Here is a 57,671-nt window from a genome sequence, read left to right on the forward strand (position 1 = left end):
TGATGATGCTCTACACCGCCACCGAGCGCGTGGGCTGGGCCGTCCTGGGCCTGTTGCTGATCCTCGTGCTGGGCTTCGTCGGCTATGAGATGTTCGACCACGTGCAGACGCGGTTCGCGTCCTGGCTGCACCCGTTCACCGACTACGACCGCAACCTGCAGGTGATCAGCGCCCAGTTCGGGCTCGCCTGGGGCGGGCTGTTCGGCACGGGCTGGGGCGAGGGGCGTCCGTACCTGACGCCGCTCGCCAAGAACGACTTCATCGCCGCCGCGCTCGGCGAGGAGCTCGGCCTGGTCGGCTTCTGCGCCGTCGTGCTGCTGTACGGCCTGATCGTGGCCCGGGTGCTGCGGACGGCGCTGGCCGCCACCGAGCCGTTCGGCAAGCTGCTCGCCGCGGGCGTCGCGTTCGTGTTCGCGCTGCAGGTGTTCACGATCATCGGCGGCGTCACGCGGCTGCTGCCGCTCACGGGCGTGACGACGCCGTTCGTGTCGCAGGGCGGCAGCTCGCTCATCGCCAACTACCTCCTCGCCGGGGTGATGCTGACGATCACCCACCAGGCCCGTCGCCCGCAGGTGGCCCCCACGGCCGAGGAGTACGCCTCGCTGTCGGCCGACCCCACGCAGGCCCTGCCCGCCGTCGCGGCCCCGCGGCCCGACCCCGCCGACTTCGCCGACGGGCCCTCTGGTGCGACGGAAGGGGAGGCGCGGTGAACGGCCCGATCCGCCGGGTGAGCGTCGTGGTGATGCTCATGTTCGTGGCCCTGATGCTGAACGCGAGCTTCAGCTACGTCGTCCGGACGCCCTCCCTCACCGCCGACGCCAACAACCGCCGCGTCCGCGACGCTGCGTTCGGCACCGACCGCGGCGACATCCTCGTCGGCAACACCGCCGTCGTCTCCAGCGAGCCGATCGACGACCGGTTCGGCTACCAGCGCACCTACGCCCAGGGCGAGCTCTACGCAGCCGTGACCGGGTACTACTCCTTCCTCTACGGCGGCTCGGGGCTCGAGCAGTCCTACAACGCCGAGCTCGCGGGCACCTCCGACGCCCAGTTCCTCGACCGGCTGGTCGACCTGGCGGCGGGGCGGCGTCCGCAGGGGGCCTCGCTCGAAACCACGCTGGACGCCGCCGCCCAGACCGCGGCGTCCCAAGCGCTCGGCGACCGCCCGGGCGCGGTGGTGGCCCTGGACTACACGACCGGCGCCGTTCGCGCGCTGGTGACCTCGCCGACATTCGACCCGAGCCTGCTGGCCTCCCACGACCTGGACGCCACCACACAGGCGTGGACGGCGCTGAACGATGACGCGGCCGCCCCGCTGTCGAACCGCGCCGTCCGCGAGATCTACCCGCCGGGGTCGACCTTCAAGCTCGCCGTCAGCGCGGCCGCCCTGGAATCCGGCCTGACGCCGGACACCCTCGTCGACTCACCCGCCAGCGTGCAGCTGCCCGGCTCGACACACGAGCTGCGCAACGCCGGCAGCTGTGGCGGTGACCAGATCACGCTGCGCCAGGCCCTCGTCGTCTCCTGCAACACCGCGTTCGCCAACCTCGGCGGTCAGCTCGGCGACGACGCGCTGCGCGCGCAGGCCGAGCGGTTCGGCTTCGGCACCCGGCTGCTGCCCGCGCTGAACGGGGTGGCGTCCTCCTTCCCCGCCGACCCCGACCCGGCGCAGACGATGATGAGCTCCATCGGCGCGTTCGAGGTGGCCGCGACGCCGCTGCAGATGGCGATGGTGGCGGGCGCTATCGCCAACGACGGCGTCGTCATGGAGCCCTACCTGGTGAGCAGCGTCCGCGGCGAAGACCTGAACGTGGTGAGCCGCCGCACCCCCAACCAGCTCTCGACGGCGATGAGCGCCGAGCACGCAGAGCAGCTGCAGGACATGATGGTGGCCGTGGTGCAGGATGGCACCGGCAGCCGCGCCCAGATCAGTGGGGTGCGGGTGGGCGGCAAGACCGGAACGGCCGTCACCGGCGAGCGGACGCCCTACGCGTGGTTCGTCGCGTGGGCGGAGGACCCGACGGTCGCAGTGGCCGTCTTCGTGCAGGACGCCGGCGTCGACGGAAGCGACGTGTCCGGTGGACGGTATGCGGCCCCCGTGGCCCGAGCAGTGATCGAGGCGATGCGATGACCGACGAACAGATGTCCGACGACCAGTGGAGCGAGGAGAGCACGCGGGCCGAGGCCGGCGAGGTAACCGAAGCGACCCAGGCGTTCCCGGCCGGCGACGAGGTCGCCGCGACCCGGGCGATGCCGCCCGCCGGGCCGCCGTACTCCCCGCACACCCCGGCGGCGGAGCCGCGGATTCTCGGCGGGCGCTACCAGCTCGGCAAGGTGATCGGCCGCGGCGGCATGGCGGTGGTCAGCCAGGCGCGCGACACCCGGCTTGGGCGTGACGTCGCCGTCAAGGAGCTGCGGCTCGACCTGGCGTCCGACCCCACCTTCCAGACCCGCTTCCGCCGCGAGGCCCAGGCCGCGGCCGGGCTGAACCACCCGAACATCGTGTCGGTCTACGACACCGGGGAGGATGAGGACCCCCGCACCGGCGTCGCCGTGCCCTACATCGTGATGGAGCTGGTGCCGGGCCGCACGCTGCGCGAGATCCTGCGCGAGGGGCGTCCGATCCTGCCGCGCCGGGCCCTGGAGTTCACCCAGGGCGTGCTGGACGCCCTGAGCTACAGCCACAAGGCCGGCATCATCCACCGCGACATCAAGCCCGCCAACGTCATGCTGACCCCCACCGGCGTGATCAAGGTGATGGACTTCGGCATCGCGCGGGCGGTGTCGGACACCTCGTCGACGATGACGCAGACCGCCGCGGTGATCGGCACGGCGCAATACCTCTCCCCGGAGCAGGCGCGCGGCGAGACCGTCGACGCCCGGTCCGACATCTACTCCGCCGGCTGCCTCATGTACGAGCTGCTCGTGGGGCGTCCGCCGTTCCAGGGGGACTCCCCGGTGTCCGTGGCCTACCAGCACGTGCGCGAGACCCCGAAGGCACCCTCGGAGCTGGACGCCGAGGTGACGGCCCCGATGGACGCCGTGGTGCTGCGCGCGCTGGCCAAGGAGCCGGACGCCCGCTACCAGACCGCGGCCGAGATGCGCGACGACATCGGCCGCATCCTCGGCGGGCAGCGCGTCAAGGCGACCCTGCCGCCACCGGTGGCCCCCATGGTGGCCGCCGCCGTGCCGCCGATGGCGACCGCGATGGTGCCCCTCACGTCGCCGACGTCCGCGCCCAGCGCGACAGAGACGACGATGACCGGCTCGATGGAGCCGGTCGGCGAACGGCGGAGGCGGGCGGTGATCGGCTGGACGGTCGGCATCCTGCTGGTGCTCGTGGCCGCCGTCGCGGCGTTTCTCCTCATCAACCGCGACACCGGGCCGGTGACGGTCGCGGTGCCGAGCGGTCTGCTCACCCAGACCCAGGCGGTTGCCGAGGCGCGCCTGGACGAGGCCGGGCTGGAGGCCGCCGTCACCACCGTGCAGGGGCCCGACGACGCGACCGTCGGCACCGTCACGCAGGTCAACCCCGTCTCCGGCACCGTGGTGCCGGAGGGGTCGGTCGTGACGCTGACCGTCAACGCGGGCCCCGAGCGCGCGGAGATTCCTGACGGGCTGGAGGGGCTGCTGTACGAGGAGGCCCGCCAGCGGCTCCTCGACGCCGGCTTCCCCAACGTGGGTCAGACGCCCGCCGCGGAGGACGACGCGCCCGCCGACACCCCGGCCGGCACGGTGCTGTCGGTCTCCCCGAGCCCGGGCACCAGCGTCGCCACCAGCGCCCAGGTGACCCTGACGGTCGTCATGACCGAGCGCGCCGCCATCCCGGACGGGCTCGTCGACATGTCGTTCGACGATGCGGTGGCGGCACTCGGCGAGGCCGGTTTCACGAATGTGAACCGCGCCGTCGCCACCTCAGAGCCCGCCGACGCCGCCCCCGACGTCGTCACGGCCGTCTCCCCTGCCGCGGGGGAGGTGGTGGCCACCTCGAGCAGCATCACGCTGACCGTCACGACCGGAGCGGCCACCGTCCCGACCCTGCGTGGTTCGACATTCGAGGACGCCGCCCAGCGCCTCGCCGACCTGGGCTTCACCGACGTGACCACCCGCAACGCCGCAGCCTCCGAGGATCTGGTCGGCTACGTGATGTACACCGAACCCGAAGCGAACTCCAAGGTGGCGAAGAGCAGCCGGGTCGTGCTGGTCGTCGGCGTGGCCGGCACCAGCGCCTCACCCACGGCAAGCACCCCGCCGGTCGACAGCCCCTCCCCGGAGCCCACGGGCTAGGCCGACCGCGGTCGGTCAGCCCTGGACGGCCATGAGGGGCGCCAGGCCCTGCGCGCGGGCGGGGGCGTCGGCGTCGCCGCAGGCGGCGAGCCAGTTGGCGAGCATCTGGTAGCCGCCCTCGGTGAGCACGGACTCTGGGTGGAACTGGACGCACTCCACAGCCAGCTCGCGGTGCCGCACGGCCATGATGACGCCGGACTCGGTGCGCGCGGAGACCTCGAGGGAGTCGGGCAGGGTCGCCGGCTCGATGGCGAGGCTGTGGTAGCGCGTGGCGGTCAGCGGCGAGGGCAGGCCGGCGAACACGCCGCGTCCGTCGTGGTGCACCAGCGAGGTCTTGCCGTGCAGCAGCTCGGGCGCGCGGTCGACGACACCCCCGTAGGCCACGCCGATCGACTGCAGGCCGAGGCACACCCCGAAGATCGGCAGCCGGCCGGCCTGGGTGCGCACCACGTCGATGCAGACGCCGGCGGCCTCGGGCGTGCCCGGCCCCGGCGAGAGCAGGACGCCGTCGAAGCCGTCGGGCCAGTCGGGATCCTCGAAGCGCGCGTCGTCGTTGCGCCACACCTCCACCTCGGCGCCGATCTGGGCGAGGTAGGAGACGATGTTGTAGACGAACGAGTCGTAGTTGTCCACGACGAGTACCCGGGCCATGGCGTCCATTCTCCCCCACGCGCACCCACCGGGCCCGCGGCGTCCGCTCAGCGCCCCGCGACCCGCGCGTGGTCGAACGTCGCCGGCCCCTCGTAGGCGGCAAGCCTCGCCTCCGGCGTCCGGGCCACGGCGTACCCGAGCCGGTAGGCGTCCACGTACTGGCGGTAGATGTCCAGGTAGGCGGAGTCGGCCAGGGCGCGCTCGAGGGCGGCCTGGTCGCCGACGGCGGTGATCACGTAGGGCGGGGCGTAGGGGACGCCGTGCAGCACCACGGTGTTGCCCACGCACTTGATGCCGGTGCGGCTCGAGACGCGCTGGCCCTGGATGGTCATGGCCTCCGCGCCACCGGCCCACAGGGCGTTGGCGACGGCCTGGATGTCCTGCTGGTGCACCACGAGGAGGTCGGCGTCGACGCCGGCCGGCTGCACCGAGGCCGGGGCGTCGGTCAACGTCACGGTGACCGCGGGGCCGACCACGGCGACGGACGCCGCCGCCTCGGCCGCCGCACCGATCTCGGCGGCGTCCGGCCCGGCGGCGCGAGAGGCGTTGGCCTGGGTGAGCTCGTCGACCTCGGCGCGCAGCGTCGCGGCGTCGCGGGCGAGGGCGTCCGCCCGGTCGGCCTCCTGGGCGACCAGGCGAGAGAGCTCGGTCGTGCGGTCGGGACGCAGGTCGTTGCCGCGCGAGGCCAGGGCGCCGGTGGCCATCATGAACCCGGCGACCACGCAGGCCAGCACGGTCAGCAACCGCAGGGGGGACGCGGTGGTGGCGAAGCGGCTGCGGGCGGCGCCGAGCCGCTGCCGCGCCCGGCGCGTCCGGGAGGTGTCGCGTCCGGCCATGGCCACCAGCGTAACCGAGCCCACCGCCGACCACTGGGGTAGGGTGAGCTGGTCCGTTCGACCAAACAGCAGGAGCATGGGGTGCCGGAGTCCAAGGGCCGCGAGCAGGCGGAGCTCAAGAAGAAGTCCGCCCGCAAGGCGTCGGTCAACGCGGTGCGGGCCGAGAACCGGAAGAAGCAGACGCTCAGCAACCGCCGCGGCTGGGTGGTGCCGACCTTCCTCACCCTTCTGCTCGTCGGGGTGTTGTGGTTGGTCGTGTACTACGTCACCACCTCCACCGGCATCACCGTGCCGGGCATGACGGCGCTCGGCAACTGGAACATGCTGATCGGCATGGGCCTCATGGCGGCGTCCTTCGCCGTCGCCACGCAGTGGAAGTGACCCTTCATCCCACCGCGTTTGCCCGTTAGGGTGGTCGCCGTTGCACGGGCGCCGCTTCGGCGCTCGTTGGCCCAACGGAGGGATCCCCCATGGCAGAGCTCGACGGCGACGTCTTCCACCCCGACCGCAGCGTGGCAGCCACCGCCCACGTCCCCGATGCGGACGCCCTGCGCGCCGAGGCGCTGGCCGACCCGCAGGGGTTCTGGGCCGACATGGCCGACGAGCTGGAATGGTTCGAGCCGTGGGACAAGGTGCTGGACGACAGCGACGCCCCGTTCTACCGCTGGTTCACCGGCGCGCGCTGCAACATCGTCCACAACTGCCTCGACCGGCACCTGACGGGCCCCAACAAGAACAAGCTGGCGCTCATCTGGCAGAGCGAGGACGGCTCGGAGCACAAGACCTACAGCTACTACTCGCTCAACCGCCAGGTGAACATGATGGCGAACATCATCAAGGCGATGGGCATCACGAAGGGCGACCGCGTCACCATCTACCTGCCCCGCATCCCCGAGGTGTTCTTCGCGATGCTGGCGTGCGCGAAGATCGGCGCCGTCCACTCGGTGATCTTCGCCGGGTTCTCCTCCGACGCCCTGGCCTCGCGCATCGACGACTCCGAGTCCAAGCTCGTCATCACCGCCGACGGCTCGTTCGTGAACGGCTCGGTGTTCCCGCTGAAGAGCATCGTCGACGAGGCCGTCCGCTACTCCCCCACGGTGGAGAACGTCATCGTGGTCCGGCGGGCCGGCAACGAGGTGACGATGGACGCGCTGCGTGACCACTGGTACTCCGACCTGCTCGCGCTGCCCATCGCCAAGGGCACCTGCGAGACCGTGTCGCTGGACTCCGAGGACCCCCTGTACATCCTCTACACCTCGGGCTCGACGGGGAAGCCGAAGGCGATCCTGCACACCCACGGCGGCTACATGGTCGGCACGTACACCACGTTGAAGTACACCTTCGACATGCGCCCGGAGGATCGCTGGTGGTGCACCGCCGACCCGGGCTGGGTGACCGGCCACTCCTACCTGGTCTACGGGCCGCTGCTCACCGGGGCCACGGTGTTCATGTTCGAGGGCGGCCCGACCTACCCCTACCCCAACCGCTGGTGGCAGCTCATCGAGTACTACGGCATCACGCAGTTCTACACCGCGCCCACGGCGATTCGCTCGCTCATGCGCTTCGGCGAGGCCTGGCCGAACCGCCACGACCTGAGCTCGCTGCGCCTGCTGGGTTCGGTGGGCGAGCCGATCAACCCCGAGGCGTGGCACTGGTTCCACCGCGTGATCGGCAAGGAGCAGTGCCCGATCATGGACACCTGGTGGCAGACCGAGACCGGCATGTTCCAGATCACGCAGACCCCGGGCGAGCCGCAGAAGCCAGGCTCGGCCGGCAAGCCGTTCTTCGGCCAGGACGTCGCGATCCTGGACGCCGACGGCAACGAGGTGCCCGACGGCGAGGAGGGCTTCCTCGTGCTGAAGAACCCGTGGCCGGCGATGCTGCGCACCCTGTACCGCGACGACCAGCGCTACGTCGACACCTACTGGTCGACCTACCCCGGCGTCTACCTGGCCGGGGACTCCGCCCGCCGGGATGCCGACGGCTACCTCTGGATCATCGGGCGCACCGACGACGTCATCAAGGTCTCCGGTCACCGCCTAGGCACCGCCGAGGTGGAGTCGGCCCTGGTGTCCCACCCGGCGGTCTCGGAGGCGGCCGCGATCGGCCTGCCGCACGAGGTGAAGGGCAACGCCATCCACGCCTACGTGGTGCTCCGGGTCGGGGAGAAGGAGACCCCGACGCTCGCCGAGGAGCTCCGCGCCCACGTGGCCCAGCACCTCTCCCCCATCGCCAAGCCGGACGCCATCGACGTCGTCGAGAAGCTGCCCAAGACGCGCTCGGGCAAGATCATGCGCCGCGTCCTCAAGGCCCGCGCCCAAGGTCTGGACGAGGGCGACCTCAGCACGCTGGAGGAGTGAGGCAGGAGGAATGAGCCCGGCTCAGCCCTGCGGCTTGAGCAGTGGGAACAGGATCGTCTCGCGGATGCCGCGGCCGGTGAGCAGCATCATCAGCCGGTCGACGCCCAGGCCCAGGCCGCCCATCGGCGGGGCCCCGAACTCGAGCGCGTTGAGGAAGTCCTCGTCGAGCTGCATCGCCTCGGGGTCGCCGCCGGCCGCGAGCAACGACTGCTCGACGAACCGCTGCCGCTGGATCACCGGGTCGATGAGCTCGGAGAACCCGGTGCCGCGCTCGACGCCGCCGATGATGAGGTCCCACGCCTCGATGAGGCCGGGCTCGCTGCGGTGCGGGCGCGCGAGCGGCTGGGCGATGGCCGGGTAGTCGCACACGAACGTCGGCTGCAGCAGGCCGGGCTCGACGAGCTCGCCGAAGAGCTCCACGGCCAGCTTGTCGGTGCCCCACGCCGGGTTGTACTCGAGCTCGTGGGCGTCCGCGACGGCCTGCAGCGTCCCGACCGGGGTGGCGAGCGAGATCTCCTCACCGACCTGCTCCGACAGCCCCTCGAACAGCGGCAGCCAGCGCCACTGCCCGTCCAGGTCGATCACGCCGGCCTCGGTCTCCATCTGCCGGGAGCCGACCGCGTCCGCGGCGTCCACCACGATCTGCTGGGTGGTGGCGGCGATGCCGGCCTGGTCGGTCCACGCCTGGTAGGCCTCCAGCATCGTGAACTCGGCGGAGTGCGAGCTGTCGATCCCCTCGTTGCGGAAGATGCGCCCCAACTCGTAGACGCGGTCGGTGCCGCCGACCATGGCCCGCTTGAGGTTGAGCTCCAGCGCAATCCGCAGCGTCATGTCGATGTCGAACGCGTTGAGGTGCGTGGTGAACGGCCGCGCCGCGGCGCCGCCGTGGATCAGCTGCAGCACCGGGGTCTCCACCTCGATGAAACCCAGGCGGTGCAGCGTCTCGCGGATCGAGCGGGTGACCGCCGCCCGCGTCCGCACCATCGCGCGCGCCTCCGGGCGCACGACGAGATCGGCGTAGCGCTGGCGGACGCGGGTCTCCTCCGCCAGGTCCTTGTGCAGGGTCGGCAGCGGCCGCAGCGCCTTGGACGCCAGCGCCCACCCCGTCGCCATCACCGACAACTCACCACGCCGGGAGGAGATGACCCGCCCCGTCACCGAGACGAAGTCACCGAGGTCGATGTCGGCCTTCCAGGCGTCCAACGACTCCTGGCCCACCTCGGCGAGGCTGAGCATCACCTGGAGGCGGTCGCCGTCGGCGTCCGGGGTGAACTGGTCGGCCAGCGTCGCGAAGCAGAGCTTGCCGGTGTTGCGGACGAAGATCACGCGCCCGGTGACACTGACGACCTCGTCGGTCTCCTGCCCGGCCTCCAGGTGCCCCCACTGCGCGCGCACGGCGGCCAGGGCGTGCGTGCGGGCCACCTCGACCGGGTAGGCCTCGCCGCCGGCGGCCAGCAGCCGCTCCCGCTTCGCCAGGCGCACCTGGACCTGCTCGGCGACGGGCTGCTCCGTCACGGGCTGCGCTGCTCGGGGCTGGGCTGCACTGGGCTGGGCGGATTCAGTCACCGCTCCAGCCTATCGCCGGGCGCAGGCGCGGACGGCCACCGGGGTGGGGGCGCGGGCGTCTTCAGTCACCCCCACGGGGACAGGTTTTCCTCACTGGGCCCGACTATCGTTCCTGATGAAGGGCCGGGGGCCTGCCTATTGGGGGATCGGCAGGCCCCGGGCCCTGTCACAGGGACCGGTCGTGACGCGCAGGAGCGCCGGTGCGGATCGTGGGGGCGAGCGCATCGTGGCCCGCGCGTCATGACCACCTCGTCCCGGCCCCCTCCCGATGCGAGTACCGTGGGCGCGTCCGTGCCACGCTCTCGCCCAAAGGGGTCCCGATGGAGAACTCTCCGGTCACACTCGTCATTCTCGGCGCCTCGGGTGACCTCACCCATCGCCTGCTGTTGCCCGGCCTCGGCACCCTGCTGCACGCGCGCCCCGGGTACCGCGTGCACCTGGTCGGGGCGGCGTCGGACGACCTGACGGCTGAGCAGTGGACGCAGCGCGTCCGCGAGGGCCTGGCCGAGGGCGGCTGCCGCGCCGACCGGATCGAGCCGATGATCGACGACACGACGTTCGAGCACCTCGACGTGACCAACCCGAGCGCGCTGGAGGAGTTCCTGGGCCGGCTCGCCGCCGAGGGACGCCCCATCGTGGTGTACTTCGCGCTGCCGCCGGCCATCAGCCAGCAGGCGTGCCAGGCCATGACGCAGTTCGACCTGCCGCCGGGCATCCGGCTCGCCATTGAGAAGCCCTTCGGGTCGAGCCTCGCCTCCGCGCAGGACTTCAACCGATTGCTGGCACAACTGGTGCCGGAGCGGCAGATCTTCCGCGTCGACCACTACCTCGGCAAGGCCACCGTGCTGAACCTGCTCGGCCTGCGGTTCGGCAACCGCATCTTCGAGCCCATCTGGAACACGGTGAACATCGAGCGGGTCGAGATCATCGCCGACGAGACGCTCGCCCTCGAGGGCCGGGCCGGCTACTACGACAAGGCGGGCGCGCTGCGCGACATGATCCAGTCGCACCTGCTGCTCGTCATGGCGATGCTGGCCATGGAGGAGCCGGCCAGCATCGACGAGGTGGAGCTGCGCGACCTCGTCGTGCACCTGCTGCGCTCGACCCACCTGGCCGGGGACGACCCGGTGCAGGCCTCCCGCCGGGCGCGCTACACGGCGGGGCAGATCGACGGCAAGGACATCCCGTCCTACACCGACGAGAAGGGGGTCGACCCCGAGCGCAACACCGACACCCTCGCCGAGGTGACCGTCGAGATCCGCAACTCACGGTGGGCGGGTGTGCCGTTCCGGCTGCGCAGCGGCAAGGCGTTGGGCGACGGGTTCCGCGGCATCGTCGTCAAGTTCCGGCCCGTGGTGCACCTGCCGGCCGGCTTCCACAACACCGCGGAGCCGAACGTGCTCGTCATCGGCATGACGCCGGAATCCATCGCGCTGAGCCTGAACACCAACGCCGAGGGCGATCGGTGGGACCTGGAGCAGACCTCGCTGGCGGCCGACCTCACCGAGTCGCCCGTCCGACCCTACGGCGAAATCCTGCAGGGCATCTTGGACGGCGACCCTCTGCTCAGCGTCCGCGGCGACATGACCGAGGAGTGCTGGCGCATCCTGCAGCCCGTCGTGGACGCCTGGGCGGCCGGCGACGTCCCGATGGACGAGTACGCCGCCGGCTCGACCGGCCCGTCGGACTGGCGCTGATCAGCCCTTCACGCCGCCGGCGGTCAGGCCGGAGACGATGTACTTCTGCAGGTACATGAACAGCAGGATGATCGGCACGGCGGCCACGACGGCGCCGGCGGCGAACAGGCCCCACGGGGCGTTGCGCTCGTCGGAGCCCCACACGTACAGGCCCACCGCCAGGGTGTAGTTCTCGGGCCGGGCCAGCACGATGCGGGCCAGGATGAACTCACCGTAGGTGCCGACGAACGACAACAGCCCCACCACGGCCAGGATGGGCGTGACCAGGCGCATGATCATGCCCCAGAAGATCTGGGCGTGCGTGGCGCCGTCGATCTTGGCGGCCTCGTCCAGCTCGGCCGGAATGGTGTTGAAGAAGCCGTACATCAGGAACGTGTTCGCCCCCAGGGCCCCGCCGAGGTACACGGCGATGAGGCCGAACAGCGACTCCAACCCGAGGAAGGGGTAGATGTCGCGCAGCGTCAACAGCAGCAGGAAGATGGCGATGAACGCCAGCATCTGGGGGAACATCTGGATGATGAGCAGCGCCGTCAGGCCGCCGCGGCGTCCGACGAACCGGAATCGGCTGAAGGCGTACGCCGCAGCCGCGCCCATGATGACGGTGCCCACGGCGGTGACGGTCGACACAATGAAGCTGTTCAGGATCCACCGCGGGAAGTTCGTGTTGGTGAACAACTCGGTGAAGTTCTGCAGCGAGACCGCGGTGAACAACCGGGTGGAACCGGTCAGCGTGCCACCGGGGTTCAGCGCCGCGGAGAGGACGTAGAGGATCGGGAAGACGCAGTAGGCGATCATGGCGATCGCGAACAGGTGCTTCCAGCCGACCTCCTTCCACCAGCGGACGCCCCGCAGCCGGGTGTCGTTGGCGTTGTCGAGTTCGATCTTGGCGACGGTGCTCATCAGATGATCTCCTCGAGCTTGCGGGTCTGGCGGAAGCCCAACCACGAGATGAAGCCGACCACGACGAAGATCAGGATCGACAAGGCGCTGGCGAGGCCGAACTGCCGGACCCCCGACTCGAAGGCCACGGAGTAGACCATCGAGATGAGGATGTCGGTCTCACCGATGATGAGCGGGGCGCCCGGATAGTTCGGCCCGCCGCCGGTCAACATGTAGATCAGCGAGAAGTTGTTGAAGTTGAACGCGAAGCTGGCGATCAGCAGCGGCGCCACCGAGACCATGAGCAGCGGCAGCGTCAGGTTCCAGAACCGCCGCCACGGCCCGGCGCCGTCCATGATGCCGGCCTCGGTGAGCTCACCGGGGATCGACTGGAGCGCGCCGGTGCAGATCAGGAACATGTACGGGAAGCCCAACCAGAGGTTGACGCCGAGGATGCTGAGCTTCGCCAGCGTGCCGTCGCCCAGCCAGTTGATGGTGGCGCCGTTCAGCAACGTCTGGTTGATGATGCCGAAGTTCTGGTTCAGCATGCCCTTCCACACCAGCGCGGCGAGGAAACCCGGGAAGGCGTACGGCAGGATGAACATGGCCCGGTAGAAGCGGCGTCCCTTCACCCGTTCGTCGTTGAACACGACCGCGAGCAGCAGCCCCAGCGCGAACGTGGTGAGCACGCTGAGGATGGCGAACGCGAACGTCCACAGCAGGATGGACAGGAACGGGCCCTGCAGCCGGCTGTCGGTGAACATCCGCGTGAAGTTGTCGGTGCCGACGAACACCCGCCAACCGGGGCTGAGCGACGTGCCGTCCGGCGCGACGTACAGGCCCTGGGCCGGGTCGGCGGTGTAGACCGTGCCATTCTCGGCCGTGAACGTGTCGGCTGCCTCGTCGTAGCGCAGCACCGAGCGCGCCTGGTAGGCCGTGGTGCCGTTGTCGGTGCGCAGCCAGCCGTCGTCCGGGTCGTCGGAGACACTGACGCGCAGGTCGAGCACCTCGTTCTGCCGCTGCTGGATCTCGGCGAGCGGCAGCACGGACGCCCCCGGCACCTGCGTGACCCGGCCGCCGGACTCCACCGCGCCGGTGACCGGCTCGAGCGGATCCTCCTGGGTGCCGACGAGCACCTCGTCGTCCTCCACCACGGCGAAGCCGAGGGAGCCGTTCACGTCCACCACGGTGACGGGGTACGTGGGGGTGCCGTCGAGCCGACGGTCGGAGGTCTTGAGGATCTGCGTGATGGCCGGGCCCTTGAGGTCGTTGTGCCCGTCGCCGTAGTTGGTGAAGGCGACCACGGCCGTGTTGGCCATGACGTAGATCTGGTAGACCAGCAGGAACACCAGGCCGGGCATCAGGTACTTGGCCGGGATGCTGCGCTTGGAGAAGTACACGTAGTCGGCGACGACGAGCGTCACCACGAGAACGGCGAGAATGACCCACTGCTCCTGGCCGAACGCGGCCATGATGCCGTAGAGCCCAAAGGCGTTCACGAGCATCATCAGCACCAGCTTCACGTAGAAGCCGGGCCGCGAGAGGTCGCGGGCGTGGGAGAGCTGGGGGGCCGACGTCGACGTCGGCGGCGCCTCGGGAGGCTGGGTGTCGGTGCTCACGACGGATCCTTTCGGGCCGGGTGTCCGCTGCGGGTGTGAGACGACGCGGGGTGGCGCTTGCAGCACCACCCCGCGTCGTCAGGTCACCTGCGAGACGGACTCAGAAGGCGGCCTTGATGTTGTTGTTCATCTCCTGCCACGCGGCCGCGGGATCGGCGGCCTGGCCGTTGATGATGCTGACCTCGGTGGCACCCCAGAAGTTCCACACGGCGGCCATCTCGGGGATGGCCGGCATCGGCTCACCGTCGGCGCCCGCCTCGGCGAAACCGGCGATGATCGGGTCGTCGATGGCCTCGGCCGCGGCGGTGTTGGCCGGCGTCCGGCCACCCAGCTCGTAGAGCTTGGTCTGGGCGTCCTCCGACGTCATGTAGTCGAGGAACTGGTTGGCGAGCAGCGCGTTCTCCGAGTGCGAGGACAGGTAGACGCCCTGGACGCCGAGGAACGGCGCGGACGGCTGGCCACCGGCCGACGGGATCGGCAGCACGGTGATGTCGAGGCCGGCGTCGACGAAGTCGCTGGTCCACCAGGGGCCCGTCACGATGTAGGGCGACTGGCCGTCGAGGAAGGCCTGCTTGGCCTGGTCGCCGCCGATGTTGGCGTTCAGCGCGCCCTCGTCGGCGAGCTTGCGGAGGTAGGTGGCGAACGCCTGGCCCTCCGGGCCCTCCATGCCGAGCTCGGTGGTGTACTCGCCGTTGGAGCTGGTGAACACCGGCGCCCCGAAGGAGGTCTGCAGCGGGTACAGGTGGTAGGCGTCGCCGCCGTCACCCTGCTGGATCACGATCGGGAACTGCGTGCCCGCGCCCTTGCCCTGCGTCACGAGCTCGTCGAACGTGGCCGGGGTGTCCTGCACCAGGGCGTTGTTGCGCACGAGGCCGATGTTCTCGATGGCGTAGGGGACGCCATACAGCTGGCCGTCCCACGTGAACGCGGCCTTCGACGCGTCCGAGAGGCCGTCGATGGCGTTGCCCAGCTCCACCGGGGCCACGACGCCGTTGCTCACGAGGTCACCCGTCGCGTCGTGCGCGGTGACGATCAGGTCGGGGCCCTCGCCGGTCGGGGCCTGGGCGATGAAGTCGGTCTTGATGTCGCCGGTCGGCTTCTGGACGAGGTCGAGCGACACCCCGCTGGTGGCCTGGAAATCGGCACCCAGCTCGGTGAACGCGTCGATGCGGGTCTCGTCGACCCAGACCGTCAGCGTGCCGGCGTCCGCCGGAGCAGCAGCCGTGGTGTCGGCTCCGCCCGGCGCGGGCGTGGTGGTGGCGGTACCGCCACCGCAGGCAGCCAGGGTGAGGCTCATGCCCGCGGCGAGCGCTGCAACAATGCTCTTGCGCATCTGTATCTCCTTGCTGGGGGGCTGCTCCTCTGCGCGCCCCTGTCTGCAAGCAGAGTAGCCCACTTTCTGCAAGCAGCCGCCAAATCTTCGTAACGCTTTCATAACGAGGCTGGTTCCGGCGGGTGGCAGCTGCCACAGTTCATGCGGAGCGTCGTGACTTCCGACGGTGGAAGCGGACCGAAAACTTTGCACTAGACTCGCAACGTTCCGTCAACGACGCGGAGGGAGGGCACGTCCAGATGAACCACGCCAAGGCACGCTTGGTGGATCTCGCGCACGCCGCGGGCGTCTCGACGGCCACCGTCTCCCGCGTGCTCAACGGCAAGCCCGGCGTCCGCAGCGACACCCGGGACGCGGTGCACGCGGCGGCGGCCGCCCTGCACTACCCCCTCGAGCGGCCCACCCGGCGGCCGGGGCCCGTGGCCATCATGACCGGGGAACTCTCCAATCCGTCCTTCGCGGCCTTCGCCGAGATGGCCGACACCCTGCTCTACTCCGCGGGCGTGCCGAACTTCGTCTGCCCGGCCGGGCCGAGCGGCACCAGCGAGGAACAGCACCTCGAGACCCTGCTGACCATGGACATCGCGGGCATCATCTCCATCTCGGGCATGCCCGCGAACAACACGTTGCCGGTGGAGCCGTACGAGCGGGTGCTGGAGGCCGGCATCCCCACCGTTTTCATCAACTCCCCCAGCGAACAGCTCGAGGCAGGCTTCTTCTCGTGCTCGGACGCCGAGGCAGTGGCGTCGTCCGTGGCGCACCTGCGCTCGCTGGGCCACACCCGCATCGGCCTCGCGGTGGGGCCCGACCGCTTCCTGCCCGCGCGGCGCAAGGTGGCCGCGTTCCGGGCGTTGGGGTTCGGCGCCGACTCCGTGGCGATGACGCAGTTCACCGCCGAGGGGGGGCAGGTGGCCACCGGGCGGCTCGTGGCGTCCGGCCACACGGCGATCGTGTGCGGCTCCGACCTCATGGCGCTCGGCGCCGTCCGCGAGGCGCGCGTCCGGGGCCTGGGCGTGCCCGAGGACCTGTCGGTGGTCGGGTTCGACGACAGCCCCCTGATGGCGTTCACCGAGCCGGCGCTGACGACCGTCCGCCAGCCCGTGGGGGCGATCACCTCGGCCGCCGTCGCCGCGCTGCTGCGGGCGATGGACGGCACCCCGCTCGACACGACCGAGGTGCTCTTCCACCCCGACCTGATCATCCGGCGATCGACGGCACCCGCGCCATGATGGGCATCGTCGTCGTCTGCCACTCCCGGGAGTTGGCCACCGCCGCCGTCGCCTTCGCGACCCGCGTGGCGGGCGACGACGCACCCACCGTGCTCGTCGCCGCCGGCGTCGCGGACGGGGCCCTCGGCACGGACGCCGCGGCGATCACCAAGGCCATCGTGGCCGCGAACAGCGGCGACGGCGTCCTCGTCTTCCTGGATCTGGGCAGCGCCCTGATGAGCGCCGAGCTCGCCGTGGAGTTCCTGCCCGCCTCGTTCGACGCCGAGGTGCGCATCACGTCCGCGCCGCTGGTGGAGGGGCTCGTGGCGGCGGTCGCGGCGGCGTCCGCGGGGGCGTCGTTGGAGGAGGCGGACGCCGCCGCACGCCGCGCGGTGGAGACCAAGCGCTCGCACGTGGACGACAACGTGCCCGCCCCGCCCCTGCTGACCACGCCCGCGCCCACCCCGAAGGACACGTCGCTGGTGTGGCGCGCCACCGTCCGCAACGCGCGGGGCCTGCACCTGCGTCCGGCCGCCACCGTGGTGACGGCGCTGGGCGACATCGCCGCCGAGGTGCTGCTCAGCAATGCCACCACCGGTGCCGGCCCGGCGCGGGCGACCAGCCTGTCCAGGGTGACCGCGCTGCAGGTGGGCCGCGGCCAGGTGCTGCAGGCGCGCATCAGCGGCCCCGAGGCCGAGGAGGCCCGCCGGGTGCTGGCCGACCTCTCGGCCCGCGACTTCGGCGAGAGCGCCAGCCGCCGGCAGGCACCGGTGACCGGGGTCGCCCCCCCAGGAACGCCGGCCGAGGCCATGGGCCCCTCGGACACCCTGCCCGTGGTGGGGCAGGTGATCCTGCGCTCGTCCGGCCCGCCCCTGCAGGGCTATGTGCCGGGCACGCCCAAGGACGAGCTCGACCGCTTCTTCGCCGCCGTGGCCCAGGTCAAGGAGTTCCTGGCCGACCTCGCCGCCGGCGGCGACCCGACGGGCATCGTCGCCGCGGAGGCCACCCTGCTGACCGACCGGGCGCTCAACCACGAGATCGTCACCCGGATCACGGAGGGGTTCAGCGCCGTCGAGTCGGTGGGCAGCGAGCTGACGCGGGCGGTGCGGGAGTTCGAGGCGCTGAGCGACCCCTTCCTGCGCGAGCGCGCCCAAGACCTGCGGGGCCTGCGCCGCCTGCTGCACCTGGCCCTCATGGAGCGGCCGTTGGTCGACGAGGGGCCCGACGAGCCACGCGTGTGGGTCGTCGACGAGCTGGACGCCCCCACCGCGCTGCGGCTGGACCGCCGGACCTGCCTCGGCGTCATCACGACCAGCGGCGGGGCCACCGGCCACGGCGTCCTGACGGCGCGGGGCCGGGGCATTGCCGTGCTGCCCGGCCGGCGCGACGCCGCCACGCTGCGGGACGGGGACCAGGTGGCGTTCGACCCGGTGACCGGCGACCTGTGGCGCCGCCCGAGCCCGGCGCGCCGCTCGCTGCTGGCCGAGGTGCGCGTCCACCGCCGACGCACCGCCCAGCGCGCGCTGGCGCGTGCGCACGAGGACGCGGTGACGACCGACGGCGTCCGCGTGCCGGTGTTGGCGAACGTCTCGACGTTGGCCGACGCCCGGGAGAGCGAGCGGTTCGGGGCGGACGGCGTGGGGCTGCTGCGCTCGGAGATCCTGTACTCCTCGCGGGTGGACGCCCCCTCCGCGGAGGAGCAGGCGGCGGCCTACGTGGAGATCGCGCGGGCGCTCGGGGGCCGGCCGGTGACGATCCGGACGTGGGACGCCGGCGCCGACAAGCCGCTGGCCTTCGTGCCGACCGGGACGCCGGACAACCCGGCCATGGCCCTGCGCGGCATCCGGGCGATGCGGCTCGCGGAGGACGTGTTCGCCGAGCAGTTGCGGGCCGTACTGCTGGCGGCGCGCGACGCGGACGTGCGGGTGATGTTCCCGATGGTGAGCTCGGCCGACGACGTGACGTGGGCGCGGGGCGTCCTCGACGCGGTGCAGCGTGAGTTGGGAGCTGGGCCGGTGCCGGTGGGCATCATGGTGGAGGTGCCCGTCGTGGCGCTGCGGGCGGGTGACTTCGCGGGGATCGTGGACTTCGCCAGCGTCGGCACCAACGACCTGGCGCAATACGCCGGCGCCGCCGACCGCACGGATCCCGACGTCGGCGGCCTCGCCCGCCAGGACGACCCGGCGGTGCTGGAGCTGATCCGGCTGACGTGCGCAGGCCTGCCCGGTGTCGACGTGGCCGTCTGCGGCGACCTGGCGGGCGACACCACCCAGACGGCCACCCTGCTGCGCCTCGGCGTCGCCGAGCTCAGCGCGTCCCCGACGCGAATCCCGGAGGTCAAGCAGGCCGTTCGAGGCGTCCACCGCGGGGAGTTGGCCTAATCGGACGGCCGCCACACTGCCGCTGGCGTCGCGTTGCTGCCGGAGGCGTCGCCACCCTGCCGTTGCGATTGCCTCCCCGCCGTTCGCACCGCCACCCTGCCCGACCTCCACCCCCCTAGCGTTGCACGGAATGAATCAAGCTGTTTGGGACAGTTGGGTTGGGGGTTGGTTGATCCAGACGTGGTCTGGGGGTGTGGGGGTTTTCGGGGGTTTGGGGTGGCGGGTGGGGTGTTTGGCGGCGTAAGCGGTTTTGGTGGTGGTCCACAGGTCGTGGGTGGTGGGCCAGGTGCCGTCATGGACGCGGGCGGGGGTGTGACCGGCCAGGCCTGCGTGGTGATGGTGGTTGTTGTAGTGGTCGAAGAAGGCGGTGAACCAGGCTTGGGCCTGGTCGATGGTGTCGAACCGGCCGGGGTAGGCGAGGTCGTACTTCACGGTTTTGAAGACGGCTTCAGCGAACGGGTTGTCGTTGGACACTCGGGGCCGGGAGTGGGACGTGGTGATGTGCAACAACCTGAACATGTCGGTGAGGGTGCCGGCACGCATCGGGGAGCCGTTGTCGGCGTGGATGACCGCAGGAACGCAGTGTTGGTCGGTGAACGCCTTTTGGAACATGTCTTTGGCCAGGTCGGGCCGTTCGTGGTGTTCGACCCGGTGCGCGACCACGTAGCGGGAGTACAGATCGATCGCGACATACAGCTTGAACCAGATCCGTCCCGGGCCCTGCACGTTGGTGATGTCCCAACACCACACCTGCCGGGGCGCGGTCGCGTGCAGGCGTGGCGCATGACGCCGGCCCCTGACACCGGTCCGGGTCCGTTGTCGACGACGATCGGTGGACTGCCCGGCTCGCCGCATGATCCGGTGCATCGTGGCCAGCGAGCACAGGTACTCCCCGCGATCGAGCAGATGGTAGAACCCTTCCCTGATCGACATGTCGGCCACGTCCTCAGCGTTCAACCTAGCCACGACAGCTTCAGTCTCGGCAGGGGCGAGCCGCTGGGGATAGTTCCGCTCCGCGTGCGGCACCACCACCCCACCAGCCGGGTTCGGGTTGCGATACCGATACAGCGTGGACCGCGACACCCCGAGCCAGCGACATGCCTGGACCACGCTCACCCCAACCCCTTCGAGGGACGTGGCGGTATCGAGGGCAAACTCGAGGTATCGGAATCGGCCAGCCACGCCGGCCGGCCCGGCACCGGTGGAGGCTCCGGTTGGGTCTGGTTCTGATCCGCGTTCTTGGCCAACCCCTCCAAGAACGCGGCAGCTTTTCCCAAGATGTCAGCAGCCGCTCTGGACTGCTCCAACTCCACCTTGAGGCGTTCATTCTGCCGGCGGAGCCGTTCCAGCTCCTGCCGCTCCTCATACGTCAACACGCCCCTCCGATCCCCACGCGAACGAGCCGGGTCAGGCTCCGTGATCAACCCAGCCGCCCGCTGCTGCACCCACGAGTTCATCGTGTACGACGACACCCCGATTCGCCGACAAAACGCCACCCGACTCCCTCGTTCCAGACACTGGTCATACTCCAACAACAACGCCCAACGCTGCTGCGGGGTGAACTTGCTCGAACGAGACGGCCGGAACGGAACATCATCGTTATCCATCATCAATCCTCTCCACCACCCCGCTGTCCCACAACAGGCTGACACGCAGGGTGCAACGGCAGGGGGGTGGGCCTCCAGCAGGGAGGCGCATTCAAAGGCAGGGTCGCGACGCCAACGACAGGGAGGCAGCGACGGCCAACCGCAGAGTGCGCGAGGCCGAGTCGACGACCCCCGTGGACGCCGCCAGCCGCCAGTCGCGTCCCTGCTTTGGCGCCACCGTGACCACCCGGTGCCGACACGTCCGAACTGACAAGACCAAGCCCCAGCACCCCGTCCCGCAGGGGCCGCCACCCTGCCGTCGCCATCGCCTCCCTGCCACTGGCACCGCCACCCTGCCCGACTTGCACCTCCCTAGCGTGGCAACGGCAGGGGGGTGGGCCCCCCGGCAGGGAGGCGCATTCAGGGGCAGGGTCGCGACACGAACGACAGGGGGCGGGTCGGGCCGACGGGGGTCGGGATCGGAGGGGCGCCCCGTCGAGAACCTGGCACAGGACCTGGTCGTCGACGCAAACGGTTCCCCGGCGTCGACGACCCATGCACAAGCACGCCTCCTCGACGGCAATCGGGGGATTCGCGTCGACGACCCATGCACAAGCACGCCTGGTCGACACCGGCGGGCTCGGACGTAAGGACGCCCCCGCCGGCGACCGCCGTCGAGCCAGGGACAGCCGGGCCTGAACGAGCGAGACTGGGCGTCAGCCCAACCCGGACGCCCCCGGGAGCGCACCCTCGTGGTGGAGCAACCACCGCTTCCGCTCCGTGCCGCCGGCGTAACCGGTGAGCGCCCCGGTGGACCCGACCAGCCGGTGACACGGCACGATGATGCTGATCGGGTTGCGGCCCGTGGCGGCACCGACGGCGCGGGATGCCCCGGGCGACCCCAGGTCGGCGGCCAGCTGACCGTACGAGCGGGTCTGCCCGTGGGGGATGGCGGCGAGGGCGTCCCACACCCGGTGTTGGAACGCCGTGCCCCGCGGCGCCAGCTCCACCGAGAACGCCGTGCGCGTCCCCGCGAAGTACTCGGCCAACTGCGCGACCGCGTCGGGAGCGACGGTGTCGTCGCGCTCGCCGAGGGCGGCGGCGTCCGGGAAGTGCTTCTGGTCGGCCGTGTACAACGCCGCCAGCGCGCCGCTCGCGTCCACCACGAGGGTGAGCGGGCCCACGGGCGAGTCGATCACGCGGTGTCTCATGCGTCCTCCTCAGGGTCGGCGGGCAGGCGGTTGATCGCGTGGTCCAGGGTGGACCACAGGTGCACCGTCGCGTACGCCCGCCACGGACGCCAGCGCTCGGCCCGGGCGGTCAGCGCCCGCCCGTCCGGCAGCCCCTGCCCCGCCGCGGCGCGCCGCACGCCCAGATCGGTGGCGGGGAAGGCGTCCGGATCGCCGAGGGAGCGCATCGCGACCATCTCGACGGTCCAGGGGCCGATGCCCGGCAGGGCGGCCAACCCGGCGCGGGCCTCGTCGCGGTCGGCGCCCGGCCCCAGATCGAGCGACCCGGACGCCAACGCCGCGGCCAGCCGGATGAGCGTCAACCGCCGGGACGCCGGCGCGCGGTAGTCCTCGGCGGACGCCCCGGCCACCGCGTCCGCGGTGGGGAACACGTGGGTCAGGCCGCCCTCGGGGTCGGCGATCGGCTCCCCCAGCCGCGCCACCAGCCGCCCGGCGGCCGTCCGCGCCGCGGCGGTCGAGACCTGCTGCCCGAGCACCACGCGCAGGGCGAGCTCGTCGGGATCGGCGCTGCGCGGCACTCGACACCCGGGATCGGCGGCGACCAGCGGCGCCAGCACCGGGTCGCGGGCCAGCAGGGCGTCGACGGCCACCGGATCGGCGTCCAGGTCGAGCATCCGCCGGCAGCGTCCGATGGCGGGGGTGAGGTCGCGCGGGTCACTCAGGTGCAGCGTCGCCGCCACGTGGTCCGGCCGCGGGGTCAGCGCCGCGATGCCCGGCCCGTGGGGCAGCCGCAGCGTGCGCCGGTAGGCACCGCCGCGCCACTCCTCGACGCCGGGCACCCCGGTGGCCACCAGGTGGCCGAACAGGTGGGTCGCGCAGAACGGTGGGCGCACCGGCAACCGCACGTCGAGCCGCAACAGCCGCCCGCCCACGGCGCCGGTGCCGGACGCCCCCGCCTCCGACGGCCCGCCCGCGTCCCGCAACCCCGACGGCGTCGCCGCGTAGGCCGCCACCAGGGTGGCGTTGAACGACCGGATCGACCCGAACCCCGCCGCGAACGCCACGTCCGCCATCGCGAGGTCGGTCGTCTGCAGCAGCAGCCGCGCGGTGTGCGCGCGCTGGGCGCGGGCCAGCCCGATGGGGGTGGCGCCCAGCTCGGCCAGGGTGAGGCGCTCGAGCTGGCGCGGGGAGTAACCCACCCGCCGCGCCAACCCGGCCACGCCGTCGCGGTCGACCACGCCGTCGGCGATCAACCGGACGACCCGGGCCGTCACGTCGGCACGGGGCTCCCACTCCGCCGAGCCGGGGGCGGCGTCCGGGCGGCAGCGCTTGCAGGCGCGAAACCCCGCGGCCTGCGCGGCGGCGGCGCTGGGGTGGAACGTGCAGTTCGCGGCCGACGGCGTCCGCGCCGGGCAGCTGGGTCGGCAGTAGATGCCGGTGGACGTGACCCCCGTGACGAACGCCCCGTCGAACCGCGCGTCGCGGCTGTCGACGGCGGCGAGGCAGGTCTCGCGGGCGGGCATCACGGCATCCATCCTCCCCCACGCACGCCCCGCGCTCTCGCAGGAATGCGACATCACAGCCGGGACGTCACGCCGCGAGCCTCACACCCCGGGTGTCACAGCAGCGACAGCACCACGGGCATCGCGACGATCGCGACGAGCACGCTCATGGTGGTCATGAACGTCGACACCCGCACGTCGAGGCCCGCCTCGGCGGTGAATCCCGAGGTCATCGCCGCCATGGGCGCGCACAGCAGCGCCAGCAGGATTGCCTTCTCGGCCGGCCCGAACGGCAGCACGAACCACAGCACGGCCGCCGCCACCGCCATCACGGCCCACCGCGTGGCCAAGAACCGCAGCGCGTTGCCGTAGGCCCGCCGGTCGAGCACCAGCTCGAGCCCCACCCCGATCATGAACATCGCCACGAAGGTGTTGGCCGCGCCCACGGTGGCGGTGAACTGCAGCACCGGGTCGGGCAACCGCACGCGCGCCAGCCCCATCACCACGAGCGCCAGGTACGTCAGGAACACCGGAGAGGAGAACACGGTTCGCACGAACCGCCCCAGCGACGCGGGGCGTCCGGACGCCAGCCCGAGCCCCCAGGCGTACGCGATGCCCGCGCCGGCGAGCGCGTTGCCGATGTCGAACATGGACGCCACCACGATCGCCTCGGGCCCGAGGAATGCCCCGACGTAGGGAATGGCGAACAGCTGCGGCCCGATCTCGAAGCTGTCGAAGCTCGTCACGAGCGCGCACGGCAGGGTGATGCGCAGGGCGATGATGCTCAGGGGCCGGAAGTCGGACGCCTGCAGCCACCCGATCCGCTTCACGAGGTGGCCCAGCGCGATGATCGCGATGAGCGTCAGCGCCGTCACGAGCATCTCCATCGCGCACCCCTTTCCCCGTGACGGTATCCCTCCTCCCACCCCACACCGGCAACCCAGCGGGGCGGCGCGGCAACACCGCGCAACCCGCTTGGTGAGTGAGCGCTCACTCACTTACGCTGTGCCGGTGACCCGAGCCACTCCCCTGCCGCCCGAGGAACGCCGACGCCTGCTCGTCGACGCCACCCTCCCGCTGCTGCGCACCCATGGTCCGACCCTGTCCACCCGCCAGATCGCGGAGGCCGCGGGCGTGGCCGAGGGCACGATCTTCCGGGTCTTCGAGTCCAAGGACGATCTGATCCACACCTGCCTCACCGAGGCCCTGTCGATCGAGCACCTGACCGGCGAGCTGGACGCCGCCGCGTCCGACGACCTGCCCACCACCACGCGGGCGCTGCTGACGACCATGCTCCACCACCTCGACGACGTCCGCGCGCTCACCGCGGTGTTTCCGCACCCCGCGATGGCCGACTCCCCGCGCCCGGCCGCGAAGCCGGACGGCTCGGCCTGCCCGCGGCCGGACTTCACCGCCCTGCACCGCGAGGTCCTCGCCCACGTCGCCGCCACGCTTGCCCCCCACGTCGCCGCCCTGCGCACCACCCCGGAACGCGCGGCGGCCCTCCTCGTCGCCCTCTCGTTCGGGGCGCACCACCCGTTGGTCGGGGCGTCCGACCTCACCGATCCCGACACGCTCGCCCAGCTGGCCCTCAGCGGCCTGGCCGGCCCCAAGGAGGCCTGATGCTCCTCTCCCTGCTCCGCACCTATCTCAAGCCCTACATCGGGGCGATCGCGCTGGTCGTGCTGTTCCAGCTCATCGCCACGGCCGCGGCGCTCTACCTGCCCACGCTGAACGCCCGGATCATCGACGAGGGCGTCGCCGTGGGCGACATCCCCGCCATCTGGAACCTCGGCGGCACCATGCTGGCCGTCACGTTCGGCCAGATCGTGGGCCAGGCCGCCGCCGTCTACTTCGGCGCCCGGACGGCCATGAACGTCGGCCGCGACCTGCGCGCCGACATCTTCTCCCACGTCCTGTCGTTCTCGACGCGCGAGGTGAACACCTTCGGCGCCCCGAGCCTCATCACGCGGACGACCAACGACGTCCAGCAGATCCAGCAGCTCGTCATGATGACCGCCTTCATGATCGTGCAGGCGCCGATCATGATGGTCGGCGGCCTCATCATGGCCCTGCGCGAGGACGTCGGGCTGAGCTGGCTGATCGCCGTCGCCGTCGGCGTCCTCGGCATCGTGATCGCCGTGATCCTCATGCAGGCGCTGCCGCTGTTCCGGGCCATGCAGGTGCGCATCGACGCCCTCAACCGGGTGCTGCGCGAGCAGATCAGCGGCCTGCGCGTCATCCGCGCGTTCGTCCGCGAGGAGCACGAGGGCGAGCGGTTCGCGTCCGCCAACCGGGACCTGACCGACGTGTCGCTGCGGGTCGGACGCCGCATGCTCACCCTGTTCCCCTTCGTCCAGCTCGTCATGTCCGCCTCCAGCGTCGGCGTCATGTGGTTCGGTGGCCTGCGGGTGGAGGCCGGCGAGATGCAGATCGGCCAGCTCACGGCGTTCCTGCAGTACCTCACGCAGATCCTGATGAGCGTGATGATGTCGACGATGATGCTGATGATCGCCCCCCGCGCCCAGGTGTGCGCCATCCGCATCCGCGAGGTGCTCGACACGCGCAGCTCGGTCGTGCCGCCCGCGAACCCGGTCGGCGACGTGATCGACCACGGTGCGGTGGATCTCGACGCCGTCAGCTTCTCCTACCCCGGCGCGGAGGCCCCCGTGCTGTCGGACATCTCCTTCCGCGTCACCCCCGGCACCACCACCGGCATCATCGGCTCGACCGGCTCGGGCAAGTCCACGCTGGTCAACCTCATCCCCCGCCTGTTCGACGCGACCGCCGGCACCGTGCGGGTCGACGGCGTCGACGTCCGCGAGCTGCACCCCGAGGTGTTGTGGAACGCGATCGGCCTCGTGCCGCAGAAGCCGTACCTGTTCACCGGCACCGTGGCCTCCAACCTGCGCTACGGCAACCCGGAGGCGACCGACGAGGAGCTCTGGCACGCCCTCGAGGTCGCCCAGGCCCGCGACTTCGTCGAGAAGATGCAAGGCGGCCTCGACGCCGCCATCGCCCAGGGCGGCACCAACGTCTCCGGCGGTCAGCGCCAACGGCTGTCGATCGCGCGGGCGCTCGTGCGGCGTCCGGACGTGTACCTGTTCGACGACAGCTTCTCCGCGCTCGACGTCGCCACTGACGCCCGCCTGCGCGCGGCGCTGGCGTCCGAGACGGCGGACGCCGCCGTCGTCATCGTCGGCCAGCGGATCGCCACGATCCGCGACGCCGACCAGATCGTCGTGCTCGACCACGGCCGCATCGACGGCATCGGGACGCACGACCAGCTGCTCGCGACCTGCCCGACGTACGTCGAGATCGTCGAGTCCCAGTTCAAGGCGGAGGAAGTGGCATGAGCAAGAACAAGCAGCCCGAGGCGTCCCAACCGACGTCGGACGACGGCCGCGTCGTGGACGCCCCCGAGCGCCCCAAGCACGGCCCCCAGTCCCGCGGCCACGGCCCCATGGCCCAGGGACCCGTCGAGAAGGCCATCAACTTCGGCCCGTCGCTGCGCCGCCTGCTCGGCCAGTTGCGCCCCGAGCGGGGCAAGATCGGGATCGTCGTCGTGCTCACCGCCATCGGTGTGCTCGCCAACGTCGTCCAGCCCCGCGTGCTCGGCGCGATGACGGACCACCTGTTCGAGGGCCTCATCGGCAAGAACCTGCCCGCCGGCATCACGCTCGAGCAGGCCATCGCCCAGCTGCGCGCCGCCGGCGAGAACACCTTCGCCGACATGCTGACGGGCATGCCGGGCATCACGCCCGGCGTGGGCGTGGACTGGACGGCCGTTGCCCAGGTGGCCTGGCTCGCGCTGGGCCTGGCCGTCATCGGCGGCGCCTTCACGTGGGCGGCCGGCTGGATCCTCAACGACGTCGTGCAGAACTCGGTGTACCGGATGCGCCGCGACGTCCAGACCAAGCTCGATCGGCTCCCCCTGTCCTACTTCGACCGGCAGCCCCGCGGTGAGCTGCTGAGCCGCGTCACCAACGACATCGACAACATCGCCACCTCGCTACAGCAGACGCTGAGCCAGCTGCTCACCAACCTGCTCATGCTGGTCGGCGTCCTCGGCATGATGTTCTGGGTCTCCCCGGTGCTGGCGGTCATCGCCCTGGTGGCCGTGCCGATCTCGCTGGGCGCCGCCATCCTCATCGGACGCCGCGCGCAGGGCAAGTTCGCCGACATGTGGAAGTCGACCGGCGACGTCAACGCCCAGGTGGAGGAGGCCTACACCGGCCACGCCCTGGTGAAGGTGTTCGGCCGCAGCCGCGAGGTGGAGCAGGCCTTCTCGCGCGACAACCACCAGCTCCGCGATGCCGCGTTCTCGGCCCAGTTCATCTCCGGGCTGATGATGCCGGTGATGATGTTCATCGGAAACCTCTCCTACGTCGCGGTCGCCGTCGTCGGCGGCGTCCGGGTGGCGTCGGGCCAGATGACGCTGGGCGACGTCCAGGCGTTCATCCAGTACTCCCGCATGTTCACCCAGCCGATCACCCAGGTGGCGTCGATGGCGAACCTGCTGCAGTCGGGCGTCGCGTCCGCCGAGCGGGTCTTCCAGGTGCTGGACGCCGAGGAGCAGTCCCCCGAGCACGCGGCCGCCCTGCCGCGGGGCCTGCGCGGACGCGTCGCGTTCGAGGACGTGTCGTTCAGCTACTCCCCCGACAAGCCGCTCATCGAGCACCTCAGCCTCGTCGCCGAGCCGGGTTCGACGGTCGCGATCGTGGGCCCGACGGGGGCGGGCAAGACGACGCTGGTGAACCTGCTCATGCGCTTCTACGAGGTGCAGCAGGGCCGCATCACGATCGACGGGGTCGACATCACGGCCATCCCCCGCGCCGAGCTGCGCTCGCGGATGGGCATGGTGCTGCAGGACACGTGGCTGTTCGGCGGCACGATTCGCGACAACATCGCCTACGGACGCCCGGGCGCGACCGAGGAGGAGATCCTCACCGCCGCCACCGCGACCTACGTCGACCGGTTCGTCCACGCGCTGCCGGACGGCTACGACACGGTGATCGACGAGGAGGGCTCCAACGTCTCGGCCGGTGAGAAGCAGCTCATCACCATCGCCCGGGCGTTCCTGGCCGACCCGACCATCCTCATCCTCGACGAGGCCACCTCGTCGGTCGACACCCGCACCGAGCTGCTCCTGCAGCGCGCGATGGCGGCCCTGCGCACCGACCGGACGAGCTTCGTCATCGCCCACCGCCTCTCCACGATCCGCGACGCCGACGTGATCCTCGTCATGGAGAACGGCTCCATCGTCGAGCAGGGCAACCACGAGGAGCTGCTGGCCGCCGAGGGCAGCTACGCGCGCCTGCACGCGAGCCAGTTCGCCGGGGCGGTCGAGGAGGACGCCGGGGTCTGAACCGGACGGTGTGATCCGGACGGCCGGACGTGTTAAGGGCCCGTGACGATTGCGCGCGGGCCCTTTACGCACCCGCAGCGGGAGGTGCAGAGTACCGGCGGGCCACCCGGCCCCACGGACGAGGAGCGCGCCATGGCGGAGCCGAGCACCACCCCCCACGCCGAACCGGAGCTGAAGCGGGTCATGGGCCCCGGCCTGCTGTTGCTGTTCATCATCGGCGACATCCTGGGCACGGGCATCTACGCCCTCACCGGCACGGTCGCCCGCGAGGTGGGCGGCGTGGTCTGGTTGCCGTTCCTGGTCGCGTTCGCAGTGGCGCTGATGACGGCCTTCTCCTACCTCGAGCTCGTCACCAAGTACCCCCACGCCGGGGGAGCGGCCGTGTTCACCCACAAGGCGTTCAGGATCGGCTTCCTGACGTTCATGGTCGCGTTCACCGTGATGGCGTCGGGCATCACCTCGAGCGCCACCGCGTCGCGGGCGTTCGCCGAGAACTTCATGAAGGGCTTCGGCCTGGGCACCGACCCCACGATCGTGACGGTTGTGGCCATCGGGTTCATGCTGCTCGTGATGGGCGTCAACCTCTACGGGGTCGCGGAATCCGTCAAGGCCAACGTGGTGCTCACGTGCATCGAGCTGTCGGGCCTGCTGCTGGTGATCTTCGTGGGCTTCCTCGCGATGTCGAGCGGCCGCGCCGACTTCAGCCGCGTGCTGCTGTTCGAGACGCCGCAGGACAAGGGCTGGTTCCTCGCCCTCTCCGCCGCCACGTCGGTGGCGTTCTTCGCGATGGTCGGCTTCGAGGACTCGGTGAACATGGCCGAGGAGACCAAGAACCCCTCCAAGATCTTCCCGCCGATCATGCTGACCGGCCTCGGCATCACCGGCGTGATCTACGTCCTCGTGTCCATGACGGCGGTGGCGATCGTGCCGATCGGCGAGCTCACCGAGACCGGCGCGACGCCGCTGCTGACAGTCGTCGAGATGGGCGCCCCCGGGCTCCCGTTCGGCGCCGTCTTCCCGTTCATCTCCATGTTCGCCGTGGCCAACACCGCGCTCATCAACATGATGATGGCCTCCCGCCTGCTCTACGGCATGGGCCGCCAGCTCGTCCTGCCGCACGTGTTCTCCCGCGTGCTGCCGAGCCGGCGGACGCCGTGGGTGTCGATCCTGTTCACCACCGGCCTGGCCATCGCCCTGATCACGTTCGTCGGCCAGGTCTCCCAGCTCGGCGGCACCACCGCCCTGCTGCTGCTGGCCGTGTTCACCCTCGTCAACGTGGCCGTCCTCGTGCTGCGCCGCGACCCCGTGGCCCACTCCCACTTCCGGGCGCCCACGTGGCTGCCCGTCGTCGCCGGGCTCTGCACGTTCTACCTCGTCGGGCCCTGGACCGGACGCCCCCTGGAGCAGTTCACCATCGCGCTGGTGCTCATCGCGATCGGCGCGGTGCTCGGCTTCATCACGTTCCTCGTGAACAAGGCCCTGCGCCAGCGGCCGACCCGGATCGAGGACGTCGACCTGCTCGACGAGGGCGGCGTCCGCAACTGAGGCTCCCTCCCCAAACCGGGGACGTCAGCCGAGTTGGGTGCCCACCAGCGCGCCGATGCCGTAGGTGATCGCCATGGCCAGCAGGCCCCCGGTGATGACACGCGCCACGGCGACCCCGGCCGGCGCCCGGCCGGCGCGGGCGCTGAGGTAACCCGTGAGGCTCAACGCCACCACCACGGCCGCCACGGTCGCGGCGACCCGGAACGCCGGCGGGGTCAGCACCATCGCCAGCAACGGCACCAGCGCGCCCGCGGTGAACGCGGCCATGGACGCCCCGGCGGCCGCCCAGGCGCTGATGAGCTGCTGGGCGGGGCGGCCCTCCCGGGCCAGCAGGGCGCGCTCGCTGTCCCGCTGGGCGCTGACCGAGACGTACTCCCCGACGGCCATCGACAGCGCACCGGCGACGAGCCCGGCGATCCCGGCGACCAGGATGGACACGGAATCGGTCGTGGCGCCGGCCACGCCCATGACCATGCCGGCGATCGACACGATGCCGTCGTTGGCCCCCAGCACGGCGGCGCGCAGCTTGTTCAGCAGCCCGGCGTCCGAGCCGGACACGTCGAGGGGCGTGGGCTGCGACGCGGCCGGGGCGGCAGCAGCGGGCGGGGTCTCGCTCATGCCCCGATCCTGATCCCGAATCGCGCATCCGGCAACGAAGGGCAGGCTGCCCAAACGACGCGTCAGTCGGCGGAGTCCCCGGCTCGCAACCGCTCCCACACCGCGTGACGGACATCGAGGGGGAGGTCCCCGAGAATGTCCTCGATCGCGCGGGCGTGCAGCTCGACGCGGGAGTGCGCGGGCTCGTAGAACCAGGCGCGGCCGTCGAGCTGGCGGACGACGATGCCCTTCTTGGCGAGCCGGTCGAGCACGGTCATGACGGTGGTGTAGGCGATCTCGCGCTGGGCGGCCAATTCAGCGTGGACGTCGCGCACGGATGTGGGGGCTGACCGGCGCCACAGGGCGTCCATCACCGCCTGTTCCAGCTCTCCGAGAATCGACACGGCAGCATCGTAACCCGCCGGGTGGTGTCGTACGACGCAAAGTAGTACACTCCGCCGCATGAGTCCGGACATCCTCGCACGGTGGCAGTTCGGGATCACGACCGTCTACCACTACTTCTTCGTGCCGGTCACGATCTCGCTGTCCTTCCTCGTCGCCGTCATGCAGACCCGCTGGTACCGCACCGGCGACGCCACGTACCTGCGCCTCACGAAGTTCTTCGGCAAGTTGTTCCTCATCAACTTCGCCATGGGCGTCGTGACGGGCATCGTCCAGGAGTTCCAGTTCGGCATGAACTGGTCGGAGTACAGCCGCTTCGTCGGCGACATCTTCGGCGCGCCCCTCGCCCTGGAGGCCCTGCTCGCGTTCTTCCTCGAGTCCACCTTCCTCGGCCTGTGGATCTTCGGGTGGGACCGCCTGTCCCGCAAGGTCCACCTGATGTGCATCTGGCTGGCGTCCAGCGGCACGCTGCTCTCGGCGGTGTTCATCCTCGCCGCCAACAGCTTCATGCAGAACCCGGTGGGTGCGACCTGGAACCCGATCACCGACCGGGCGGAGATGACCGACTTCCTCGCCCTGTTCACCAACCCGGTGTTCCTCGTCACGTTCCCCCACACCGTGGCCGCCGCGTTCATGACCGGCTCGGGCTTCGTCCTGGCCGTGGCCGCGTGGCACCTGGCGCGGCTCAACAAGGCCGACCGGACGCCGGCCGAGGACGACGACGTGGCGGGCTACCGCTGGGCGACGAAGCTCGGCGCGTGGGTGCTGCTCGGCGCAGGCCTGGCCACGGTGATCTCCGGCGACCTGCAGGCCAAGATCATGTACGACGTGCAGCCCATGAAGATGGCGGCCGCCGAGGCCCTCTACGAGACGGCCGGCGGCGACGGCGAGATGGCGCCGTTCTCCCTGCTCACCATCGGGACGCTCGACGGCACCGAGCCGGTCTTCGAACTGCACGTGCCGGGCGTGCTGGGCTTCCTGGCCGCGGGCGACCCGTACGCCGAGATCCCCGGCATCCGCAACCTGCAGGCCGCCTACCAGCGCGGCGAGCTGGTGAACCCCGACTCGCCGCTGCAGCAGGCCTACGCCGAGAAGCTGGCCACGCTCGGCATCACCGACTTCACGCCCATCATCCCCGTCAGCTACTGGACGTTCCGCATCATGATGACGCTGGGCTTCCTGGCCATGGGCATCGGCGCCTTCACGCTGCTGCAGCTGGGGCGCGGCAAGCTCCCGAAACCCGGCCTGGGGCTGGACGTCACGCTGATCGCCGTGGTGCTCGCGCCGCTGTTCGCCAACTCGGCCGGCTGGATCTTCACCGAGATGGGCCGCCAACCCTGGGTGGTGGCCGGTGTGCTGCCGACGGAGCTGGCCGTCTCCCCCGGCGTGGGGGCCGGCACGGTGTTCGCGTCGATGGTGGGCTACACCGTCCTCTACGGCGCGCTCGCCGTCGTCGAGGTCGGCCTGCTGCTGAAGTACGCCCACGCCGGCATGCCGGCCGAGGTGCCCGAGGTCGAGATCAAGGGTGAGGACGACGTCCTCTCCTTCGCCTACTGAGGAAGGAGACTCCCGTGACGCTGCTCGCCACCGAACCCACCACCCTGCAGGTCGTCTGGTACCTGCTCATCGCCGTGCTCTGGATCGGCTACCTCATCCTCGAGGGCTTCGACTACGGCGTCGGCATGCTCATCCGCGTGCTCGGCCGCAACGAGAAGGAGCGCCGGGTCATCGTGAACACCATCGGCCCGCTGTGGGACGGCAACGAGGTGTGGCTGCTCACCGCCGGTGGGGCCACGTTCGCGGCCTTCCCGGGCTGGTACGCCACGCTGTTCTCGGGGCTGTACCTCCCGCTGTTCCTGATCCTCGTCGGCCTCATCATCCGCGGCGTGGCCTTCGAGTACCGCGCCAAGAACCCCGACTCGGCATGGCGCACCCGCTTCGACGTGATGGCCGGCGTCGGCTCCTTCGTGGTGTCGCTCGTGTTCGGCGTCGGGTTCGCCAACTTCATCATCGGCATGCCGGTCACCACGGCCCCCGGCAACGACAACCTGTACGTGTTCTCCGGCGGCTTCTGGAGCCTGTTCAGCCCGTTCGCGCTGCTCGGCGGCGTCGTGCTCGTGGTGCTGTTCCTGTTCCACGGCGCCAACTTCCTCGCCCTCAAGACCCGTGACGTCGTCCACGACCGGGCCGAGGAGTTCGCCGGCAAGGTCGGCGTCGTCGCCATCATCGGCGGTGCCGCCTACCTGCTGTGGGCCAACCTCGCGTACGGGTTCGGCGTCCTCGGCTGGCTGCTCGCCGCGGTCGCGGCGGTCGCGCTCGTCGGCAGCTGGCTCGCGATCCGCGCCGGACGCGACGGCTGGGCCTTCGTGCTCACGACCGTCACGATCTTCACCGTCGCGGTGTGGATCTTCGCCCGCATGTGGCCCAACCTGGGCTTCGACAACAGCGCCGTGGCCGTGCCGCTGGATCGCGTCCAGGCGGCGTCGACCGACCTGACGCTCTCGATCATGACGGGTGCCGCGGTGGTGTTCGTGCCGATCGTGCTCGCCTACCAGGGCTGGACGCTCTGGGTGTTCCGCAAGCGCCTCAGCACCAAGAACATCCCGGAGGACGCCTCGCTGGCCGCGTAACCTGTCGTGGTGGCAGGCGAGGGACGACGGCGGGGACCGATCGACCCACGGCTGGTGCGCCGCGCGGCAGCGACCCGGTGGTACCTCGTCGCCGGCGCCCTCATCGGCTGCCTGGTCGCCGTGCTGACCGTCGCTCAGGCGTGGGTGCTCGCGGGGGCGATCAGCGGCGTGTTCGCCGCCGCCCCCGGGTGGGAATACACCAGCCCCACCCCCGGCACCGGGTGGTGGCCGGAGCTCGGGGGTGCCGCGCTCGCGCTGGCTGCGATCTTCGCCGGCAAGGCCGCGCTGGGCTGGCTCAACCAGGTGCTCGCGCACCGCACCGTCGCGGCCGTGAAATCGCGTCTGCGCCGCGACCTCGTCGCGGCCCGGCTCGCCCGCCCGCTGGACCCCTCGGCGTCCACCGCCCGGCTCGTGACGCTCGCCACGGTGGGCCTCGACGCGCTCGACGGCTACTACGGCAAGTACCTGCCCCAGCTGCTGCTCGCGGTGACGGTGCCGGTGCTCGTGGGCGGGGTGATCCTGCTGGCCGACGTGCCGGCCGCGCTGATCATTGCGCTGACGCTGCCGCTCATTCCGGTGTTCATGGTGCTGGTGGGGTGGACGACGCAGGCCCGCACCGAGCGGCGCTGGGCCACCCAGCAGCGCCTCGCCCACCACTTCGCCGACCTCGTCACCGGCCTGCCCACCCTGCAGGTGTTCGGCCGGGCCCGCGCCCAGGCCACCGGCCTGCGCCGCACCGAGGACGCCCATCGCGCCGAGACGATGGGCACCCTGCGCATCTCGTTCCTCTCCGCCCTGGTGCTCGAGCTGCTGGCGACGCTGAGCGTCGCCCTGGTCGCGGTCACCGTGGGCTTCCGCGTCGTGGCCCACGACCTCGACCTCGCCACCGCCCTGTTCGTGCTGATTCTCGCCCCCGAGGTCTACCTGCCGGTGCGCCAGGTCGGCGTCCACTACCACGACGCCGCCGACGGCATGGCCGCCGCCGACGAGGCGCTCACCTTCATCGAGGCCGCCCCCGCCACCCCCACCGGGCCGGCCGCCGCGCTCCCGGCCGGTGAGCTCGTGCGGGTCGAGGGCCTGGCCCACACCTATCCGGGCGCCGACGCCCCGGCCGTGGCGGGGGTCGACCTCACGGTCGCGCCCGGGGAGTTCGTCGTGCTCACCGGCCCGTCGGGCGGCGGCAAGACCACCGTGCTCAACGCGCTCGTCGGCTTCCTCTCCCCCACGGCGGGCACGGTCGCCGGCCCGGGCCGGGCGCGCATCGCGTACGTCGGGCAGAACCCCGGCATGGTGGCGGGCACGATCGCCACCAACGTGCGCCTCGGCGATCCGGACGCCTCCGACGCCGCGGTCGCGGACGCCCTCGCCCGGGCCGGTGCACCCGGGATGGACCCGGCTCGCGACGTCGGCGACGACGGGGAGGGCCTGAGCGCCGGCGAGCGCCGCCGCGTCGCCGTCGCCCGGGCCTTGCTGCGCATCGACGCGGGCGCCGACCTGCTGCTGCTCGACGAGCCCACCGCCGGGCTGGACGCCGACGCCGAGGCGTCCCTGCTCGCCGGCCTGCGCGCCACCGGCGTGGCCGCGGTCGTCGTGTCGCACCGCCCGGCCGTGCTGGCCGGGGCCGACCGGGTCGTCCGGATCGGCGCCGTCGCGCGAGTGGGCACGCCATGACCCGGTTGCTGGGCCGCCTCGTCGCCGGCGTGCCGCTCGGCTGGGGGCGCGTCGCGCTCGCGGTGCTGCTGGCCGCGCTCGCGTCGGCCTCCTCGGTGGCGCTGCTCGGGGTGTCGGGGTGGTTGCTCTCGCGCGCCGCGGAGCACCCGCCGGTCATGTACCTCACGGCCGCCGCCGTGCTCGTGCGCGCCTTCGGCATCGGCCGCGGCGTCTTCCGCTACACCGAGCGTCTCGTCGGCCACGAGCTGGCGCTGCAGCTGCAGTCGGCCCTGCGCCTGGAGACGTACGGCCGGCTGGCCCGCACCACGCTGCTCGGACGCCGCCGCGGCGACCTGCTCGCCCGGGTGGTCGCCGACGTGGACGCGGTGCTCGACGTCGTCGTGCGCGTGGCGCTGCCGTTCGCGTCCGGGGTGTTCGTGCTGCTCGGCACCACCCTCGTGCTGGGCGCCTTTGCGTGGCCCGTGGCGCTGGCGGTGCTGGCCACCGCCCTGGTCGCCGGGGTGGCGGCCCCGTGGCTGGCCGCGCGGCTGTCGGCGACGGCGGACGCCGCGGCCGTGCCGGCGCGCGGTGCCCTGGCCGACGTCGTCCACGAGATCGGCCGGACGGCACCCGACCTCGTCGCCCACGGCCGCGACGCCGACGCCCTGGCCCGGCTCGCCGATGCCGACGCCCGGCTGGTCGCCGCCGACGCCCGCGCCGCCTGGACGCGCGGGCTGGCGACGGCGCTGCAGGTGCTCGCCGCGGGAGCCTCCGTCGTCGCCGCCCTGCTGCTCGGGGCGGACGCCGTGCGCGCCGGCACCCTGGAACGCCCGATGCTCGCCGTGCTCGTGCTGATGCCGCTCGCGCTGCACGAGGTGTTCGCCGACTTCACCCGAGCGGCCCAGACCTGGACGCGGGCGTCGGCGTCCCTGGCTCGGGTGCGCGACCTGCTGGACGCCCCCACCGTCGGCGCGGGCGATGTCGCCACCGGCGAGCCGGTCGCCGCCCCCCGCCTCGCGGTGCGGGGCCTGGCCATCGGCTGGCCCGGGGCGGCGCCGCTGGCCAGCGGGCTCGACCTCGAGGTCGCCCCCGGGCAGCGGGTGGCCCTCGTCGGGCCCTCCGGGGTCGGCAAGACGACGCTGGCCGCGACGGTGCTCGGGCTGATCCCGCCCGTGGCCGGAACCGTGACCGTCGAGGGCCGCATCGGCTACCTCGCCCAGGACGCCCACGTCTTCACCACCACCGTCGCCGAGAACGTCCGCATCGGCGCCAAGGACGCGTCCGCCGAGCAGGTGGCCGACGCCCTCGCCCGCGCCCGCCTCGGCGTCGACCCGGGCCGGCTCGTCGGCGAGCTGGGCACCGACCTGTCCGGCGGCGAGCAGCGCCGCCTCGCCCTGGCGCGCCTGCTGGTGCGCGAGGCGCAGGTGCTGGTGCTCGACGAGCCCAGCGAGCACCTCGACCCGGAGACGGCGACGGCGTTGCTGGACGACATCTGGGCCTCCGCGGGCGATCGGCCGGTGCTCGTCATCACCCACGACCCGGCCGTCGTGGCCCGCTGCGACCGCGTCGTCACCCTGGGGCCGGCCCCGGCTCGGTGAGCGGGCTCAGTAGTAGACGGCCAACCGGCCCCGGGGTCCGTCGATGACCTCGACCGTCGTCTCGAAGACGTCGGTGAGGACCTCGCTGGTCATGATCTCCTCCGGCGTGCCGAACGCGACCACCCGGCCGTCCTTCATGGCGCACAGCCGGTCGGCATACTGGCAGGCGAAGTTGATGTCGTGCAGCACGATCACGATGGTGCGCCCCAGCGTGTGGGCGGCGTCGTGCAGGTGGCGCATCATGGCCACCGAGTGGCGCATGTCGAGGTTGTTGAGGGGTTCGTCCAACAAGACGTACTCCGTGTCCTGCGCCAGCACCATGGCGACGTAGGCCCGTTGCCGCTGCCCGCCGGACAGTTCGTCGAGGTAGCGGCCCTCGAGCCCCGTGAGGTCGAGGAAGGAGATGGCCCGGTCGATGATCTGCTCGTCGGCCGGCGTCAGGCGCCCCTGGGAGTACGGGAAGCGACCGAACCCGACGAGTTGGCGCACCGTCAATCGGGTGATGAAGTGGTTCTCCTGCCGCAGGATCGAGACGATCGTGGCCAGCTCGCGCGAGGGCGTCCGCGCGACGTCGTGCCCGGCGATGCTGATGCTGCCCCCGTCCATGCCCAGCAGGCGGCCCATCATCGTCAGGAGCGTCGACTTGCCGGCCCCGTTGGGGCCGACGAGGGCGATGATGCCGCCCGGCTCAATGGCGAGGTCGACCGGCCCGATGGCCACCTCGCTGGAGTAGCGCTTGATGACGTCCGTGACGCGGATCACAGGCGCCCCTTCCTCACGATCACGAACAGGAACACGGTTCCCCCCACCAGCTCGATGATGACGGACACCACACCCTCGGCCCGGAAGACGTGGTTCATGACGAAGTAGGCACCGCTCAGCACCACGAAGCCGGTCAGCACGGCGACCGGGAAGATGAGGCGGTGGTCGTAGGTGTCGGCCAACTGGTACGACAGCGTCGCCACCAGGAACCCGAGGAAGGTCAGCGGGCCGACCAACGCGGTCGAGATGGCCATCAGGATCGAGACCAGCACGAGCACCGTGATGAGCTCGCGGCGGTGGTTGACCCCGAGGTTGAGGCTGGTCTCCCGGCCAAGCGCCAGCACGTTGAGCCGGTGGGAGCGCAGGTACAACACCCCGGAGACGACGAGGGCCACGGGGACGCCGACGAGCAGGTACTGCGGGTCGGCGTTGCTGACGTTGCCGAACAACCGGGCGGTGAGCACGTCGAACTCGCTCGGGGTCAGCAGACGCTGCATGAAGGAGGAGACCGAGCGCAGGCCGCCGCCGAGGATGATGCCGATCAGCAGCATGATCTGGAGGTTGCCGAAGCGGCCGGTGAGGAGCCAGCCATACAGCAGGGCCGAGAACGCGACCATCACCACGACCTGCAGCACGAACTGCGGCAGCCCCTGCAGGGCGATGATGCCGGTGACGCCGAGGACGTAGACGGCCGTCGTCTGGATCGCGGCGTACAGGGCCTCGAAACCCATGATCGAGGGGGTCAGGATGCGGTTGGTGGTGACGGTCTGGAAGCTGACGGTGGCCACGGCCTGGCAGAGGGCGACCACGCCCATGGTGACGAGATTGGTGGCGCGCAGCTCGGCGATGCGCCAGAACCCGAGCGACCCGACCGGCATGGGGTTGGCCCACGCCAGCAGGCCGAAGCCGAAACCCAGGGCCATCGCCGCGAGCACCACCACGACGACGGTGTAGCGCCGGCGGGCGGCCACGGTGGGCAGCGGGCCGGACGCGGGGGCGTCCGCCGGGCGAGCCGGCGCGGGGCGGGAGAGGACGTCAGCCACGGCGGCGCCGGTGCAGCAGGAGGGCGATGAAGACGACGGCGCCGAGCATGCCGAGGATCAGGGAGACCGGCACCTCGAACGGCATGATGAGGGTGCGGCCCACCAGATCGCAGACGGTGACGATCCCGATGCCGAGCAGGCAGACCCAGGGCAGGTTGCTGCGCAGGTCGTCGCCGCGGATGAGGGAGACGATGTTGGGCACGATGAGGCCGAGGAACGGCAGGTTGCCGACCACGACCGTCACGACGCCGGTGGCGACCGCGATGAGGCCGGTGCCGATGAGCACCATGCGGGGGTAGTTCAGGCCCACGTTGGTGGCGATCTCCTCGCCGAGGCCGGCCACCGTGAAGCGGTCGGCCGCGATGAACACCGCGACGCCGACGAGACCCGTGATCCACAACACCTCGTACTGGCCGCGGATGATGTCGGTGAAGCTGCCCGCGAACCACACGCCGATGATCTGCAGCGAGTTCGTCCGCAGCGCGATGAAGGTCGAGATGGAGCCGACCACCGCGCCCAGCATGATGCCGACGATGGGCACGATGAGGGACGACCGCAGCGTGACGCGGCGCAGGAACGCGAAGAAGATGACGGTGCCCACGAACGACGCCACCACGGCGCCGATCATGCGGGTGGTGAGGCTCGCCTCGGGAGCCACGACCATCACCAACAACAACCCCAGGCCCGCCCACTCCGTGGTGCCCGTCGTGGTGGGCTCGACGAACCGGTTCTGGGTCAACAGCTGCATCACCAGGCCCGACATGGCCATGGCGGCACCGGCCAGCACGAGCGCGATGGTGCGCGGCACCCGGGTGATCGCAAACATCGCGGCACCATCGTCGGCACCCCAGATGTCGTACACCCCGGTGAAGAGGGACGCGACCAGCAGCGCGCCCACGACCAGGATGCCGAGAAGGAGCTTCGGGTCGACGAGGCGGCCCGGCGCCCGTCCCCGGCCCGGCGCCCTCACGGCGCCCGCGGCCGGGGAGGGGACGGTCACGGCTGCGACTCCAGCTGGTCGGCGAGGGTGTTGAAGAACTCCGTGTACGTCTGGATGCCCTCGTTGGTGTAGGTGTCGTTCGGCAGGTAGACGACGTTGCCCTCCGTGATGGCGGTCACGTTCGCCAACGCCTCCGAGCCCTCGAGCACCTGGCTGGCCGGCTGGTAGCTCGCGTCGTCGGCGGCCACGGCGGCGTCACGGTCCAGGACGAGGATCAGGCCCGGGTTCGAGGCCGCGATGGCCTCCACCGAGATGTCGTCACCCTGGTGATCGTCGGTCGCCCCCTCGATCTCGAGGGCCGGCGTGAGGCCGAGGATGTCGAAGACCGGCCCGAGCGTGCGGCCCGCGACGGGGGCGATGTAGCCGATGTTGCCGCCGGAGACGTTGACGGCCATGACCGTCATCGACGGGTCGTAGGCGGCCTCGGCGCGGGCGATGGCGGCGTCGAGGTCGTCGGAGAGCTGCTGGGCCTCGGCCTCCTTGTCGAACACCTGGCCGATCACGCCGACGCCCCGCTTGAGCTCCTCGTCCAGCGGCTCACCGTCGCGCGGGTCGAGGGTGAGGACGGTGGCGTCCGGCACCAGCCGGGCGAAGTCCTCGCCGTACTGGGCGAAGCGCTGGCCGTTGATGATGAGATCGGGCTCGACGGCCACCACGGCCTCGAGGTTGGGCTCGTTGTGGCTGCCGAGGTTGACCACCGACTCGTCGTCCCGGTACGCGATCGTGGTGGGGATCAGGTCGCGGGGCGCGGCGGCCAGCTGGACGCCCCAGTCCGAGAGGGTCTCGAACAGGCGGTTGTCCGTCGCGACCACCGAGGCGGGCGGCACCGCGATGGTGTGCTCCCCGACGTTGTCGCTGACCGTGACGGTGGTCTGGGTCTCGGTGGTGGCGGTGGGCGTCGCGGCAGGAGCGCCACACCCGGCCAGGGCGAGCGCTGCGACCGACAGGGCCAGTACCCTTGCGACAGGGGCGAACGGCATGGAAATCCTCCTGAGGAGTGGTTTAGGTGAGGCTAACCTAACCAAATTCCGTGCGGTTGGCGAACCCGTCCCACCTCCCGGACCCGACCTAGACTGCCGTCGTGCCCGCAGACCCACCACCGCCGCCCGAGCCGCGCCGCGTCTATCCCGACATCGCGATAAGCCGCCGCCTGGCGCGCGTGACGGATGATCTCGTGCGGATCCCCGGCACCGGGATCGGCATCGGGCTGGACGCCCTCGTCGGCCTGGTGCCGGGGATCGGCGATGTCGTCGGCACGGGGTTGTCGGCCGCGATCATGGCGGACGCCGTCCGGCAGCGCGTCCCGTTGCACGTCCTCGCCCGCATGGGGTGGAACCTGCTCGTGGACGCGCTGCTCGGCTTCGTCCCGGTCGTCGGGGACGCCGCCGACGTCCTGCACCGCGCGAACCGGAAGAACTTCCGCCTGCTGGAGCGGTGCGTCATCGAAAACCGCCATGTCGACGCCAGCGCCCGCACCTACGGGGTGCTGGCCGTCGCCATGGTGATCGGCTTCATCGCGGTGGCGCTCGCCCTGGCCGGCCTGCTCATCTGGGGCCTCGTCGCCGGCCTGGGCGCCCTCCTGGGCCGGTGACCCTCAGAACTGACCCGCCGCGATGAGGCGGGTGCGCTCGGCCTGCAGGGACACGTCCTTCTCGTAGTTGCGGTAGAAGACGAACCAGTACAGCGAGTTCAGCACGTACGGCACGCACACGCCCACGAGGATCGTCAGCGGCAGGTTGCCGATCGCCTGGGCGATGACGCCCACCAGCGGCTGGTACACCGTGTTGATGCCGCCCTGGATCAGCGAGAACAGCAGGGCGAACGACGTCGCCGAGAGCTGCTTGGGGCAGACCGAGGAGACCATCGGCAGGACGCAGCCCGAGAAGCCGAACGAGAAGATCAGGCCCATGAGGAAGACCATCACGTAGTAGAGGAAGCTCGGGTCGTTGGTGACGCTCTGCCCCGTTCCGGGCGCGATGTCGTTGTCCCACAGCTGCGCCCAGTACATGGTGAGGGCGATGATCGCGGCGAACGAGACGCCGTAGATCTGGAACAGGATGATGCGGCCCTTGTTGCCGAACCGGCGCACGAACCAGTCACCCGTGAGCCCACCGACGAGCGCCGAGATGGCCATGCCGATCTGCATGACGGTGTTGAGGTAGGCGGCGTTGGTGACACCGAAGCCGAAGTCGCGGGCCCACACCTGGGCCACGAAGTTGAACAGCACCAGCGAGGTCACCAGCAGCAGCATCGGCGCCATGAGCGCGAGCGTCGGGATCTTCATCACCTTGGCCGCGTCCGACCAACGGAACATGCCGGCCTCCGACTTGATCTCGTCGGTGTCGGCCGCGGCGACGCGGTCGGGCTCCTTCACGAAGATGAGGATGAGGATGCCGGAGAGCACCGAGAGGGCGCCCATCGTCATGAACGCCCAGCGCCAGCCCTCGGGGTTGCCGCCGAACTGGCCGAGCAGCGGGGTGATGACGAAACCGACGCCGGCGGACACGCCGCGCACGGTGCCGAACGCCTTGCCCCGTTCGGTGCGCGAGTAGAGCGAGCCGAGCAGGCCGTTGAGGATGGGCTCGGAGGCCACGGTGCCGATCAGCGAGATCGAGTAGATCAACAGCAGGATCGGCCAGTTCGGGGCAAACCCGGCGGCCACCGTCCACAACCCCCACAGGCCGGTGACGACGAACAGGATGCGCTTGCGGCCGAACCGGTCGGCCAGGATGGCCCACAGCGGGCCGAAGATCATGCGCGCGGCCGAGCTCAGGCCGCCCAGCAGGCCGAGCGAGCCGTCGCCCAGGCCGAACGCGACGGTGATCTGGGGGAAGAACGTGCGCGAAACCCCGCCCTCGGAGTTGTCGATGGACTGCGACATGCCCAGCACCACCGTGCCGGCGAGCCGGCCGGCCGGCGGCACGAAGTCGCGCTCGTCCGCGTCGTCGTCGACGTCGACGATGGTCACGCCCTGGGGCGTGGTCGCCGCCATGTCGCCCGTCTCGGGAACCTGGGTGGCGCCGAACGGGTCGCCCGGCGCCCGGAACGCGCTCGGATCGGCGTCGCGGCGATCGTGGTTGTCGGTCATGGAGAACCTCTCTGTTCGTCGTGCGTGCGATGAGTATCACCCTGCGGGGGTCGCCCGCGTCGGCTCCCACGCTCGCTGTTCCCGCGTGTTGCCGCGACGCACGGCAACAACAGCGTTTCAGTGCGCCAGTTGCACCCGCCACGGGGCAGGCGCGGGGGGTCACAATGGGTGCCGTGCCTACCCAGCCCGCCCTGACCGAGCTCACCCACGACGGCGTCGCGGCCTACGTCCACGCCCACCTGGTGTTGCTCGAGACGACCTACGCCCACCTCGTGGGGCCTGACTTCGCGGCACTCCGGTGGGCCGAGCGCGACGAGCGGGTGGCCGGCGTCCGCGCCGACGTCGCCGAGGCGGCGGACGCCCGCGCCGCCGGACGCGCCCCGCTGCGCAGGCACCTCGTCGCGACGAACGCGCACGGCACCGTGGTGGGCGTGGCCTGCGTCGCGTCCGAGGTGGGCGCGTGGGAGCAGCCCCACCTCGGCGACGCCTGGGTGCCGCCGGCGACGCCGCTTAACCTGGCGCACCTCTACCTCATGCCGGGCACGCACGGCACCGGCCTCGCGCAACGGCTGCTGGACGCCGCCCTCCCCGGCGGCGCGGCGGCCCACCTGTGGGTGATGACCGACAATGCGCGCGCCGTGGCGTTCTACACCCGCCACGGCTTCGTCACCGAGCTCGGGCCGGTCAGCTCGGGCGAGACGTGGGGCCGCATCCCGATGGTCCGGATGACACGCCCGCAGCTTGTATGACGACTTTGTCGGTCATATGATGCCGGCAGGAGCAAAGGAGCTGTCATGGGCGACACGATCCGCCACATCGCGCTGAGCCACGTGGTCCTCCCCCTGGCCACCGCGATCTCGGACGCCAAGGTGTTCACCGGCCGCCAGAAGCCGATGACCGAGGTGCACTTCCTCTTCGCCGAGATCACCACGGCCGAGGGCCACCGCGGCGTCGGGTTCTCCTACGCCAAGCGCGCCGGCGGGCCCGCGCAGTTCGCGCACGCGGCTCAGGTGGCCGAGGGCCTGCTCGGCGAGGACCCCTCCGACATCGGCCGGCTGAACACCCAGCTGCTGTGGGCGGGGGCGTCCGTGGGCCGCTCGGGCGTCGCGGTGCAGGCGCTGGCCGCGTTCGACGTGGCGCTGTGGGATCTCAAGGCCAAGCGCGCCGGCCTGGCCTTGAGCAAGCTCATCGGCCCCCACCGGGACGCGGTGAGCACGTACAACACCTCGGGCGGCTTCCTCAACACCCCGCTGCCCCAGGTGCTGGAGAACGCCACCGCGTCCGTCGAGGCCGGCATCGGCGGCATCAAGATCAAGGTGGGCCACCCCGACCGGACGGTCGACCTCCAACGGCTCACCGCGATGCGCGAGCACTTGGGCGACACGTTCCCGCTCATGGTCGACGCCAACCAGCAGTGGGACCGCGCCACCGCGATCCGGATGTGCCGCATCTTCGAGGAGTTCAACCTCGTCTGGATCGAGGAGCCGCTGGACGCCTACGACCACGAGGGCCACGCCGACCTCGCCCGCGCGATCCACACCCCCATCGCCACCGGCGAGATGCTCGCCTCGGTCGCCGAGCACGTCAGCCTCATCGACCACCGCTCGTGCGACTACCTCCAGCCGGACGCCCCCCGCGTCGGCGGCATCACCCAGTTCCTCAAGGTCGCCACGCTCGCCGAGCAGGCCGGGCTGGCGCTCGCGCCCCACTTCGCGATGGAGATCCACTGCCACCTGGCCGCCGCCTACCCCGGCGTCGCGTGGGTGGAGCACTTCGACTGGCTCGACCCGCTGTTCAACGAGCGCATGGCCATCGCCGACGGCCGCATGGTCGTCTCCGACCGGCCCGGGCTCGGCGTCACGCTCTCGGACCAGATGCGGGCCTGGACGATCGCCACCGCCTCGTTCGGAGAGCCGGCATGAGCGCGGTGACGGGGGTCATCCCCGCGCTGGTCACGCCGCTGGACGCCGACGGCGAGCTGTTCGAGGCCGGGCTGCGCGACGTCATCGACTTCACGATCGCCGGCGGCGTCCACGGCGTGTTCGTGCTCGGCAGCTCCGGGGAGATCTACGGTCTGTCGGCCGAGCAGAAGCGCCGCGTCGTCGAGATCACCGTGGAGCACGTCGCCGGACGCGTCCCCGTCTACGCTGGCGCGTCGGAGATCACGACGCGCGACTGCATCGCGACCGCCCGCATGGTCGCCGGCATCGGGGGCGTCGCCGGCCTGTCGGTGCTCACGCCCTACTTCATGACGCCCACCCAGGCCGAGCTCGTCGACCACTACACCGCCATCGCGGCCAGCACCGACCTGCCCGTCGTCCTCTACACCAACCCCGGCCGCACCGGCGTCGACCTCGCCCTCGACACCGTGCTCACCCTCGCCGAGCTCGACACCGTCGTCGGCATCAAGGATTCCGGCGGCGATCTGGCCTCCACCCGCGCGCTGGTGGCCGCCCGCCCGCCGGGCTTCGCGGTGATCATGGGCCGCGACACCCTCATCCTGGACGCCCTGCGTGCCGGTGCCGACGGGGCCATCGCGTCCACCGCCAACATCGCCCCCCACGTCGTCGCGGGCATCTACGACGCCTTCGTCGCCGGCGATCTGGCGCGAGCCCAGGCCCTGCAGGACGCCCTCACCCCGCTGCGCCACCTCGTCGACAAGGCCACGTTCCCCGTCGTGCTCAAGGAGGGCCTGCGCCTGGCCGGCATCGACGCCGGGTGGTGCTTCGCGCCCGCCCGCGCGCTGGGCGAGCCCTGGCGCACGCAGCTCGCCGAGGTCGTGGCCGCCCTCGGCGCGCTGGCGAAGGACCCCGGACAGAAGGAGACATCGTGAAGGTCGGATTCATCGGGCTCGGCATCATGGGGCGCCCCATGGCGCTCAACCTCATCGAGGCGGGCCACGAGCTGGTCGTGCTTGGCGGCCGCACGGGCTCGGACGCCCTCGCCGACGCCGGCGCGAGCACCCGCGCCACGCCGCGCGCGGTCGCCGAAGCCGTCGAGCTGCTCATCACGATGCTGCCCAACTCCCCCGACGTGGAGGAGGTCGTCCTCGGCGAGAACGGGGTGATCGAGGGCGCCCACGACGGGCTGGTCGTGGTGGACGCCAGCTCGATCGCCCCGGCGTCCGCCCGCGCCGTGCACGACGCGCTCGCCGAGCGGGGCGTCGCGATGCTGGACGCCCCGGTCTCCGGCGGGGAGCCCAAGGCCGTCGACGGCACGCTGGCGTTCATGGTGGGCGGCGACGCGGCGGTGTTCGAGGCCGTCACGCCCCTGCTGGAGGTGATGGGGGCCTCGGTGACCCACGTCGGCGCGATTGGCGCCGGCAACATCACCAAGCTCGCCAACCAGGCGATCGTCGCGGTCAACATCGCGGTGGCCGCCGAGGCGATGACACTGGCGGCCCGCTCCGGCGTCGACCCCCAAGCCGTCTACGCGGCGATCCGCGGCGGCCTGGCCGGCTCCACGGTGTTGGACGCCAAGGTGCCGCTCATGCTGGAGCGCCGCTTCGACCCGGGCTTCCGCATCGCCCTGCACATCAAGGATCTCGACAACGTGCTCGACGCCGGCCATGCCGCCGCCTCGCCCCTGCCGCTGACCGCCGCCGTGCGCGAGATGATGACGACGCTGGCGGCCGGCGGTCACGCCGGGGAGGACCACAGCGCCCTGCTGCGCCACTACGAGAAGCTCACCGGCGAAGCTTGGTGAAGGTCGTGTGGTGAAGGTCGTCTGCGCCCCCGACTCCTTCAAGGAGTCGATGACCGCCGCCCACGCCGCGGCGGCCATGGCGGCCGGCGTCCGCGCCGCCCGCCCCGACACCATCGTCGTCGAGGTGCCGCTGTCGGACGGTGGCGAGGGCTTCGTCGCCGCGCTCGCGGCCGGGCTGGGCGCCGACCTCCGCCACCTGACCGTTCCCGACGCGCTCGGGCGCCCCACCCGTGCCGCCTGGGCGCTCGCGGGCGACCTGGCCGTCATCGAGGTCGCCCAGGCGGTCGGGCTGGAGTCCATCGCCCCGGCCGAGCGGGACGTCCGCCAGGCCACGACCGTGGGCGTCGGAGAGCTCATCGGCGCGGCCCTGGACGCCGGCGCCCGACGCCTCGTCATCGGGTTGGGCGGTTCGGCCACCAACGACGGCGGCGCCGGTCTGCTGCACGCGCTCGGCGTCCGCTTCCGCGCCGCCGACGGCACCAAGCTCGCCCCCACCCCCGCCGCGCTGGCGCACCTGACATCCGTCGACACCACGGGCCTCGACCCCCGCCTGGCCGAGGTCACCCTGGAGGCCGCCTGCGACGTCACCCATCCCCTGTGCGGGCCGGACGGCGCCTCGGCGGTCTTCGGCCCGCAGAAGGGGGCCGACGCCGGCGACGTCGCGTTCCTCGATGGCGTGCTCGCCCGCGTGTCTGCCGCGCTGGCCCCGGCCGAGGCCCACCGGCCCGGAGCCGGCGCCGCGGGCGGCCTGGGCTGGGCGCTGCTGGCGCTGGGCGCGACGGTCCGGCCCGGCTTCGACGTCGTCGCCGACGCCGTGGGGCTGGACGCCGCGCTCACCGACGCCGACCTCGTCCTCACTGGCGAGGGCTCCGTGGACGCCCAGACCCTGGCCGGCAAGGCCCCCGCCGGCGTCGCGCGGCTGGCCGCCGCCCACGGCGTCCCGGTGGTGCTCTTCGGCGGCCGCCTCGCGCCCGACGCCGCAGCCCTGCTGGGCGCCGGCGTCCACCGCCTGGTGTGCATCACGCCCGAGGGAACCGCCCTTGCCACCGCCTTGGCACGGGGGCCGGAGCACCTCGCCGCCGCCGCCGCGGAGGTGATGTCGGGCATCGCCGGGGACGCCGCACAAAGCTGATCGGTGGGGGGTATCGTGCGAGGGACACCCACCGCGACGCTGCGCAGAACCCACCGGAGGGACCCACCCATGGATGCACCCACGAGCCGCAACCTGACCCACCTGCCGAACCTGGACACCGCGCAGGGTCGGGTGGGCCCGGTGCGGGTGCGGATGCCGATCTATGTGGATCTGCTGCCGCCGTGCAACCACGCGTGCCCGGCCGGGGAGAACATCCAGGAATGGCTGCGCCTCGTCAAGGCGAAGCAGGACGAGGAGGCGTGGCGCGAGCTGACGCGCAACAACCCGTTCCCCGCCATCCACGGCCGCGTCTGCTACCACCCGTGCGAGACGGCCTGCAACCGCATCGAGCTCGACGGGGCGGTGTCGATCCACTCCGTCGAGCGCTACCTCGGCGACCTCGCCATCGAGAACAACTGGCAGTTCACCGCGCCCACCCGGCGCACCGGGCGCCGCGTCCTCGTGATTGGCGCCGGGCCGTCCGGGCTGTCGGCCGCCTACCAGCTCGCGATGCTGGGCCACGAGGTCGAGATCCACGACTCCTCCGACGCCCCCGGCGGCATGATGCGCTACGGCATCCCGGAGTACCGCCTGCCCCGCGACGTCCTCGACGCCGAGGTCGCCCGCATCGTCGAGCTGGGCGTGACCATCGTGCAGAACCACACGGTCACCGACCTGCTGGCCGAGCAGGAGAAGGGCCACTTCGACGCCGTCTTCGTCGCGATCGGGGCGCACCTGTCCAAGCGCGTCGACATCCCCACCATGGACGCCGGCAAGATCGTCGACGCCGTCGGCTTCCTGCGCGACGTCGCCTCCGGCACCAAGCCCGTCATCGGCCGCCGCGTGGCGGTCTACGGCGGCGGCAACACCGCGATGGACGCCGCCCGCGTGGCCCGCCGGCTGGGCGCGGAGGAGTCGATCATCGTCTACCGGCGCACCCAGGAGCAGATGCCGGCGCACGCCGACGAGCACGACGAGGCCGTCCGCGAGGGCGTCAAGATGAACTGGCTGCGCACGATCACCGAAGTGGACGCCGGCGCCATGCAGGTCGAGATCATGGAGCTCGACGAGAACGGCAAGGCCCGCGGCACGGGCCGCTTCGAGTCCCTCGAGGCCGACACCGTGATCCTCGCCCTCGGCCAGGAGGCCGACTCCGGCTTCCTCCAGGCGATCCCCGGCATGCGGTTCGACGGCGATGTCGTCACCGTCGACACCACGACGCTCATGACCGATGTGCCCGGCATCTTCGCCGGCGGCGACGCGGTGCCCTCGGAGCGGACCGTGACCGTCGGCGTCGGCCACGGCAAGAAGGCCGCGCGCATGATCGACCTGTGGCTGCAGAGCCGCCCGCACGTGTCGCGCGAGAAGAACGACATCGCGACGTTCGAGAAGCTGAACCTCTGGTACTGGGGAGACAACCGGCGCAGCACCCAGCCCGAGCTGGCCGTTGAACACCGGCAGAACTTCGACGAAATCGTGGGTGGCCTGGCGCCCGACGAGGCGCGCACCGAGGCGTGGCGCTGCCTGTCGTGCGGCAACTGCATCGAGTGCGACGGCTGCCTGGGCTCCTGCCCGGAGGACGCGGTGATCAAGCTCGGCAAGGGCCTGCGCTACCGCTACGACTACGCCAAGTGCACCGGCTGCGGCACCTGCTACGAGCAGTGCCCGGTCCACGCCATCGAGATGGTCGCCGAGCGCTGAGCCGCGCGGACGCCAGAAGAGGGAGCGCAACCATGACAATCGAGGACGCAGCAGCGCGAGCGGAGCGAGCACCAGCCCCGCCGGCGAGGCGTGAGGATGTGCCAGCGCGAGCGGAGCGAGCACCAGCCCCGCCGGCGAGGCGTGAGGATGTGCCAGCGCGAGCGGAGCGAGCACCAGCCCCGCCGGCGAGGCGTGACATTATCGACGGGAACGAGGCCGCGGTCTCGGTGGCCTACCGGCTCAACGAGCTGTGTTCGATCTACCCCATCACCCCCAGCTCGACCATGGCCGAGCTCGCGGACGAGTGGTCCTCGCGCGACCGCGCGAACGTGTGGGGCACGGTGCCCACCGTGATCGAGATGCAGTCCGAGGGCGGGGCGGCGGGCGCGCTGCACGGCGCACTGCAGGGCGGCGCGATGTCGACGACGTTCACGGCGTCCCAGGGCCTGTTGTTGATGATCCCGAGCATGTACAAGATCGCCGGCGAGCTCACCTCGACGACGTTCCACGTCGCGGCCCGCTCGCTGGCCACGCAGGGGCTGAGCATCTTCGGCGACCACCAGGACGTGATGGCGGTGCGGCAGACCGGCTTCGCGCTGCTCAGCTCGGCCTCGGTGCAGGAGAGCCACGACATGGCGGCGATTGCCCAGCTGTCGACGCTGCGCAGCCGGGTGCCGTTCCTGCACTTCTTCGACGGCTTCCGCACCAGCCACGAGCTGAACACGCTGACGATGCTCTCCGACGACGACCTGCGCACCTACGTGCCGCACGACCTCGTCCGCGCCCACCGCGACCGGGCGCTGAGCCCCGAGCACCCCTACATTCGCGGCACGGCGCAGAACCCGGACACCTACTTCCAGTCCCGCGAGACCTCCAACAGCTTCTACCTCGAGGTGCCCGGGGTGGTGCGCCGGGCGATGGACGAGTTTGCCGCGCTCACCGGACGCTCCTACGGGCTGGTGGAATACCACGGCGACCCCGAGGCCACCCACGTGCTCATCGTGATGGGCTCGGGCGCCCAGACCTGCCACCAGGCGATCGACCACCTGACGGCCCAGGGCGAGAAGGTCGGCGTCCTGCAGATCCGGCTCTACCGCCCGTTCCCGGTCGCCGAGCTGCTGGCCGCGCTGCCGGCGTCCGTGGAACGCATCGCCGTGCTCGACCGGACGAAGGAGCCCGGCGCCGGAGGCGAGCCGCTGTTCCTCGACGTCACCTCCGCGCTGGCCGAGGCCGTCTCGAACGGCGAGCGGGCCTCGCTGCCGCTGGTGATCGGCGGGCGCTACGGGTTGTCGAGCAAGGAGTTCACCCCGGCCATGGTGGTCGGCATCGTCGAGGAGCTGCAGCGCGAGAAGCCCAAGCCGCGCTTCACCGTGGGCATCACCGACGACGTCACGAACCTGTCGATCGAGTACCCGGCCGACCTCGACGTGGAATCCCCCGAGACCCACCGCGCCGTGTTCTACGGCATCGGCTCGGACGGCACCGTCGGCGCCAACAAGAACACCATCAAGATCCTCGGCGGCCAGGAGGGCACCTACGCCCAGGGCTACTTCGTCTACGACTCGAAGAAGTCGGGCAGCCGGACGGTCAGCCACCTCCGGTTCGGTCCGGAGCCCATCACGGCGCCCTACCTGGTGAAGGAGGCCGGCTTCATCGGCGTCCACCACCTGTCGATCCTGGAGCGCGTCGACGTGCTGCGCACCGCGCGGCGCGGCACCGTCGTGCTGCTCAACACCCCGTTCGCGCCCGAGGAGGTGTTCGCGCACCTGCCCGAGCCGATGCAGCGGCGCATCATCGAGCTGGAGCTGGAGCTCTACACGATCGACGCCAACGCCGTCTCGCGGGCCGCCGGCATGGGCAACCGCACCAACACCGTGCTGCAGACCTGCTTCTTCGCGATCAGCCGCGTCATGCCGCGCGAGGAGGCCATCGCCGCGGTCAAGGCGTCCATCGAGAAGACCTACGGCCGCCGCGGCGCCGACGTGGTGAAGAAGAACCATGCGGCGGTGGACGCCGCGATCGAGCACCTGCACCGGGTGGAGGTGCCGGACGCGGTGGCGTCCGACAAGGGCCTCATCGCGCCCGTGCCATACCATGCGCCCGACTTCGTGCGCCGCGTCACGGCCAAGATGCTGCTCGACGAGGGCGACGACCTGCCCGTCTCGGCGCTGCCGGTGGACGGCACCTACCCGAGCGGCACGACGCAGTACGAGAAGCGCAACATCTCCGACATCGTGGCGGTGTGGGATCCGGAGACCTGCATCCAGTGCGGCAACTGCAGCTTCGTCTGCCCTCACGCCGTGCTGCGCGCCAAGTACTACCCCGAGCCGGCGCTGGACGGCGCACCGTCGACGTTCCAGACCGCCGAGCTCAACGCCGCCGGCCTGCCGGGCGCGAAGTACACCCTGCAGGTCTACGCGGAGGACTGCACAGGCTGCGGGCTGTGCGTGGAGTCGTGCCCGGTGAAGGTGGTGGGCCCCGCGGCCGGCACCGGCGGGGAGCGCAAGGCCATCAACCTGGCGCCGGTGCTCGACCGGGAGCCGACGAAGCAGAACGTGGCCTTCTTCGAGGCGATCCCCGTGAACCGGCGCAGCCGCGTCGACTTCGCCCAGGTGCGCGGCGTGCAGTACCTCGAGCCCTTGTTCGAGTTCTCGGGGGCGTGCACGGGCTGCGGCGAGACGCCGTACCTGAAGTTGTTGTCGCAGCTGTTCGGGGGGCGGGCGTCCATCGCGAACGCGACGGGTTGCTCGTCCATCTACGGCGGCAACCTGCCGACGACGCCGTGGGCGCGCAACAAGTACGGCCGCGGGCCCGCCTGGTCGAACTCGCTGTTCGAGGACAACGCGGAGTTCGGGCTCGGCCTGCGCCTGGCGGCCGATCTGCAGACCGATCTCGCGCGGCGCCGGCTGGAGCAGCTGCGCGGCGAGATCGGCGACGATGCGCTGGTCGATGACATCCTCACCGCCGAGCAGCAGTACGAGTCGGACCTCTCGCACCAGCGCTCGCGCGTCGACCAGCTCAAGGAGCGCCTCGACTCTATGACGGGACCGCAGGCGGCTGACCTCCGCTCGGTGGCCGATCACCTGCTGCGCCGCAGCGTGTGGATCGTGGGTGGCGACGGCTGGGCCTACGACATCGGCTCCGGCGGCCTCGACCACGTGCTCGCCTCGGGCCGCAACGTCAACGTGTTGGTGATGGACACCGAGGTGTACTCCAACACCGGCGGGCAGGCGTCCAAGGCGACGCCGATGGGCGCGGTGGCCAAGTTCGCCTCCGCGGGCAAGGAGACGATCGACAAGGACCTGGCGATGCAGGCCATCGCGTACGGCAACGTGTACGTGGCCCGCATCGCGATGGGCGCCGACCCGCAGCAGACGCTCACGGCATTCCGCGAGGCGGAGGCCTACGACGGGCCGTCGCTGATCCTCGCGTACAGCCACTGCATCGCCCACGGCATCGACATGAAGAAGGGCCTCGACCAGCAGTACTTGGCGGTGAACTCTGGCCACTGGCCGCTCATCAGGTTCAACCCGGTGCTGCGCATGGCCGGCAAGAACCCCTTCCTGCTCGACAGCCCGCGGCCGCGGTTCACGCTGGAGCAGTACCAGCGCAACGAGCTGCGGTTCCGGATGTTGAAGAACGTCGACCCCGAGGGCGCCGAGCGCATGCTCGAGTTCGGGCAGGCGCAGGTGGAGCGCCGCTGGCGCGACTACGAAGAGATGGCGACGCGGGGCGCGTCAGAGTTCGCCGCGGATGCGAAGGAGTGACATGGAGCGCGCGATCGACCTGACCACCACCTACCTCGGCCTGGAGCTGGCCCATCCCGTGGTGGCCTCCGCGGGTCCGTTGTCGCAGAACGCGGCCGGTGTGCGGGCGCTGGCCGAGGGTGGGGCGTCCGCCGTGGTGCTGTACTCGCTGTTCGAAGAGCAGTTGCGCGCGGAGGCCAACCGGGACGCGGCCCTGATCGACGCGCAGGAGGACCGGTACGCCGAGGCGACCGACTTCTTTCCCGATGTGGAGGTGACGGCCAAGTCGGCGGCGTACGGCTACTTGAAGCTGGTCGAGGAGTCGGCCGCGCAGCTCGACGTGCCGGTCATCGCGTCGCTGAACGGCTCCGACCTCGGCGGCTGGGTCGACTTCGCCCGCGAGCTGGCCTCCGCGGGGGCGTCCGCCCTGGAGCTGAACATCTACTTCGTGCCGGGTGACGTGCGCACCACGGGCGATCTGGTGCTCAAGCGGCACCTCGAGATCGTGCACGCGGTGACCCAGGCGGTGGAGCTGCCGGTGTCGGTGAAGCTCTCCTCCTCCTTCAGCTCGCCTGGTAACGCGGCCCTGCAGATCCTGGACGCCGGCGCGTCCGGCCTGGTGCTGTTCAACCGCTTCCTGCAGCCCGACATCGACATCGAGACCCTCGGCATGGACAACGCGTTCGAGCTGTCGACGCCCCACGAGGGCCGCCTGCCGCGCACGTGGATCGCCGCGCTCCGCAACCACACGCAGGCCTCGCTGGCCGGCTCGACCGGCGTCGAAACTGCCGACGACGTGATCAAATACCTGCTCGCGGGGGCCGATGTGGTGATGTCGACGGCCGCGCTGATCCGTCACGGCCGCGACCACACGCGGACGCTGGTGGCCGGCCTGGAGTCCTGGCTGGCGCGCAAGGGCTACGCCTCGGTCGCCGAGGCCCGCGGCCTGCTGGCGCTGCCCGCCGACGGCCGTGCGGACGCCTTCGAGCGCGGCGGCTACGTGGCCGCCCTGCAGGCGGCCAAGCAGCGCTACGGGTCGCTCTGAGCCGCAGCGAGCGACGGCCGGGCCAGGGCTGCGAATCTGGATAGTCTGGTCTGGTTGCCGTGCCCACCGTGGGAAGGAAGCCATGTCCGCCGTCGAGCCGTCGAACCCCACCGGGGAGGCCCGGCCCTTGCGGGTCGCGTTGTTCACGGACAACTACGGGCCCGGGCACAGCGGATTGTTGTACGCGGTGCAGTTTCTTGAGGGCGAGCTGTTGGCGCGGGGCTTCCGGGTGCAGGTCGTGGCACCGGCGTGTGACGGCCCGAACCCCTACCGCGACCACCCGCACCGCACCGAGCTCCGGCTGCCCGGGATCCCCGTGCCCGGCATGTCGCTGGTCATGGCGACGGGGCGCGGGTTCGAGCGGGCCCTCGACCAGCTGGCCGCCGACCCGCCAGACGTCATCCACGTGCACGGCCTGGGCACCATCGGGCTGCTGGGCGTCTGGGCGGCCGACCGCCTCGGCGTGCCGCTCATGGTCACGTGGCACACCGACTTCGAGGCCTACGCCGAGCACTACGCGCTGCTGGCACCCGTCGGGGACGCCTACATTCGCGTGCTGACCACCGCGACCCGCGGCATGCAGCGCCCGCAGTTGAAGGACATGCAGAGCTTCTTCCAGCCCCGCTGGTGGCGCCGGGGCCGCATCACGCGGCGCGCCGTGCTCAACGCCGCCCGCGAGATGTTGGAGGCGGCCGACCTGGTCACCACCCCGTCGGACAAGACGGCCACGCGCTGCCTCGAGCTGGCTCCGAAGTCCCACATCCGCGTGGTGCCGAACGGGGCGGACGCCCTGCCCACCGGCCCCGACCTGCCTGCGCCGCACGGCCCGCGGATCCTGTACGTCGGCCGCATCGCGCCCGAGAAGAGCATCGGGCTGCTCGTGGACGCCTTCGCCTGGTTGCGTGAGGAGATTCCCCACGCCGAGCTGATGATCGTCGGCAACTGGCGCACCGGCGCCCTGCTGGAGCAGAAGCTGCGCCGCGCGCGGCGCCGGGGCGGGGTGACGCTGGTCGGCCAGGTGCCCCGGGAGAAGCTCGGCCCCTACTACGCCTCGGCCGATGTGTTCGCCTTTCCATCGACCACCGACACCCAGGCCCTCGTGCTGCACGAGGCGGCCCACGCCGGGCTGCCGATCGTGAGCTGCGACCACGAGCTGCGCCTCGTCATCGACCCCGGCGTCAACGGCGCCATCGCGCGGCCCACGCCGGAGTCGTTCGCCCGGCAGCTCGTGATGATGCTCTCCAAGCTGGAGGACCCGGCCTTCCGCGAGCGGGCCGCCGAGCGCAGCCGCGAGATGGCGAGCTGGTGGACGATCGAGCACCAGTCGGCCGCCATGGTCGAGCTGTACGCGGACCTCGCGGCGGGGCGTCCCATCGAGGAGCGCATGACCGCGGTGCCGCACCCGTGAGCGCAACCCCGGACGCCTGCCCGTGCGGCACCGGGACGCCCTATGGCGCCTGCTGCGGCCCGCTCCACTCCGGACGCCGAGTGGCCCCGACCGCCGAGGCCCTCATGCGTTCGCGCTACGCGGCGTTCGCGCTGGGGTTGACGGCCTACCTGGCCGACACGTGGCACCCGGCGACGCGGCCGGCGTCCGTCACGCTCGATTCCGCCACCGCATGGACGGGGCTGGTCATCGAGAACACCACCGCCGGCCGCGCGTGGGACACCACCGGCACCGTCACCTTCGCCGCATCGTGGCGCTCCGGACGCCGCCACGGCACCCAGCGGGAGACCAGTCGGTTCACCACGCTGGACGGCCGCTGGGTGTACGTGGACGGCGTCAGCGCTGCGAACCCCGCATGACGCCGGAGATCACCCACCGCTGGGCGAACACATAGACCAGGACGAGCGGCGCGATCGCCATCAGGTACGAGGCGAACGCGACGGGGTAGTTCACGTTGAACTGGCCCTGGAACACGTACTGCGCGAGCGGGAGGGTCTGCGTACCCGGGTCGGTCAGGATGACCAGGGGCAGCAGGAAGTCGTTCCACGCCCACAGGCAGGTGAGGATGCCGACGGTGGCGTTCATGGGTCCCAGGAGCGGGAACACGATGCGCCAGAAGATGCCCCAGCGGGACGCGCCGTCCACGGCCGCCGACTCCTCGATCTCGAGGGGAATGGCGCGGACGAAGCTCGTGTACAGCAGGAGGTTGAACGCCAGGCCGTACACCGTGTAGAGCAGGATCAGGCCGGCCTCGTTGTCGATGCCGAGGATCGCCGTCTGCCGCACGACGGGCAGCATGATGATGGGGAACGGCACGAACATCGCGGCGATGAAGTAGTAGAACAGCAACCGCACCCACCGACGGTGCATGTTGCGCTCGATGGCGTAGGCCACCATCGAGTTCGTCACCAGGGTGAGCACGACGGCGCCGACGGTGATGACCGCCGAGGTGACGAGTCGCGACGGGAAGTCGGTCATCGTCCACGCGGTGGCGAAGTTGTCCCACCGCCAGGTGGCGGGCAGTCCGAAGCCGGACTCCGCCAGCTCCGCCGGTGTCTTGAGGGCGGTCACGACCGCGAAGTAGAGCGGGACGAGGATGGTCAGGGACAAGACGGCGGCGAGCGCCGTGAGGGCCCAGCTGCGAGAGGAGCGCTGGCGGTTCATGCGTTGGTGTCCTTGCTCGAGAGGAAGCGGAGCTGCGCGAACGAGATCACCAGGACCAAGATGAAGTAGATGATGCCGTTGGCGGTCTGGTAGGCGTATTCGCCGCCCTGGAAGCCGTTGCGGAAGATGAGGAACGAGATCGACTGGGTCGCCGTTCCGGGGCCACCGTTGGTGAGGGCGACCACCTGGTCGAACACACCGAGTGAGTTCTTGAAACTCAGCACCATGTTGATGGTGAAAAACGGCATGATGAGCGGGAACGTCATGCGCCGGAACTGCTCCCACCGGCTCGCGCCGTCGATGGCTGCGGCCTCGTACACCTCCTCGGGCACCGTCTGGAGACCGGCGAGGTACACGATCGTGCTGAACGCGACGGCCTGCCAGACACCGACGAAGACGATCACCATCCAGGCCGTGTTCTCGTTGGCCAGCAGCGACGTCGAGAGCCATTCCCAACCCAGCGCCTGGCCGATGGCCGGCAGGTTGTTCGTGAACAGGTACTGGAAGATGTACGCCACGATCAGCACGGGCAGGATGTTGGGCAGGAAGAACAGGCCCCGGAAGAACGTCTGGCCCTTGATCGCGCTGTTCAGCAACAGGGCCAGCGACAACGCGATGACGTTGATGAGGATGGTCGCGGACACGGCGTAGAGCAGCGTGAACGCATACGAGCCCCAGACCACGTCGTCGCGGAACAGGTTGAGGTAGTTGGCGAAGCCGACGAAGCGCCAGTCGCCGTAGCCGGCGTAGTTGGTGAACGTGTAGAAGAATCCGGTCAGCAGCGGGATCGTCAGCATCGCGGTGAACAGGATGGCCGCGGGCGCGATCATCCAGACGTAGGCGCGGTCGATGCGCCCGGGAGAGGTGGTTTGCATCACGGCCTCACAGGGTTGAGTTGATGCGCTCGATGACGCGGTCGTACTGGACGTCGAGCGTGCGGACGAAGGCGGCGG

Annotated in this window: 47 protein-coding genes (2 of these 47 only partly in view); 27 read left to right on the plus strand and 20 right to left on the minus strand. The window is 71.1% G+C overall.

Annotated elements, in window-relative coordinates; translation table 11 throughout:
* From PCC79_RS14510 to pknB, 3 genes are all read left to right on the plus strand, one after another.
* Positions 1-710, plus strand: partial view of an FtsW/RodA/SpoVE family cell cycle protein gene (locus tag PCC79_RS14510; RefSeq protein ID WP_342372233.1) — the 3' portion only. 763 nt of this gene lie to the left of the window's left edge; 710 of the gene's 1,473 nt are visible here — the last part of the coding sequence; its start codon lies beyond the left edge, outside the window; it ends in the stop codon at positions 708-710.
* Positions 707-2,131, plus strand: coding sequence for a peptidoglycan D,D-transpeptidase FtsI family protein (locus PCC79_RS14515; protein ID WP_342372235.1), 1,425 nt, complete (start codon positions 707-709; stop codon positions 2,129-2,131). The genes PCC79_RS14510 and PCC79_RS14515 overlap by 4 nt, the downstream gene beginning before the upstream one ends.
* 119 nt (positions 2,132-2,250) lie before the next feature.
* Entirely contained in the window at positions 2,251-4,287 is a 2,037-nt protein-coding gene (pknB, locus tag PCC79_RS14520; RefSeq protein WP_425325678.1) for a Stk1 family PASTA domain-containing Ser/Thr kinase, read from the plus strand.
* A gap of 15 nt (positions 4,288-4,302) precedes the next feature.
* Here the strand turns inward: pknB and PCC79_RS14525 are convergent, their stop codons facing one another.
* Entirely contained in the window at positions 4,303-4,938 is a 636-nt protein-coding gene (locus PCC79_RS14525; RefSeq protein ID WP_232547372.1) for an aminodeoxychorismate/anthranilate synthase component II, read from the minus strand.
* Between the two features lie 47 nt (positions 4,939-4,985).
* The gene (locus tag PCC79_RS14530) at positions 4,986-5,774 is read right to left on the minus strand and encodes a DUF881 domain-containing protein (RefSeq protein ID WP_232547371.1); all 789 of its coding nucleotides are present in this window, start codon (positions 5,772-5,774) and stop codon (positions 4,986-4,988) included.
* 81 nt (positions 5,775-5,855) lie between these two features.
* Between PCC79_RS14530 and PCC79_RS14535 the strand changes: the two genes are divergently transcribed.
* Positions 5,856-6,155, plus strand: coding sequence for a cell division protein CrgA (locus PCC79_RS14535; protein WP_232547370.1), 300 nt, complete (start codon positions 5,856-5,858; stop codon positions 6,153-6,155).
* Positions 6,156-6,244: 89 nt separating this feature from the next.
* Positions 6,245-8,134, plus strand: a complete 1,890-nt coding sequence (gene acs, locus PCC79_RS14540; RefSeq protein WP_232547369.1) for an acetate--CoA ligase — start codon at positions 6,245-6,247, stop codon at positions 8,132-8,134.
* 21 nt (positions 8,135-8,155) lie between these two features.
* Here acs and lysS read toward each other — a convergent pair whose 3' ends face one another.
* Positions 8,156-9,649 carry a lysine--tRNA ligase gene (lysS, locus tag PCC79_RS14545; protein ID WP_232547472.1) on the minus strand — a complete coding sequence of 498 codons (1,494 nt, stop codon included), beginning with the start codon at positions 9,647-9,649 and terminating at the stop codon, positions 8,156-8,158.
* 371 nt (positions 9,650-10,020) lie between these two features.
* Here lysS and PCC79_RS14550 point away from each other — a divergent pair, with 371 nt between their 5' ends.
* Entirely contained in the window at positions 10,021-11,397 is a 1,377-nt protein-coding gene (locus PCC79_RS14550) for a glucose-6-phosphate dehydrogenase (protein ID WP_232547368.1), read from the plus strand.
* Here PCC79_RS14550 and PCC79_RS14555 read toward each other — a convergent pair whose 3' ends face one another.
* The 3 genes from PCC79_RS14555 to PCC79_RS14565 all read right to left on the minus strand — a co-directional run bounded on the left by PCC79_RS14555 (position 11,398) and on the right by PCC79_RS14565 (position 15,228).
* Entirely contained in the window at positions 11,398-12,297 is a 900-nt protein-coding gene (locus PCC79_RS14555) for a sugar ABC transporter permease (RefSeq protein ID WP_232547367.1), read from the minus strand.
* Positions 12,297-13,895, minus strand: a complete 1,599-nt coding sequence (locus PCC79_RS14560) for an ABC transporter permease subunit (RefSeq protein WP_342372237.1) — start codon at positions 13,893-13,895, stop codon at positions 12,297-12,299. Before PCC79_RS14560 ends, PCC79_RS14555 begins: the two co-directional genes overlap by 1 nt.
* A 100-nt stretch (positions 13,896-13,995) precedes the next feature.
* A complete protein-coding gene (locus PCC79_RS14565; RefSeq protein WP_342372238.1) occupies positions 13,996-15,228 on the minus strand; it encodes a maltose ABC transporter substrate-binding protein in 1,233 nt (410 codons plus the stop codon).
* A gap of 239 nt (positions 15,229-15,467) precedes the next feature.
* On the opposite strand from PCC79_RS14565, the gene PCC79_RS14570 reads away from it, so the two are divergent.
* Positions 15,468-16,457 carry a LacI family DNA-binding transcriptional regulator gene (locus PCC79_RS14570; protein WP_232547364.1) on the plus strand — a complete coding sequence of 330 codons (990 nt, stop codon included), beginning with the start codon at positions 15,468-15,470 and terminating at the stop codon, positions 16,455-16,457.
* Complete coding sequence (locus PCC79_RS14575) at positions 16,454-18,817, plus strand: putative PEP-binding protein (protein ID WP_342372239.1); 2,364 nt, start codon at positions 16,454-16,456, stop codon at positions 18,815-18,817. The genes PCC79_RS14570 and PCC79_RS14575 overlap by 4 nt, the downstream gene beginning before the upstream one ends.
* A gap of 135 nt (positions 18,818-18,952) precedes the next feature.
* Here the strand turns inward: PCC79_RS14575 and PCC79_RS14580 are convergent, their stop codons facing one another.
* The 4 genes from PCC79_RS14580 to PCC79_RS14595 form a co-directional block, all read right to left on the minus strand.
* Positions 18,953-19,933: an IS3 family transposase gene (locus PCC79_RS14580; protein WP_342371676.1), complete on the minus strand. Its 981-nt coding sequence runs from the start codon at positions 19,931-19,933 to the stop codon at positions 18,953-18,955.
* A gap of 1,186 nt (positions 19,934-21,119) precedes the next feature.
* On the minus strand, positions 21,120-21,614 hold the full coding sequence (locus tag PCC79_RS14585) for a methylated-DNA--[protein]-cysteine S-methyltransferase (protein WP_232547362.1): 495 nt from the start codon (positions 21,612-21,614) through the stop codon (positions 21,120-21,122).
* Positions 21,611-23,116: a DNA-3-methyladenine glycosylase 2 family protein gene (locus tag PCC79_RS14590; RefSeq protein ID WP_232547471.1), complete on the minus strand. Its 1,506-nt coding sequence runs from the start codon at positions 23,114-23,116 to the stop codon at positions 21,611-21,613. The genes PCC79_RS14585 and PCC79_RS14590 overlap by 4 nt, the downstream gene beginning before the upstream one ends.
* A gap of 95 nt (positions 23,117-23,211) precedes the next feature.
* Entirely contained in the window at positions 23,212-23,982 is a 771-nt protein-coding gene (locus tag PCC79_RS14595; RefSeq protein ID WP_342372240.1) for a hypothetical protein, read from the minus strand.
* Between the two features lie 124 nt (positions 23,983-24,106).
* Here PCC79_RS14595 and PCC79_RS14600 point away from each other — a divergent pair, with 124 nt between their 5' ends.
* From PCC79_RS14600 to PCC79_RS14615, 4 genes are all read left to right on the plus strand, one after another.
* Positions 24,107-24,718, plus strand: a complete 612-nt coding sequence (locus PCC79_RS14600; protein WP_342372241.1) for a TetR/AcrR family transcriptional regulator — start codon at positions 24,107-24,109, stop codon at positions 24,716-24,718.
* Positions 24,718-26,451 (plus strand): ABC transporter ATP-binding protein, encoded by a 1,734-nt coding sequence (locus PCC79_RS14605; RefSeq protein ID WP_342372242.1) that lies wholly within the window; start codon positions 24,718-24,720, stop codon positions 26,449-26,451. Before PCC79_RS14600 ends, PCC79_RS14605 begins: the two co-directional genes overlap by 1 nt.
* A complete protein-coding gene (locus PCC79_RS14610) occupies positions 26,448-28,463 on the plus strand; it encodes an ABC transporter ATP-binding protein (protein WP_416046540.1) in 2,016 nt (671 codons plus the stop codon). Before PCC79_RS14605 ends, PCC79_RS14610 begins: the two co-directional genes overlap by 4 nt.
* 132 nt (positions 28,464-28,595) lie before the next feature.
* The gene (locus PCC79_RS14615) at positions 28,596-30,008 is read left to right on the plus strand and encodes an APC family permease (protein WP_342372243.1); all 1,413 of its coding nucleotides are present in this window, start codon (positions 28,596-28,598) and stop codon (positions 30,006-30,008) included.
* A gap of 24 nt (positions 30,009-30,032) precedes the next feature.
* Here PCC79_RS14615 and PCC79_RS14620 read toward each other — a convergent pair whose 3' ends face one another.
* Together PCC79_RS14620 and PCC79_RS14625 are read right to left on the minus strand one after the other, a co-directional pair.
* On the minus strand, positions 30,033-30,680 hold the full coding sequence (locus tag PCC79_RS14620) for a VIT1/CCC1 transporter family protein (protein WP_416046539.1): 648 nt from the start codon (positions 30,678-30,680) through the stop codon (positions 30,033-30,035).
* Positions 30,681-30,688: 8 nt separating this feature from the next.
* Positions 30,689-31,009: a BlaI/MecI/CopY family transcriptional regulator gene (locus PCC79_RS14625; protein ID WP_232547356.1), complete on the minus strand. Its 321-nt coding sequence runs from the start codon at positions 31,007-31,009 to the stop codon at positions 30,689-30,691.
* Between the two features lie 58 nt (positions 31,010-31,067).
* On the opposite strand from PCC79_RS14625, the gene PCC79_RS14630 reads away from it, so the two are divergent.
* From PCC79_RS14630 to cydC, 4 genes are all read left to right on the plus strand, one after another.
* On the plus strand, positions 31,068-32,564 hold the full coding sequence (locus PCC79_RS14630) for a cytochrome ubiquinol oxidase subunit I (RefSeq protein WP_232547355.1): 1,497 nt from the start codon (positions 31,068-31,070) through the stop codon (positions 32,562-32,564).
* 14 nt (positions 32,565-32,578) lie between these two features.
* Positions 32,579-33,637, plus strand: a complete 1,059-nt coding sequence (gene cydB, locus PCC79_RS14635) for a cytochrome d ubiquinol oxidase subunit II (RefSeq protein ID WP_232547354.1) — start codon at positions 32,579-32,581, stop codon at positions 33,635-33,637.
* A 102-nt stretch (positions 33,638-33,739) separates the two neighbouring features.
* Positions 33,740-35,308: a thiol reductant ABC exporter subunit CydD gene (cydD, locus tag PCC79_RS14640; RefSeq protein WP_232547469.1), complete on the plus strand. Its 1,569-nt coding sequence runs from the start codon at positions 33,740-33,742 to the stop codon at positions 35,306-35,308.
* Positions 35,305-36,885 carry a thiol reductant ABC exporter subunit CydC gene (cydC, locus tag PCC79_RS14645; RefSeq protein ID WP_232547353.1) on the plus strand — a complete coding sequence of 527 codons (1,581 nt, stop codon included), beginning with the start codon at positions 35,305-35,307 and terminating at the stop codon, positions 36,883-36,885. Before cydD ends, cydC begins: the two co-directional genes overlap by 4 nt.
* Positions 36,886-36,891: 6 nt before the next feature.
* Here cydC and PCC79_RS14650 read toward each other — a convergent pair whose 3' ends face one another.
* The 4 genes from PCC79_RS14650 to PCC79_RS14665 are packed head-to-tail and all read right to left on the minus strand — an operon-like array spanning position 36,892 to position 40,670.
* On the minus strand, positions 36,892-37,647 hold the full coding sequence (locus tag PCC79_RS14650) for an ABC transporter ATP-binding protein (protein WP_342372244.1): 756 nt from the start codon (positions 37,645-37,647) through the stop codon (positions 36,892-36,894).
* Positions 37,644-38,690, minus strand: coding sequence for an iron chelate uptake ABC transporter family permease subunit (locus PCC79_RS14655; protein ID WP_342372245.1), 1,047 nt, complete (start codon positions 38,688-38,690; stop codon positions 37,644-37,646). Before PCC79_RS14655 ends, PCC79_RS14650 begins: the two co-directional genes overlap by 4 nt.
* Complete coding sequence (locus tag PCC79_RS14660; protein ID WP_342372246.1) at positions 38,683-39,690, minus strand: ABC transporter permease; 1,008 nt, start codon at positions 39,688-39,690, stop codon at positions 38,683-38,685. The genes PCC79_RS14655 and PCC79_RS14660 overlap by 8 nt, the downstream gene beginning before the upstream one ends.
* Positions 39,687-40,670: a siderophore ABC transporter substrate-binding protein gene (locus PCC79_RS14665; RefSeq protein ID WP_232547349.1), complete on the minus strand. Its 984-nt coding sequence runs from the start codon at positions 40,668-40,670 to the stop codon at positions 39,687-39,689. The genes PCC79_RS14660 and PCC79_RS14665 overlap by 4 nt, the downstream gene beginning before the upstream one ends.
* 101 nt (positions 40,671-40,771) lie before the next feature.
* Here PCC79_RS14665 and PCC79_RS14670 point away from each other — a divergent pair, with 101 nt between their 5' ends.
* Positions 40,772-41,281, plus strand: a complete 510-nt coding sequence (locus PCC79_RS14670) for a DUF4112 domain-containing protein (protein WP_342372247.1) — start codon at positions 40,772-40,774, stop codon at positions 41,279-41,281.
* 3 nt (positions 41,282-41,284) lie between these two features.
* Here the strand turns inward: PCC79_RS14670 and PCC79_RS14675 are convergent, their stop codons facing one another.
* Positions 41,285-42,778, minus strand: coding sequence for an MFS transporter (locus tag PCC79_RS14675; RefSeq protein WP_342372248.1), 1,494 nt, complete (start codon positions 42,776-42,778; stop codon positions 41,285-41,287).
* A gap of 173 nt (positions 42,779-42,951) precedes the next feature.
* Here PCC79_RS14675 and PCC79_RS14680 point away from each other — a divergent pair, with 173 nt between their 5' ends.
* From PCC79_RS14680 to PCC79_RS14725, 10 genes are all read left to right on the plus strand, one after another.
* Complete coding sequence (locus PCC79_RS14680) at positions 42,952-43,527, plus strand: GNAT family N-acetyltransferase (protein WP_342372249.1); 576 nt, start codon at positions 42,952-42,954, stop codon at positions 43,525-43,527.
* A 45-nt stretch (positions 43,528-43,572) separates the two neighbouring features.
* A complete protein-coding gene (locus PCC79_RS14685) occupies positions 43,573-44,700 on the plus strand; it encodes an L-talarate/galactarate dehydratase (RefSeq protein ID WP_269778964.1) in 1,128 nt (375 codons plus the stop codon).
* A complete protein-coding gene (locus PCC79_RS14690; RefSeq protein WP_342372250.1) occupies positions 44,697-45,611 on the plus strand; it encodes a dihydrodipicolinate synthase family protein in 915 nt (304 codons plus the stop codon). The genes PCC79_RS14685 and PCC79_RS14690 overlap by 4 nt, the downstream gene beginning before the upstream one ends.
* Positions 45,608-46,483 (plus strand): 2-hydroxy-3-oxopropionate reductase, encoded by an 876-nt coding sequence (gene garR / locus PCC79_RS14695; protein WP_342372251.1) that lies wholly within the window; start codon positions 45,608-45,610, stop codon positions 46,481-46,483. Before PCC79_RS14690 ends, garR begins: the two co-directional genes overlap by 4 nt.
* Before the next feature lie 10 nt (positions 46,484-46,493).
* Positions 46,494-47,615 (plus strand): glycerate kinase, encoded by a 1,122-nt coding sequence (locus PCC79_RS14700; RefSeq protein ID WP_342372252.1) that lies wholly within the window; start codon positions 46,494-46,496, stop codon positions 47,613-47,615.
* A gap of 69 nt (positions 47,616-47,684) precedes the next feature.
* On the plus strand, positions 47,685-49,316 hold the full coding sequence (locus tag PCC79_RS14705; protein ID WP_342372253.1) for an NAD(P)-binding protein: 1,632 nt from the start codon (positions 47,685-47,687) through the stop codon (positions 49,314-49,316).
* A 149-nt stretch (positions 49,317-49,465) separates the two neighbouring features.
* Positions 49,466-53,083: a pyruvate:ferredoxin (flavodoxin) oxidoreductase gene (gene nifJ, locus PCC79_RS14710; RefSeq protein WP_342372254.1), complete on the plus strand. Its 3,618-nt coding sequence runs from the start codon at positions 49,466-49,468 to the stop codon at positions 53,081-53,083.
* A gap of 1 nt (position 53,084) precedes the next feature.
* Positions 53,085-54,107 (plus strand): dihydroorotate dehydrogenase-like protein, encoded by a 1,023-nt coding sequence (locus PCC79_RS14715; protein WP_342372255.1) that lies wholly within the window; start codon positions 53,085-53,087, stop codon positions 54,105-54,107.
* Between the two features lie 82 nt (positions 54,108-54,189).
* On the plus strand, positions 54,190-55,515 hold the full coding sequence (locus tag PCC79_RS14720; RefSeq protein WP_342372256.1) for a glycosyltransferase: 1,326 nt from the start codon (positions 54,190-54,192) through the stop codon (positions 55,513-55,515).
* Positions 55,512-55,913, plus strand: a complete 402-nt coding sequence (locus PCC79_RS14725; RefSeq protein WP_342372257.1) for a YchJ family protein — start codon at positions 55,512-55,514, stop codon at positions 55,911-55,913. Before PCC79_RS14720 ends, PCC79_RS14725 begins: the two co-directional genes overlap by 4 nt.
* On the opposite strand, the gene PCC79_RS14730 is transcribed toward PCC79_RS14725, so the two are convergent.
* The 3 genes in view from PCC79_RS14730 to PCC79_RS14740 are tightly spaced (at most 7 nt apart) and all read right to left on the minus strand, a layout consistent with a single transcriptional unit that may run on beyond the window.
* A complete protein-coding gene (locus PCC79_RS14730) occupies positions 55,891-56,718 on the minus strand; it encodes a carbohydrate ABC transporter permease (protein ID WP_342372258.1) in 828 nt (275 codons plus the stop codon). The genes PCC79_RS14725 and PCC79_RS14730 overlap by 23 nt on opposite strands.
* Positions 56,715-57,593 (minus strand): sugar ABC transporter permease, encoded by an 879-nt coding sequence (locus tag PCC79_RS14735; protein WP_342372259.1) that lies wholly within the window; start codon positions 57,591-57,593, stop codon positions 56,715-56,717. The genes PCC79_RS14730 and PCC79_RS14735 overlap by 4 nt, the downstream gene beginning before the upstream one ends.
* Before the next feature lie 7 nt (positions 57,594-57,600).
* Positions 57,601-57,671, minus strand: partial view of an ABC transporter substrate-binding protein gene (locus tag PCC79_RS14740; RefSeq protein ID WP_342372260.1) — the 3' portion only. Its footprint extends 1,177 nt past the window's final position; only the last 71 of its 1,248 coding nucleotides appear in the window; its start codon lies beyond the right edge, outside the window; it ends in the stop codon at positions 57,601-57,603.

This window comes from Propioniciclava soli, from assembly GCF_038502305.1.
GTDB classification, from domain to species: Bacteria; Actinomycetota; Actinomycetes; order Propionibacteriales; family Propionibacteriaceae; genus Propioniciclava; species Propioniciclava soli.

Excerpts from the sequence above, each read along its gene's own strand:
- PCC79_RS14590 (WP_232547471.1), bottom strand. The coding sequence starts at position 23,116 with ATGCCCGCCCGCGAGACCTGCCTCGCCGCCGTCGACAGCCGCGACGCG.
- PCC79_RS14675 (WP_342372248.1), bottom strand. The coding sequence starts at position 42,778 with ATGACCGACAACCACGATCGCCGCGACGCCGATCCGAGCGCGTTCCGG.
- PCC79_RS14615 (WP_342372243.1), top strand. The coding sequence starts at position 28,596 with ATGGCGGAGCCGAGCACCACCCCCCACGCCGAACCGGAGCTGAAGCGG.
- PCC79_RS14525 (WP_232547372.1), bottom strand. The coding sequence starts at position 4,938 with ATGGCCCGGGTACTCGTCGTGGACAACTACGACTCGTTCGTCTACAAC.
- PCC79_RS14595 (WP_342372240.1), bottom strand. The coding sequence starts at position 23,982 with ATGGAGATGCTCGTGACGGCGCTGACGCTCATCGCGATCATCGCGCTG.
- PCC79_RS14720 (WP_342372256.1), top strand. The coding sequence starts at position 54,190 with ATGTCCGCCGTCGAGCCGTCGAACCCCACCGGGGAGGCCCGGCCCTTG.
- PCC79_RS14575 (WP_342372239.1), top strand. The coding sequence starts at position 16,454 with ATGATGGGCATCGTCGTCGTCTGCCACTCCCGGGAGTTGGCCACCGCC.
- acs (WP_232547369.1), top strand. The coding sequence starts at position 6,245 with ATGGCAGAGCTCGACGGCGACGTCTTCCACCCCGACCGCAGCGTGGCA.
- PCC79_RS14530 (WP_232547371.1), bottom strand. The coding sequence starts at position 5,774 with ATGGCCGGACGCGACACCTCCCGGACGCGCCGGGCGCGGCAGCGGCTC.
- PCC79_RS14730 (WP_342372258.1), bottom strand. The coding sequence starts at position 56,718 with ATGAACCGCCAGCGCTCCTCTCGCAGCTGGGCCCTCACGGCGCTCGCC.
- PCC79_RS14630 (WP_232547355.1), top strand. The coding sequence starts at position 31,068 with ATGAGTCCGGACATCCTCGCACGGTGGCAGTTCGGGATCACGACCGTC.
- PCC79_RS14715 (WP_342372255.1), top strand. The coding sequence starts at position 53,085 with ATGGAGCGCGCGATCGACCTGACCACCACCTACCTCGGCCTGGAGCTG.
- PCC79_RS14705 (WP_342372253.1), top strand. The coding sequence starts at position 47,685 with ATGGATGCACCCACGAGCCGCAACCTGACCCACCTGCCGAACCTGGAC.
- PCC79_RS14685 (WP_269778964.1), top strand. The coding sequence starts at position 43,573 with ATGGGCGACACGATCCGCCACATCGCGCTGAGCCACGTGGTCCTCCCC.
- PCC79_RS14550 (WP_232547368.1), top strand. The coding sequence starts at position 10,021 with ATGGAGAACTCTCCGGTCACACTCGTCATTCTCGGCGCCTCGGGTGAC.
- PCC79_RS14570 (WP_232547364.1), top strand. The coding sequence starts at position 15,468 with ATGAACCACGCCAAGGCACGCTTGGTGGATCTCGCGCACGCCGCGGGC.
- pknB (WP_425325678.1), top strand. The coding sequence starts at position 2,251 with ATGCCGCCCGCCGGGCCGCCGTACTCCCCGCACACCCCGGCGGCGGAG.
- PCC79_RS14610 (WP_416046540.1), top strand. The coding sequence starts at position 26,448 with ATGAGCAAGAACAAGCAGCCCGAGGCGTCCCAACCGACGTCGGACGAC.
- PCC79_RS14690 (WP_342372250.1), top strand. The coding sequence starts at position 44,697 with ATGAGCGCGGTGACGGGGGTCATCCCCGCGCTGGTCACGCCGCTGGAC.
- PCC79_RS14585 (WP_232547362.1), bottom strand. The coding sequence starts at position 21,614 with ATGAGACACCGCGTGATCGACTCGCCCGTGGGCCCGCTCACCCTCGTG.
- PCC79_RS14605 (WP_342372242.1), top strand. The coding sequence starts at position 24,718 with ATGCTCCTCTCCCTGCTCCGCACCTATCTCAAGCCCTACATCGGGGCG.
- cydC (WP_232547353.1), top strand. The coding sequence starts at position 35,305 with ATGACCCGGTTGCTGGGCCGCCTCGTCGCCGGCGTGCCGCTCGGCTGG.
- PCC79_RS14555 (WP_232547367.1), bottom strand. The coding sequence starts at position 12,297 with ATGAGCACCGTCGCCAAGATCGAACTCGACAACGCCAACGACACCCGG.
- PCC79_RS14735 (WP_342372259.1), bottom strand. The coding sequence starts at position 57,593 with ATGCAAACCACCTCTCCCGGGCGCATCGACCGCGCCTACGTCTGGATG.
- PCC79_RS14665 (WP_232547349.1), bottom strand. The coding sequence starts at position 40,670 with ATGCCGTTCGCCCCTGTCGCAAGGGTACTGGCCCTGTCGGTCGCAGCG.
- PCC79_RS14565 (WP_342372238.1), bottom strand. The coding sequence starts at position 15,228 with ATGCGCAAGAGCATTGTTGCAGCGCTCGCCGCGGGCATGAGCCTCACC.